Genomic DNA, 56,256 nt, shown 5'->3' with positions numbered 1-56,256 from the left:
CTGAACGACACACTGGCCAAGGTGCTCGTGGTGGCCAACACCAGCGCGTGCGTTGACGAGCTGGATGCGCTGGACCGGACCGACATCCCGTCGGTGGAGCACGTGATCGCCTACCCGGACGCCGCGGGCACCGAGCACCTCTCGTGGGAGGCGCTCACCGACGGGCGGCCGGAGACCTTCGACCCGGCACCGCATCCGGCGGACGCCGTCGCCGTCATCTGGCACACCGGCGGGACGACCGGGATCCCGAAGGCCTGCTACCACACGGCACGACGCCTGCTGCTCGCCGCCGAGTGCACCGCTGCCGGGTACGACGTGGCCGACGACGACGTCCACATGTTCCCCGCCCCGATCGGACACGCCGCCGGTTGGCTGTCCCGGGCCACGTTCTCGCTGGTCGCCGGCATCACGTTCGTGGAGCTCGAGGACTTCAGCAATCCCGAGAAGGTGCTGCGCGCGGTGCACGACCACCAGGTGACCTGGCTGTTGGCCATGGGCACGACCTGGGCGCAGATGCTGCCGATCGTCGAGAAGGATCCCGCCGCGTACGACCTCTCCTCGCTGCGCCGGACCTACGCCCCGTTCATCACCAGCAACGGCCAGTGGCTGCACGAGGCATGGCGCAAGCACGGGTTCGATCTGCTCAACCCCGTGGGGAGCACCGCCTTCGCCGCCTGGTTCTTCATTCCGCCGAACGACGGGCGCACTCCCCCGCTGAGCATCTGGGCGCCGACGGACGGGTGGGTCACCCGAGTGGTGATGCCCTACACCTCCCCACTGGTGGACGTGCCGCCCGGCGAGATCGGGCAGCTGGCGGTGCGGGGGGTCACCGGGCTCACGTACTGGAACCGCCCGGAGCTGCAGTCTCGCGACGTCCGCGAGGGGTGGACGGTCACCGACGACCTCGTCCGCGTCGACGTCGACGGCCTCTACTGGTACATGGGCCGGTCGGACATGATGATCACCCCCGGCGGTCACAAGGTGGCGCCGGTGGAGGTCGAGCAGGCCCTGTCTGCGCACGAGGCCGTCGCCGAGGTCGCCGTCATCGGCGCGCCCGACGCGAAGCTCGGTCAGACCGTCATGGCGTGGGTCGTCCTGACTCCGGGCACCGAGCCTGACGACGCGCTCCGCGCCGAGCTCCAGAAGTTCGTGAAGGACCGCCTGGCTCCCTACAAGTACCCGCGGCAGATCGTCTTCATGGACCAGCTGCCCCGCGACCCCCTCGGGAAGATCGTGATGAAGACCCTCGCCGCCTGGGCGAACAGCGGCGAGCTCCCGGCGGGTTCGCGTGTCCGCTGACCTGCCCGACTGGACCGACGCCGGCGCCTTCCCGGTGGCCCCCGGGGTGCACCGCGTGCCGCTCCCCCTTCCCATGGACGGCCTGCGGGCGGTCAACGTCTATGTCATCGAGGACGACGACGGCCTCGTCATGATCGACGGCGGCTGGGCCCTCGAGCAGTCCCGGAGTCAGCTCTCGGTGGCGCTGGGCTCCTTGGGTTACCGGCTCGGCGACATCCGCCGCTTCTTGGTCACGCACCTGCACCGCGACCACTACACCCAAGCGGTCAGCCTGCGTCGGGAAGTCGGCGCCACGGTCAGCCTCGGCATCGGCGAGAAGCCGGCAATCGACCTGCTGCTCACCGACGACCCGCTGCGCCGGTTCGAGCCGCAGATGGTGGCGCTTCGCGCGAGCGGCGCCGACGCGCTCATCGCACGGCTGCAGCGGGCGGAGGTGATGGAGGGGCCGCCCGAGGACTGGGAGTCGCCCGACGACTGGCTGGAGAAGGGAGCCCAGATACCGCTGCGGGGACGGACACTGCTTGCGATCCCGACGCCCGGCCACACGCAGGGCCACGTCGTCTTCGCCGATCCGGACGCGGGACTGCTCTTCGCCGGCGATCACGTCCTGCCGCACATCACGCCGTCCATCGGCTTCGAGCCCATCCCCGCGGAACTACCCCTGGGCGACTATCTGGACTCGCTGCGCGTGGTGCTCGAGCTGCCGGACCTGCGGCTGCTCCCCGCGCACGGACCGGTCACCGACAGCGCGCACGGCCGGGTCAAGGAACTCCTGGACCACCATGACGACCGCCTCGCGCGGTGCCTGGCCGCGGTCACCTCCGGAGCGTCGACGGCATACGAGGTCGCCAGGCTCCTGGGCTGGACCCGCCGGCAGCGCCGCCTGGACTCACTCGACGACTTCAACCAGATGCTGGCCGTCGTGGAGACCCACGCCCATCTCCAGCTGCTGGCAGCCACCGGCCGGGTCCACGCGAGAACCGTCCACGGCCCGACGATCTACACGCCGTCCGCGGGTAGCCCGGGGGCCTGACCAGGAGCGCCCCGGTCCGGAGGCCTAGACCCGGGCCGGGGCTGCTGCCCCGGCGGCGAAGCGGCGAACGGCGGCGGCATGCTCGGCGGATTCCTGACAGCGCAGGGTCGCCTCGATCTCGTCCCGGACGGCGTCGCGCAGACCGGGCACGGCGAGCAGGTCCTTGGTGGCGCCCACCGCGGAGACGAACGACCCAGCGGCCAGCTGCTGAGCCCGCTCGGCCAGTGCCTCCCGCAGGTCGCCGTCCGGCACGACCACGTCCACCAGTCCGAGGCCCAGCGCGTCCTGCGCACCGACCCGCTCTCCGGCGATCAGCAGGCGCCGCGCAGCCCGGTCCCCGGCCTTCGCCGGGAGCAGACGGGTGACCCCCCAGTCGCCGGGCAGCGCCAGCGCCGGCCAGGCGGGGACGAACACCGTGCTCGCCGCGGCGATGCGCACGTCGCAGGCGAGCGCCAGGCCGATCCCCGCGCCGGCCACGGCCCCGTGCAGTCCCGCCAGGGTCGGCTGCGGCAGCTCGGCCAGCCGGACCACGACGTCGAAGGCGCGGGTGAGCCGGTTTCGCTCCGCGGTGCGGGCGCGGCCCAGCTGCTCGCCGCCGAGAAGGTGGCGCTGCGGCCGCTCGGCCATGTCACGGACGTCGGACCCGGCACAGAAAGCGCGGCCGTTGCCGCGCACGGTGACGACCGCGACCTCCGGGTCCTCGCGCACCTCGTCCATGGCTGCGTGCAGGTTCTCGACGAGGTGCGCGTCTATGGCGTTGAGCCGGTCGGGCCGGTCCAGGAGCAGCTCGGCCACCCTGCCGGTTCGCGACCGCGTCAGCCCCCGGGCCGGCATGGTCACGCCGTCGTGCCCGTCTGGGCCTGCAACTGCTCCCGCAGCCGCCGGCGCTGGATCTTGCCGACGCCGTCCTTGGGCAGCACGTCGACGAACTCGATCCGGCGCGGGTACTTGTACGACGCGATGGCGTCCTTGGCGTACGCCTGCAGCTCCGCCGCCAGCCCGGGACCGGCCGTGGCCGTCCCGTTCACCACGACAACCGCCGTCACGATCTGCCCACGGACCTCGTCGGGCGCGGCCACTACGCAGACCTCGGCCACCGCCGGGTGCGAGGAGAGCGCGCGCTCCACCTCGATCGGCGCGACCTGCCGGCCGCCCGTCACGATCATGTCGTCGAGCCGCCCGTGGAACCACAGCCAGCCGTCGTCGTCGCGGAGGTAGGCATCGTCGAGCAGGCTCCAGCCGTCGACAACGTCCTGCCGGCTGCGCTCCCTCGCCGCAGGGTGCTTGTTGATCCAGTACGTGATCCCCGAGGGCCCGCGGACGGCGAGCCGTCCGGGCTCGCCGTCCGCGGCGATGCCGCCGTCGGGCCCCATGAGCCGCGCCTCGTAGCCGGGCAGCGGCGCGCCGACGGAGAGGCCGGGCGCGGACTTCACACCGGCCATGCTGGAGTCGATGAACAGGTGCCGCATCGGGGTCATGCCGACCGCGTTGCGCAGCGGGACGGGCATGAGGGCGTCCCACTTCTCCTGGGCGGTGGGGTCGAGCACCTCGCCGGAGCTGAGCGCGCTGGTCAGGGCCAGCTTCTCCGTCACTTCGGGCGCCGGCGGATCGGTCAGCATCATCCGGTACATGGTCGCCGCCCCGGCCATCGCGGTGACGCCGAACTCTGTGAGCGCCGCCCACATGTCCGCCGGTCCGGGGCGGTCGATGAGGACGACGGCGCCGCCGGCGCGCAGCGGGAAGTTGACCTTCTCACCGTTGCCGAACGCATGCCCGATCGGTGCGTGGGTGAGGAAGACCGAGTCCTCCCCCGCTCCACGGGCCGCGTTGTTGAGGTCGGCCAGGGCTACCTCGGCGGCGTGGGTGTGCAGGCAGCCCTTGGGCAGCCCGGTGGTGCCGCCGGTGTAGTAGATGCCGGACGCGTCCAGCGGCTTGGTCGGATACGGCTGGAAGACCTCCGGCTGGTCCGCGCCGATCTCGTCGAGCGTCGGGCCTCCGGCGACCGACCCGGGCCAGCCGACGACATGTCGGACGGTCGGCGTCGCGGGCAGCGCCTTCTCGAGTTCGGCGGCGTGCGCGCTGGAGCAGACGACTGCGACCGCCTCGGTGTCGTTCGCCATGAACGTCACCTCGCCGGCGGCCTCGAGCACTGACGACGGCACCACGATGCCACCCAGGCGCCACACCGCGAGCTGGACGACGACCGTCTCGGGAACGTCCGGCATGCGCACCAGCACGCGGTCCCCCGGCCGCACCCCGGTGGCGACCAGACCCGCCGCCGTCCGCGCGACGCGCCGGAGCAGGTCGCCGTAGGTCCAGATGGCCCGGCCGGCCGCGCCCGTACCGATGAGGGCCGTCCGGTCCGGCCCCAGGCGGGCGATCGTGTCGTCGAGCAGGGCGACGCACGCATTGAGCGGCTGGCTGGACCAGGCGTAGGACAGCTCGGGGGCGCCGAACGTGAGCAGTGGGAGCTGGGCCGGATCCGGCAGGAAGCGGCGCGGGACGTTGCCGAAGACGGTCGCCCCCCAGGTGGTGGCGACGCCCTGGTCCGCGGTGTCCATTTCCCGGATGTCGTTGTCCACGGTCGTTCTCCTCAGTTCGCTTCGATATCGGTCGGGAACTTCAGGTCGAACAGCCGGGCCGCGTTGCGCCAGAGCGCGTTCTCGATGAGCTCGGCAGAGAAGGGCAGCTCGCGGAACCGGTCGGCCAACTGCCGGATGGGCGGTGAGGAGGGCCAGTCACTGCCGAAGAGCACCCGGTCGGCCACCCGCTCCAGCTCGGGGAACAGTTGAGCGATCCGGCGTGCCGGCAGGCCGGAGAGCTCCATCCACACGTTCGGCCGCATCCGAGTGAGCTCGAAGACCTGCTGGGTCCAGAAGCCACGCCCGGAGTGCGCGCAGAGCACCTGCAGATCAGGGAAGTCGGCGGCGACCTCGTCGACCAGCAGCGGGTCGCAGAAGCGCAGCTTCGCGCCCGGGAAGATCGACGACCCGACGTGCACCATCACCGGGATGCGGCGCTGCTCGGCGAGTGCGAACAGCGGATACAGCGAGCGGTCGTTCGCCGGCAGTTGGTGGCTCATCGGATGGACCTTCAGCCCCCGCGCACCGGCGTCGATCGCAGCGGCGAAGCGCCGGGCCGCGTCGGGCGCCGAACGGGGGTCGTACTGGACGAAGGGCAGGATCCGGTCGGTGCCGACAGCCTCGTCCAGCGCGTACTCCTGCACCGCGTCCCGGCCGCTGGGGATGGCCACGGCGACGTCCACGCCCTGGCTGTCCAGATGGGCGAGCAGCCGCTCGCCGGTGGTTCCCCCATCGGCCAGCAGGGCGCGCGTCTCGGGTGCGGCCAGCTCATCGGCCAGGTGGAGCCCCTCGGGAATCCAGCGCTCACGGCTGCCGACGTGGACGTGACAGTCCACGAGCGTTGACATGCCGGTTAACGTACCAATCGACTTATCAATCGACCAAGGGTGAGGCCGATCGTGTCCCTCTCCGTTCATGCCCCCGACGACGGCACCCTGCTGGGCGAGCTACCCGCCGACGATGCAGCCAGCATCGACGCCAAGGTCCGCTCGGCCCAGCGAGCCATGACCGGCTGGATGGCCGCCGGACCCATGCATCGCGCAGAGGTGCTGCTGCGGATCGCGGCGGACACCCGGGAGGCGCTCCCCGAACTGGCCGAGGCGCTCTCCAGAGAGCAGGGGAAGACCCGCAAGGAGGCACTCCTCGAGCTCGAGCGCTACATCGGGCCCTTCCTGCAGTACGCCGGGCTCGCCACGGGCGTCGGTGGGCGGCACCACCAGCTCGGCGGCGGTGTCTCCGGTCACGTCGAGCGCGGGCCGGTCGGCGTCGTCGCGGCGATCGTGCCGTGGAACTTCCCCGCATCCCTGTTCGGCAGCAAGGTGGCTCCCGCCCTCGCGGCCGGTTGCGGCTTCCTCATCAAGCCCGCCGAGACCACTCCCCTGATCACCCTCCGGCTCGCCGACATCGCCCGAGCACACCTGCCCGAGGGCCTGCTCGACGTCGTGATCGGCGGCCCCGCGGTCGGGGAACTGCTCGTCGACCACCCCGAGGTGGCCCGGGTGGCGTTCACCGGATCCACCGCGGTCGGCCGGCGGATCGCCGCGCATGCCGGCCAGGGCCTCAAGCGCGTGAGCCTCGAGCTCGGGGGATGCGATCCGTTCGTGCTCCTCGCCGACGCCGACACCGGCGCTGCGGCACGGTCCCTCATGGGCACGCGCTTCTACAACGCCGGCCAGGTGTGCGTGGCACCCAAGCGGCTGATCGTCCAGGACGCCGTTGCCGACGAGATCATCGAGCTCCTGACCGCCCGCATCGGCCGCGTCGTGCCCGGTCCGGGACTGGCCCCGGGTTCGACCATGGGCCCGCTCCACACCGAGCGGGGGCGGGCAGTCCTCGAGGACCAGATCGCCGACGCGGTGGATGCCGGAGCCGAACTGGTCGGCGGCGGCCGCCCGGACGGGAACGGGACCGAGCGTGGCTGGTTCGTCCGTCCCGCGCTCCTCCTGGATCCGCCGCCCGGCGCCCGGGTCCGCACCGAGGAGACCTTCGGCCCCGTCCTGTCCGTCGTGCGCGTCCGGGACGAGGACGAGGCGGTCGCCGTGGCCAACGAGACGCCGTACGGCCTCGGCGCGTCCGTGTGGTCCTCCGACCGCGAGCGCGCCTGGTCCGTGGCCCGGCGGATCCCGGCCGGCTACACCTGGATCAACGCCCTGGGCCGGGTCTACGACGAGCTGCCCTTCGGCGGCGTCCGGGCCTCCGGGTTGGGCCGGGAGCACGGCATCGAGGCGCTGGAGTCCTATCTGGAGGACCGCACCTTCATCTATCCCGCCGGGGCGGACTGAGACCGGTTCCGCCCCGAGCAGACCGGCGCGTCCGCGCGCCCCCGTTCCCGACGACTCCAGTGACAGGTGAGAACCACATGTACTTCGAGGACCTGGCCGAAGGTGCGGTCTACCGCACCGGCTCCCACGTTCTGACGCCCGGTGAGCTGCACGAGTTCGCGGCCGCCTACGACCCGCAACCGATGCACCTGGACCGCGACTTCGCGTCCCGGGGGCCGTTCGGCGACGTCATCGCATCCGGCTTCCAGACCATGGCGCTGGCCTGGCGGCTGTGGGTGGAGACCGGCATGGACGACCACGGGCGGGGCGGCATCGCACTGGGCGACGTCCGCTGGCACCGGCCGCTCTACGCCGGGACGGAGGTGCGCAGCATCGTCCACATCGAGCACGTCCGCGTCACCAGCCAGGGCAAAGGTCTGGCCACGATGCGCTTCGAGCTGGTGGACCAGGACGACACCCTGCTGCTGGAGTTCTCCACCACGGGCCTGTTCGCGCGCCTGGCCGAGGAGAGCGTGGCCGACGAGGTCGCCGGGGCGGTGGAACGGTGAACGCGGCGGGCTCCCCGGAGGGCGCGCAGGGCGTGCCCGCCCGGGAACTGTCGGACCACGAGCTCGAGCAGCAGGGCACCTACGCGCATGCGACCCGGACGTGGGTGCTGCTGCACGGGACCGCGACCCAGTTCCGCAACCACACCGAACGCATGCTCGAGCTCGAGCAGGAGTACATCCGGCGACACCCCAAGCGGACCTGGCAGGCGGTCGCCCGGTCCGAGGACGACGCCGCGGGACTGGACCCGCTCAGCCGCCTCCGACTGGAACTGCGCGGTGTGATGAACCAGATCGACGCGCTGATCTCCGACCCCGTCCCCGTCCCGGATCCGAGCGGGACGACCAGCGACCCGGCAGCGGCGGCCACCGAGCTGCTGAGCCGGTTCGCCGCAGCCGACGGTGGCCGCCTGCACAAGCTGGAGGCGCACCAGCTGGCCCGCGAGGTCCAGCTGCCGCCGGTCGCGGTGGCCGCGCTGTACAAGTCCGAGCCGCCGCTCCTGCGAGCCGAGGGTGACTTCCGCAGCCTGACCGCGGAGGGACGACGCAGGGTCGAGCAAGCGGGCGCCTGAGCCCGTCCGGTTCGACACCGGACGGGCCCCCGTGGGCTCAGGTCGCCAGGACGTGCACGCACTCGGCCGCGGCGTCCCCGGCGACCCATCCCCCGCCGTTGTCGGCCAGCGCGATCCGCGCGCCCGGGACCTGGCGCGGTCCCGAACGGCCGCGCAGCTGGTCGCAGAGCTCCACCACCTGGGCGCACCCCGTGGCCCCGATGGGGTGGCCACGGGCGAGCAGGCCACCGCCGGTGTTCACCGGTCGTGCTCCCCCGAGGTCGGTCACGCCGTCGCGAATGAGGCGCGCACCCTCACCGGGCCCGCACAGCTGCAGGGACTCATAGCGCGTCAGCTCGGAGGAGGCCGCGGCGTCGTGGAGCTCGACGACGTCGAGGTCCTCCGGCCCCAGCCCGGCCCGCTCATAGGCCAGCCGGGCCGAGCGCACCCCGGCCGGCTCTCCCGAACCCGGCGCGGATCCCGACTGCAGCACCGAGGCCAGCACCCGGACCGGCGTGCCGATGCCGAGTGCCCGGGCCCGCTCGGCCGACGCGACCACGACGGCAGCCGCCCCGTCGCCGATCGGCGAGCACATCAACCGGGTCAGCGGGTCGCTGATGAGGGGGTCGGCGAGGACCTGTTCCACGGTCACCTCGCCGCCGTACTGCGCCTTGGGGTTGAGCGCCCCCAGCCGCTGGGCCTTCACCACCACGCGCGCGAGGTCCTCGACGGTCGCCTCGCTGTCGGCCAGGTACTCGCGCACCTTCGCCGCGTAGACGTCCATGAACGGGGACGCGGAGTCCAGGTCCACATCGTCCTCCACGTCGAGCGCGGAGGCCACGGCCAGCACCGGCCGGCGCCGGTCCTCGTGGGTCATCTTCTCGGCCCCGACGACGAGCACGAGGTCGTACTGGCCGGAGGCCACCGCGGTGCACGCCAGGTGCAGGGCAGTGGACCCCGTGGCGCAGGCGTTCTCCACGTTCACCACCGGGATCCCGTGGATCCCCATGCTGCGGAGGGCCACCTGCCCACGCACCATCTCCTGGCCCGTGATCAGCCCGGCGATCGCGTTCCCGCAGAAGGCCGCCTGGACGTCGGTCGCGGTGATCCCCGCGTCGGCGAGCGCGTCGTCCACCGCCTCCCGCACCAGGGCGCGCAGCGGGGTGGCCAGCGCCTTCCCGAACCGGGTGATCCCTGTTCCGACCAGCGCGACATCCACCATGCGGGCCATCTTGATAGATTGACCGATTTACAGCAAGGTGTTCGGCATGACAGCTCCGAACCCCCGCGGCACCGTCGCGGACGAGGTCGCCGCGGCCTGGGCGGCCCGGCTCGGTGCAGCATTGGTAGACGCCGACCCGGAGCGAATCGCCGATTGCTTCGTGGCGGACGGCCACTGGAAGGACCTCCTCGCGTTCGGCTGGGACTTCCGCGCGTACTCCGGCCGCGAGGAGATCCGGGCAGGCTTCGCGGAGACGCTCGACCGCACCCGGCCCCGCGGCGTCCGCAGGGCTCCCGACCGCTCGGCACCACGGTTGCTCAAGCGGTCGGGACGGCCGGTCGTCGAGGCCTTCCTGGATCTCGACACCGACGTCGGACGCGCGAGCTGTTTCGTGCGCCTGCTGCTGGACGAGGCGGATGCGACGGCCTCGAGGGCGTGGATCGTGCTGACGGCCCTGCAGGAGATCCGCGGCTTCGAGGAGCGGATCGGGGACCGGCGGCCGACGGGGGCCGGGCACCGGACGGACGTCGCCGGCGAGAACTGGCTGGACGAGCGCCTCCGTGCGCAGCGGTTCGAGGACCGCGATCCGCAGGTCCTGATCGCCGGTGGCGGCCACGCCGGCCTGAGCGTCGCCGCGCGGCTCCAGCAGATGGGCGTCGACGCCCTGGTGGTGGAGCGGAATGCCCGCCTCGGTGACAACTGGCGACACCGTTACCACTCGCTGACCCTGCACAACGAGGTTTGGGCCAACAGCCTCCCCTACCTGCCGTTCCCGCCGACCTGGCCGACGTTCCTGCCCAAGGACAAGCTGGCCGGCTGGCTCGAGGCGTACGCCGAGTTCATGGAGCTCAACGTCTGGACCGACACCGAGTTCGTCCATGCCGCCTTCGACGAGGAGGCAGGCCGGTGGACCGCTCGCGTCCGGACGGGCGACCGGACCGAGCGGGTCCTGCGAGTCCCCCACATCGTGATGGCGACCGGCAGCGTCAGCGGTGTCCCCCGCATGCCGGAGTTGCCCGGACTCGACTCCTTCGGCGGCGAGGTCCTGCATTCCAGCCGTTTCTCCAGCGGTGCCGCGTACACCGACCGGCGAGCCCTGGTGGTTGGCACGGGCAACAGCGGTCACGACGTCGCCCAGGACCTGCACGGTCACGGTGCGTCCGTGACCATGGTGCAACGCAGCCCGACCTGCGTCCTCAGCCTCGAACCGAGCGGGACCATGGTCTACGCCCTCTACTCCGAGGGCCCACCCGTCGAGGACGTCGACCTCATCACGGCGGCGATCCCCTACCCGCTGCTGAAGAGCAGCTACCAGTGGCTCACGCGCAGGACGTGCGAGCTGGACCGCGGCCTGTTGGACGGGCTGCACGCCGTCGGCTTCGAGACGGACTTCGAGCCCGATCTGACCGGATTCCACATGCGCTACCTGCGCACGGGCGGCGGCTACTACATCAACGTCGGCTGCTCGGACCTGCTCGCCCGGCGCGAGATCGAACTCGTGCAGGCGCGGGACATCGACCGGTTCACCTCCGACGGGCTCCGGATGGCCGACGGCACCGAGATCCCCTGCGACCTGGTGGTCCTGGCGACAGGCTACGAGAACCAGCAGGAGGGCGTCCGGCGCCTCCTCGGCGACGACGTCGCAGACCGGGTCGGGCGGATCTGGGGGTTCGACGACGACCACTTCATGCGCAACATGTGGCGGCGGACGCCGCAGCAGGGCCTGTGGATCATGGGCGGCGCCATGAACGAGTCGCGGCTGTACTCGCGCATGCTGGCCCTGCAGATCCGTGCGGATCTCGCGGGCCTGCTCCCGTCGACGTCGAGCGGCGCGGTCTCCGCGGAGGCTCGCCGCGCAGACGGGCTGGACCCCGCCGCGCCCCCACCGGAGGGGCGCCTGCGACTCGATCCTTGATAGATCGACCGATTTGGAGCAAGCTGAGCCGGCAGCGTGCGCGGGACGCGTCTCCGCAGCCGGTTCGCAGGGACGACGGAAGAGGTTTCGAATGGCCAGGCAGGTAGGACACCGGTTCCCGCCACGGGAGTTCACCGTGGATCCGGTCCGGGTCGAGGAGTACGTGCTGGCACTGGGCGTCGACCCCGAGCCGGATTACCGGGCCGAGTCCGGGGCCGTCGTCCCGATCGGCTTCTTCATGTATGTCACGGCCTACGGTGCCGGCCCCGTGCACGACATGCTCGATTTCGACATGCTCCGCACGGTCTACGGCGGCAGCGAGGTCGAGTACCTGCACCCGGTGCGCGTCGGCGACCGGCTCCTCGTGACGCCGGAGATCTCCTCGGTGACCGAGAAGGACGGCAAGTCGGGGCACCTCACCTTCGTCGAACTGACCACCGAGTACGCCCGTGAGGACGGCACCGTCGTGGTCGTCGAGCGCTCGAACACCGTGCAGAGGGGCTGAGACATGGCACTGGAGAACAGGGCACTGGAGAACAGGGCACTGCAGATCGGGGACGAGCTACCTGAGGTCGTCACCCCGCCGATCGACCGGCTGCGCATCGCCTACATGGCCGTGTCCATGCGCGACCCGAATCTCGTGCACGTCGAGGACTCCTACGCCGCCAAGTCCGGGCTGCCCAGCGTCATCGCGCACGGCACCTTCGTGACCTCGTACGCGGGTGCCGCGATCAGCCGCGCCGTCGGAGTCGATGCGATCCGGAAGATCCGGGTCGACGTGACCGCCCCGGTGTTCCCCGGGGACGTGCTGCGCACCCGCGCGGTCGTCACCGGTGCCGAGCCCGCGCCCGGGGGGCGACTCCTGACGATCGACGTGACGGTGACCAATCAGGACGGCGTGCGGGTCGGCCGGGGGACGGCCGCGGTCGAGCAGCCGGCGGCATGACCAACCCGACCCCGCCGTCGGCCCCCGTGGCAGTGGTCACGGGGGCGGCTCAGGGGATCGGTGCGGCGGTGTGCGGCGCCCTGCTGGTCGAGGGCTGGCGGGTGGCAGCCCTCGACCTCCAGCCGCCCGTTCCGCCCGCACTCGCCGACCTGGCCGCCGGGCACGAGGGCCGGTGCAGCTACCACCAGGCCGACGTCGCCGACCCGGCCGCTCTCCGGGCCGCCCTCGACGAGGCCACCCGCGTGCTCGGGCCGCCCGTCTGTGGGGTGGCCAACGCCGGTACGTGGCGCGACGCCCGGCTCCACCGGATGACCGACGAGGCGTGGGACGAGGTGGTGCGGGTGGATCTCACATCCGCCTTCCTGCTGACCCGGGCGCTGTGGCCGGGGATGAAGGACGCCGGCTTCGGGCGCCTGGTGTACATCTCCTCGATCGCCAAGGACGGCAACGTCGGACAGGCGAACTACGCGGCCGCGAAGGCGGGGCTCGTGGGCCTCGGTCGCACGGCGGCCGCCGAAGGCGCTCCCGTGGGGGTCACGGCCAACATCATCTGTCCCGGCGTGATCGAGACCCCTGCCCAGGCCGACTTCCGCGCCCGGGCGCCGGAGGCATTCGAGGCATTCCTGTCCCGGGTCCCGATGGGCCGGGCCGGGTCGCCGGCGGACGTCGCCGCCGTCGTGCGGTTCCTCTGCAGCCCCGACGCGGGCTACGTCACGGGGCAGACGATCTACGTGGACGGCGGTCTGTCCTGACCAGGGATTCTAGAGTGAGGCGTTCCATACCGTCAGTGGAGAAGCTGGGGCACAGATGACCGAGGAGTTCGAGGCCAAGCGGCGGGACATCCTGGAGGGGGCCTCGGAGGTCTTCGTCCGGCGAGGGTTCGCGGCCGGCACCACCAAGGAGATCGCCGCAGAGGTGGACCTCAGCCAGCCGGCGATCTACCACTACGTCGGCTCGAAGGCCGACCTCCTGCGTGAGATCGCGCTGCACGTGGACCGCGAGATGAGTGCGGCCCTGGATGCCGGCCTCGCGTCGTCCGGCGACCCCGAGGAACAGCTGCGGGGCGTCATCCACGAGTTCACCGCCGCGGTCGTCCGCGACCGCCGAGCGTTTGCGGTGTTCTTCCAGGAACTGCACTCCCTGGAGCCGGACGTCCGCGAAAAGATCGCCGCCGACGAGCGGGACTTCGTCGCGAAGGTGGGCCGGCTGATCACTGCTCTGCAGAAGCGCGGCCGCATGCCCGCAGGTCCGCCCGTGGTACTGGCGGAGGCGGTCCTGAGCATGCCGAGCTGGATGTACCACTGGTACCGCCCGGGCGGAAAGCTCCGGGCGAGGGACATCTCCGACATCTACTGCCGTCTGATCGGGCTGGAGACATGACCACGCACGGCACAGCCTCGATGAGTGGACAGGTCGCCCTGGTGACTGGGGCCGGGCAGGGCGTCGGCGAAGCGATCGCCACCCGGCTCGCCGGGGCGGGTGCCGACCTGGCCCTGGTCGACCTGCGGGCGGACACCGTGCGGGCCGTGGCCGAACGGATCGCCGCCGAGACCGGCCGGGTGGTGCGCCACTACGCCGCCGACGTGCGGGATCGCGAGGCCCTCGCGTCGGTGGTGAAGGACGCCGAGACCATCACCGGCGGGCTGGACGTGCTGGTGAACAACGCCGGGATGTGGATCAGCGGCCGCTTCATCGAGTCGTCCCCGGAGGACTGGCAGACCCAGCTCGACATCAACCTCGGCGGGGTCCTGCACTTGTGCCACCTCGTCGTCCCAGGGATGACCGGGCGTGGGTACGGCCGGGTGGTCAACGTCATCTCCGATTCGGCCCGCGTGGGCGAGCCCGGGGTGTCCGTGTACGCAGCGGCCAAGGCGGGGGTCGCCGGTTTCTCCCGGGTGCTGGCCAAGGAGGTCGGCAAGCACGGCGTCACGGTCAACTGCGTGTCGCTCTCCACCACCGTGACCCCTGGCGCGCACGACACGTTCACCGAGGAGCAGCTGGAGCGGATGCCGAAGTTCTACCCGGTCCGTCGCCTCGGCCGTCCCGAGGATGCCGCCGCAGCGGTCGCCTACTTCGCGAGCCGTGACGCCGAGTGGGTCACCGGGCAGACCCTGAGCGTCAACGGCGGGTACGCGACCCTCTGAGCGATGGTCTAACGAACGCCGGCCCCCCACCTGACGGACGGCGGCCGGCGGCCGGCGGCCGGCGGGCCTACCGCCCGAAGAGGTCGCGGGCGAGCGTGTTGAGCGCGCTCTCGGTCGTGCCCCCGGCGATGGTCCAGCCGCGAGCCTCTCGGTAGACGCGCTCGGCCGCATGGTCGGAGGACCGGACCACTCCTCGCCAGCCCATGGCCTGGATCGCCGCCTCGGATGCGGCCACCGCAACCTCGGAGGCAGCGAGCTTGGCCATCGCCGTCTCGACCGCCGGCGGGAAGCCGTTAGCGTCGGAGAGCCGGGCGGCACGATAGGTGAGCAGGCGCGCCTGCTCGAGCTGCAGCGCCAGCCGGGCCCACGTCCACCGCAGCCCCTGGTGGTCGGCCAGCCGCTGGCCACCCTGACTCCGGTCGCGCAGGTGGCCCACCGCGCGATCGATCGAGCCCTGGGCCACGCCCAGGCAGATCCCGGCGATGCCGAGGCGCAGCGCGTCGTACATGTGCAGGGTGTCGCGCAGGCCCTGGTTCGACCCCGCCTCCCCCCCCACGAGGACGTGGTGCGGGGGCACGGTGCACCCGTCGAAGCGGACCGCCACCTCCGGGATGGCGTTGCCGCCCATCTTGGTCCAGGTGGACTCCACCTCGAGGCCCGGCGTGGTCGAGTCGACGAGGACGGCGCCCAGACCGTGCAGCCCGTCCCCACCGAACCGGCCGACGACGAGCAACGCGTCGGCCAGCCCGCCGGCGGTGACGAAGCACTTGTGGCCGTCGACGCGCAGCGAGCCGTCGTCGAGCCGCGTGACGGTGGTGGCGATGTCACTGAGGGCCGTGCCGGCTTCGTACTCGGTGATCGCGATCGAGATGATCGAGTCCCCGGACAGCACCCGTGGCACCCACTCCGCTGCCAGCTGTGGATCTCCGAGGCGGGCGATCGCGTAGCCGGGCCCGTTGAGCGCCACATGGACCGCTTCGGTGAGCACGAAGGACCGGGCCGCCAGCTGTTCCTGCAGGATCACCGCGTCCATCCGGGACCCGCCCCGCCCACCCTGGTCCTCGGGGTAGGTCAGCCGGAGCACCCCCTCATCGGCCAGCCGGCGGTACTCCTTCCATGGGAACTCGCCGCGCTCTTCCCACTCGTGGTCGTCCGGCGCCAGCTCGGCGGCCAGCCGTACAGCCCACTCACGGACGGCGACCTCACCCTCGGACAGCCCGTACTTGTCGGCGATACCCAGCCCGCTCACGGGACGCGCCGCAGGACGCCGATGGTGCACGCGTTGGTCTCCAGCTCCAGCACGGTGCCGCCCATCGTGTGCAGCAGGGCGACGCCGGGGTCGGCGACCTGCCGGTCACCGGCCTCCCCCCGCAGCTGCCGGACCAGTTCGGTGACCTGCGCCAGCCCGGTGGCGCCCGGCGGGTGCCCGCGCGACAGGAGGCCGCCACTCGGGTTGAGCACGGCGCCGGTGGAGCCGCCGGCGAAGCCTCCCGCCAGCAGGCGTTCCCCCGCGGTCCCCGCCTCGGCCAGTCCCAGGTACTCCAGATTCGTGAGCGCAGCCGGGGCGAAGGCATCGTGCAGCTCCACGACCCCGACGTCGCGCGGGTCGATGCCGGCCTGCGCATAGACCGAGCGCGCCACGCGCTGCACGACGCTGCCGCCGGTGAAGCGGTCCTTGGTCAGCCCCGTGTGCAGGCCCAGTGCCGCGAGCTGCACCTGCGGGTGCGCCAGCCGGCCGGCCAGGTGGTCGGCGACCACGACCACGGCGGCGGCACCGTCGGCGTTGGGGGCGCACTGGAAGAGCGTCAACGGGTCGGCGATGGCGCGGGAGTCCAGCACCTCCGCGCGGGTGACCGCGCCGCGGCGGAACGCGTTCTCGTTGCCGACCGCGTTGCGCCGGCTGCGCACGACCACCTCGGCGAACGCCTCGACGCCGACGCCGTACATCGACCGGTAGCGGTCACCTACCAGGGCATAGAGGGACGGCAGGGTCACGCCGATGCCGGCGACCGGGTCGTCGCGGTCCAGGGCGATGAGTCCGCCACCGGAACGAACCGGCACGTCCGCGCCGACGGCGACGACGACGTCGGCCATCCCGGCGCGCACCAGGGCGACCGCCTCGGCCAGCGCGGACGTCCCGCTGGCGCAGGCGTTCTCCACGTTGACCAGTCGCCGCCCGCCCCACGGCACGTGCCGCAGCATCCGCTGCCCGAGCGCGGCCGTGGAGAAGGCGCTGCCGACGACCACGGCGTCCACATCGTGCGGGGACAACCCGGCATCGGCGACCGCGGCCAGGGCGGCCCGGCCGGCGAGCTCCTCGGCCGGAAGGTCGGGGCGACCGAACGCCGTCGTCGCCACGCCCGCCACCGTGACGTCCAGCGGGCCGCCGCGCGCGGGCCGCACCGATCCGTCGGGTGCTCCGGTGTCCCGGTTCCCCGACGGGACGATTTCACCGGCGGGATCGGCCGCGAAGAGGGGGCCGACGACGGGACCGGTCTCGTCGTCCCGGAGGTGCCCGGTCCGGACGGTGACGACAGCGCCGTGATCGGGTGCCTCGTCCTGGAACCGGACCATCACCCGCAGGTCGCCTGCCAGCTCCACCACGCCGACGTCATAGGTGTCCGGGAAGCCCGGAGGCGCGACCCGGACGTGGGAACGCGCCACCACCCGCCCGCTGCGCGGCAGCAGACAGGGGCGCGTCTCCGAGCCGCACCGCCAGCAGAAGGCACGTGGCGGGAAGGACGGCGTCGCACAGCTGACGCAGACCGCCCCCCGCAGTGCCGCGGCCCCCGAGTCGTACCAGGAGCCCTCGCCGAGGACCCGCGGAGAGCCGACGGCCGTGGTCATGCGTCGACGTCCGCGGCCTGGACCATCGGCGTGTCGACGCCGATGCGGCCGAGCTTCGCGGCGCCGCCGGGCGAGCCCAGCGGCGCCGGACGACCGGGCAGGACCTCGAGGAAGAACCGGGCGTTGTCGGCGACGTGATCCTGGTCGTCGCCCGGAACCTTGCGGTGCGGAGAGATGGCCTCGACCGGGCAGACCGCCTCACAGGCCCCGCAGTCGATGCACTCGTTGGGCTGGATGTAGAGCTTGCGGTCGCCCTCGTAGATGCAGTCGACGGGGCACTCCTCCATGCACGACTTGTCCATCGTGTCGATGCAGGCACTGCCGATGACGAACGGCACGTCAGCTCCTCAGTCCCGCGAGCCGGAGCGGAAGTCCGGCTTCCGCTTCTCGACGAAGGCCTGCATCCCCTCGCGTGACTCGGGTGTGTCGTGGAAGAACGTGATGAGCTCCATGCCCTGGCTCACCGCACCGGACAGCTGGTCCGAGCCCTGGTTGATGGCCATCTTCGCCAGCCGGAGGGCGGTGGGGCTCTTCTCGAGCAGGGAGCGGCACCACTCATCGACGGCTGTGTCGAGCTGGTCGCCGGGAACCACCTTGTTGACCCAGCCCATGGCCTCGGCCTCGGCTGCGGTGTAGCGGTTGCACAGGTAGACGATCTCCCGGGCACGCTTCTCCCCCACCGAACGCGGCAGCAGCTGGGTGGCCCACCAGTTCGGGGTGCTGCCCATCTTCGGCCCGGTGTGCCCGAACTGCGCGTGTTCGGCGGCGATGGTGAGGTCGCACTGCATGTTCAGCTCGTTGCCGGCCCCGATGCAGTAGCCGTTGACCCGGGCGATGATCGGCTTGCCGGCGTTACGCATCTCGTGCGAGAGCCGGAGCAGCTCGGCGTTCATGGCCCGGTCCACGTCGATGGTGAAGTCGCTGAAGTCCCCGACGTCACCGCCGGTGCAGAAGGCCCGGTCGCCGGTTCCCGTGAGGACCACCACGCCGACCGACCGGTCGTTGGCGGCCGCCTCGAACGACTCCCGCATCCTGCGCGCCCCGTCGAGAGTGAAGGCGTTGAGCCGCTCCGGGCGGTTCAGGGTGATCCGGGCGACGCCGTCCGTGACGTCGTACAGCACCTCGTCAGCCACGAGCACCCCCCATTGCGGCCTCAGCCACGTTCGACCCCTTCAGCGCGTCATACGTCGACCCGCAGGATCGGCAGGAGAACGGGACCTTGCACACCGAGCCACCGAAGGCGCCCTCACTGCGCACGTCGCCGGACCCGCAGAACGGGCAGGCGGTCGACCCCCCGACCCCCGGATCGGCGTATCCGATCTGCAGGAGGACCTGAGTGCCCCGGTCGGACACGTCACTGCCTCGCCAGGTGGCGATCTCCCACTCCACCTCGAGATGCACATCGGGTGCCGCGGAGAGGACGGCCTCGTGCACCCGCCGCGCCATCTCACTTCGGGCCGGGCAGGCCAGCCGGGTGGGGCGGAGCACGACGCGAGCCTCGCCCCCGGCCACCCGCACGTCCCGGACGACGCCGAGGTCCTGCAACGTGATCGGCACCTCGGGGTCCTCGACCGTGGCGACCGCCGCGCGGACCCGGTCCTCAAGAGTTCTCATCGGTACAGCCCCCGCACCCCGTCGCCGGCGCCGACACGCTGCGACCGGATGTCACCGAGGATGTCGGCCAGTTCCGACCCGTCGAGCCCCCCACGGGGCGCCGGAGTCCGGCCGAGGGCGTCGACAGGGATGCCGACCGCCGACAGCGGCCCGGAGACCGCGTCCACCCAGGCCGCGTGCGCAGCCTCGCCGCTGGCCTCGTCGAAGGCCGGCGTCCCGAAGACGTCCCTCGCGAGCGGGAGGACCTCGGCGGCGCGGGCGCGGAACTCGTCACTCGTGCGCTCGTCCTGCCCCAGCATCGTGACCCACCGCTCCCAGTGCGTGACGTGCAGGCGCTGCTCGGCGGCGATGACCTGACCGGCGCTCTGCAGCTCCGGGCGCCGGGCGTGCGACAGCAGCACCGAGCCGACCTCGCCGACGGAGGCGAGCAGGTAACCGCGGAGAACGGCGGCAGGCCAGTCGTGCAACCGGTGGGCCAGCAGCGCGGACGGTTGCCAGTCCTCGACCGGGCGTTCGAAGATGAAGGCATCCCGGCCCTCGTCGTCGAGACCGGCGAACTCCATCAGGGTGGCGGCGTGGGCCATCTCCTCCTGGGAGATCGAGCCCACCGCCAGCGACTCCTCGAGGTCCACGTAGTCGGTGATCCACCTGCCCAGCAGGTGACCGTGCAGGAACCGGTCCTCGGCCACGCGCAGCAGACCGTCGAGCCGGCTCACGACAGTGCCTCCGCCGCGGCCAGGGCCGCGACCTTCATGCGGGCCCGGCGGTGCCGGCCAGGGAAGGCCGGTACGCGGTAGCCGAGCCGGGACGGCGACCTCAGCGCTTCGGCATCTCCGGGTTCGCTGACCACCATGCTCGAGCGCTGGGCGACCCAGAGCAGCGTGCAGTCCTCACGCCGGGTGAAGATCTCCTTCGCCGCGTGCCAGGCCAGTTCCGGATCGCCGGACCGGACGTTCCCCACCCATCGAATCGGCTCCTGCGGGTCGTCGCCGAAGCGCGCGAAGACCTCGTAGACGTCGTCCTCTCCCCCGCGCTTCATGCTGCCGCCTTGCGGGCCACGTCGCGGTAGGTGGCGTTGCGCTCGAGGCTGCTGGCGACGTGGCTCCGCCAGTACTCGTAACGCGGCCCACCCTCCTTGATGATCCGCTTGGTCTCGACCCAGTCCGGAGCGGCGTAGTCCCACTCCTGGCGCTCCTCGTCGAAGCTCGCGAGCTGCGGGTCGACGTGGATGCCGAGCTCCTCGAAGACCGGAATGATCTTGGTCAGCCACTGCTGGCGCAATTCGTCGTTGGACCGGACCTTGAGCCCGAACTTGTACATCGGGTTCGTCCGGTAGGTCTCGATGTCCGGCGGGCCGAAGTAGGCGAGCAACCGGGGCAGCCAGGTTTCGAACGCTTCCTGGGCCCGACCGCGCTGCTCGGCCGTCCCGTACACCATCGTCTGGTGGGTCAGGTCCATGGCGTGGTGGTAGTGGAAGCTCTCCTCCTTCTCGATCTTGCGGAGAGCACGCGTGTAGGGCAGATAGGTGCCGTGGTGCAGGGCCTGGAACTGCACGATCGCGGAGCTGTTCATCAGCAGCGCGGCAGGACCGAGCTCCTCCCACGACTCGAAGCCGTAGTGGAAGATGTTCAGCAGCTTGGTGCGGCCCTCGACGAAGTCGATCAGGACCTGCTCCCGCGGAACCCCGAGGTCCTCGGCGACCCGGGCGGTCACGTGCCCGTGCCCGACCTCGTCCTGCACCTTCGCGACGAGCATCTGCTTCCGGGCGTAGTCCGGCGCTCGGTCGATCCACTCGGCGAACGGGAGCACGCCCACGAGCTCCGCCAGGGCTTGGAACGAGGCGATCCGGGCGGCGGCCTCGCGGTAGCCCTCCGGCAGCTCGCTCCACAGCTCGTACTTGCGTGCGAGCCTCTGCTCGCTCTCGTCCGTCTCGTCCGGCGCCAGGACCGTCATGCGGAACTCCTCTTATCGTTCGATTGACCGATTGGGATCGTACTACAGATGTACCCGCTGCCCACGGACAGCGCAAGGGCGGCCGCGGGCCGCCGATCGGCCGGATCAGCCGGCGAACTCGACCGCCGCCGTGTCGGTCTCGGAGACGCCGAGGTACGCCGCTCGCACGGCGGGATCCTCGGCGACGGCCTCCGGAGCACCGTCCGCGATCTTCACTCCGTGGTCCAGGACGACGAGGCGGTCGGCGAGATCCATGACCATCTGCATGTCGTGCTCGACCCACAGCATCGGTAGCCCCCGATCGTGGCGGATGCGCAGCATGAAGCGGGCGAAGTCCTCCTTCTCCTGCCGGGTGAGCCCTGACGACGGTTCGTCCAGGAGCAGCACCTTCGGTTCCATGCAGAGTGCGCGCGCCACGCCGACAAGCTTTTGCGCCCCGAACGGCAGGCTGCTCACTTGCCGATTGCGTACGCGCTCCAGCTCGAAGAAGTCGATGACTTCCTCCACGACCGCGCGCTGGGCCACCTCCCGCCGGAGGTAGGGGCCCATGCGCACGGCCATCGACAGCAGATTGCTGTTCAACTGGCGGTGCCGCCCCACCATGAGGTTGTCCACCACGGTCAGGCCGGCGAACAACTCGGCGTGCTGGAACGCCCGGCCGATGCCGCCCGTGGCGATCTTGTGCACGGGCACCCCGCGCAGGCTGCGCCCCTCCAGCCGCACCTCTCCGCTGGCCGGTCGGTAGATGCCCGAGATGCTGTTGAGCAGAGCGGTCTTCCCGGCACCGTTCGGGCCGATCAGTGCCACGAGCTCCTGACCCGACAGGTCGAAGGACACGTCGTCGACGGCCGTGATGCCGCCGAAGGCGATGCGGACGTTGTCAACTTCCAGGGTCGGGGTCATCCCGCCCACCTCCGCTTGCGTCGGTACTGCTTGACGTCCCGGTACGAGCGTCGTTGAGCGTCGCCGCCCCCGGTCCCCAGGTAGAACTCCATGATGTCGCCGTGCGACAGCAACGCCTCCGGCGTGCCGTCGTGCACGACCCGCCCGTCCTCCATGACGTAGCCGTAGTCGGCGACGTCCAGCGCCGCGGCCGCGTTCTGCTCCACGAGCACCACGGTGAGTCCGCGGTCGCGCTGGACCCGCTGCAGCTCCCGCAGGAGCTCAGCCGTGACGCGCGGAGCCAGCCCGAGGGACAGCTCGTCGACGAGGAGGACCTCCGGCTCGGTGACCAGCGCCATCGCGAGGGCGAGCAGTTGCTTCTCGCCGCCGGACAGGTAGCCGGCCGTGCGACCGGCGAGCTCCCCCAGCCGCGGAAACTCCTCGTAGACGTGCCGCGCCTTGCCCGCCGATCCGGCGGTCAGCTTGATGTTGTCGGCCACGGTCAGCGTGTCGAAGACCTTGTCGCGCTCCGGGACGAGCGCGATGCCGAGCTGCGACACCCGGTGCGGAGCGAGGCGATTGAGCCGCTTGCTCTTGTAGACGATCTCTCCGCCGACGACGTCGGCGTTCTCCATGCCGATGAAGCCGGAGATCGCCGTCAGCGTGGTGGTCTTGCCGGCCCCGTTGGTGCCGAGGAGCGCGGTGATCTTGCCCGGCTCGGCATGCAGGGTGACACCCCGCACCGCAGTAGCTGTCTTGTTGTACGCAACTTCGACCTGATGCAACTCGAGCACGCCCGCCCCCTATCGCTTCGTCTGCGTGGACATGCCGGTGTACTTGAAAGGCCATCGCGTGAGGTAGGTCTTCAGCCGCTGCCAGACCCCGGCCAGTCCCTCGGGCTCGAACAGCAGGAACCCGATCATCGTGAGGGCGAAGACGGCCAGCTCGATGGCCCGCAGGTGCTGGCCGAGCAGCCCTTCCAAACCGAAGGCGGCGATGAGCTGGCCGACCAGCAGGGGCGTCGCGATCACGAACACGGCGCCGAGGACCGCGCCCAGGATCGAGCCGAGGCCGCCCACGATGATCATGGCGAGGAACTCGACGCTCAGCAGCAGGTCGAAGTCCTCGATGCCCACACCGCGGTAGTAGTAGGCCGACAGGGCGCCGGCCAGGCCACCCAGCGTGCCACTGAGCGCGAACGCCGTGATCTTGACCCGGGCGACGTTGACCCCCAGCGCCTCGGCGGCCAACTCCCGCTGGCGGACGGCCAGCATGCTCCGCCCGAAGGTCGAGCGCTTGAGATTGGTGACCGCCAGGATGACCACGCCGGCAAGGACGACGAGGAAGTAGTACCAGTCCGTCGTAGTGGTGAGCGTGACGAACCCCAGGTCCGGCATGGGCAGGCTCAACGACCCCGTAGTGCCGAAGGAGGTCTGCAGGTAGCCCTGGTACTTCAGCCCGATGGCGATCACGACGTACTGCACGGCCAGCGTGGTGATGCCCAGGTAGAAGCCCCGGATCCGCAGTGCGGGGAGACCGGCGATCGCCCCGGCGATTGCTCCGGCCAGCATCGCGGCCGGCCCGGCGACCCACAGTGGCAGGCCCAGGTGCAGGTGGAGCCCGGCCGCGAAGAACCCGCCGACGGCGAGGAATGCGGCGTGCCCGAGCGACAGCTGTCCGGCCATCCCAGTCACGATCTGCAGGCCGAGCGCCCCGATCGCAGCGATCACGGCCAGGTTGATCACGCCGAGCCAGAACGCGTTGGCCAGGAAGGGGTAGGCCGCCACCAGCACCACCGTGACCGCGATGACGGTCAGGCGGGGGCCGCTGTAGGGGAAGAGGGTCAGCTCGCCCCGATAGTCGGTCCGCAGGTAGGGCGAGCCCCGCCGGCGACGGCTCGGCTCGCGGAGGACGGGAGGTGACGTCACGGAGTCTTCTCTCGTGACAGCCCGCAGGGTGGTGTCAGACACGGTCGAGCTCCTCTCGGGTGCCCGCCAGGCCCCACGGCTTGACGAGCAGGACGACGAGCAGGACCACGTAGGGGATCGCCTCGCCCAGTTGCTGGTCGATGAAGCGGACCGTGATGACCTCCGCGACGGCCACCAGGAGAGCGGCGGGCACAAGGCCCGACAGGCTGTCCAGTCCACCGACCAAGGCGACGGTGAAGCCCTTGAGCGTCGTGCCGACCAACAACAGGCTGACCGATCCCTGCGTGCCGGTCAGGAACACCGCGACCACGCCCAGCGCGGCCGCTATGCACCAGGCCATCGCACCGATCTTCTCGATGTTGATCCCCCGCCGGGCGGCGAGAGCCGGGTTCTCGGCGACGGCGCGCATCTGCCGGCCGGACCGGGAGTACCTGTAGAAGAAGGCGAGTCCGACCACCACGAGAGCCGCCACCACGATCGGGGCGACGTCGAGCAGTCGCACGTTGGTGCCGAGCACCTCCCAGCGCACCTGCCGGCCGGGCATGGGGATGAAGCCCGACTCCCCCCGCCAGCCGGCCTCGGAGATGGCCTGGAGGAGGAACAGCGCGGCCAGGGTCATCAGCACCTGGGCGATGTGCGACTGCCCGGCCATGGGGCGCAGGAGGAGCACATAGAGGACGAGGCCCGCCACAGCCCCCAGCACCAGCAGGACGAGGGCGGTGAGCCAGAACCGGGTCGGCGTCGCATCCCGCGGGATGAATGTCAGAGCCATGAGCCCGGCGAGCAGCACGACCCCCGGTTGAGCCAGGTTCAGTACGCGCGAGGTGCGGTAGACGATGACGAACCCGAGTGCGAGCACGCCGTAGACGCTGGCGAGCTTCAGGACGTCGACGATGATCGATAAGTCCACGAGAGGGGATTCCTTCCGTGACCCGGGTGGCCGAGGCCACCCGGGTCAGGTGGCAGGTGCTACGGGTTCAGCGGGGAGACGAGGTCAGTGGCCGGGTTGAACTTGGTCCACTCGTCCACCGCCCGGACGAGCCCGCCCTTGGCGTCGTCCCACTTGTAGGCGGTCCAGTAGCGCATCCCCATGTGGTCGGTCGGCGAGTACGCCAGCGGGCCACCGGTGAGGCCCTTGGTGTCGAGGTCGGTCTTCTCGAGGGCGTCCCGGAGCCCGGCGCGATCACAGTCGGCACCGCACCGCTTCAGGGCGTCGGCGATGGTCATGCCCATCAGCCAGCCGTTGACCGTGGCCGAGCTGGGGTCGATCTCGGTGCCGTACTTGTCGGCCGCACCGAGGATCTTCTTGATCTCCGGAACCTTGGTCTCCGAGATCGAGGTGATGTTCGACAGGGCGTAGAGCTTCTTCCCGCCGGCCTGGTCGGCCACCTGCCGGATGTCGGTTTCCGGCGTCGCCGTCATCGAGAAGACGATCGGTCCCTGGTACCCGAGGTTGCGGGCGGCCACGGCCACGCCGATCGCGTGCGACGCGATCGAGATGTCGAAGAAGGCCGCCGGGTTGTCGTCGACGATCGGCCGGACGAACGAGGTGAAGTCCGTGGTCTGCAGGGGCGCGTTGACGATCGGGCCCTGCGAGAACTTCGGTGTCTGCTTGACCTGCTCGTCGAGCCAGCGGTTGCACACGGCCTTCGCGGCCGGTGCCTGGTGGATGTAGCAGGAGATGTCGCCACCCTTGACGCCGATCTCGTCCATGAGCTTGGGCCAAATGTCCAGGCGCGCGTCCGACATGGCTTCGAAGACGTTGCCGACCGTGAACAGCAGCGGGTCGGGCTTGCTCGGGAACATGTCGGGCCGGGCGCTGTGCCCGGACAGGAACGCGGTCTGGTTGGCGCGGACCACGTCGAAGATGGCCGGCATTCGGCCCTCGATGGTGCCGCCGGCGAGCATGAGCACGTTCTCGCCCTGGATGAGATCGGTGGCCGAGGTGACCGCGAGCTCCGCGTCGATCTTCATGTCGCGCATCACGATCTCGACCGGCCGGCCGTCGATGCCGCCGTTGGCGTTCAGGTTGTCGAAGAACAGCTTGGCACCCTCGTACTCAGGGTAGTAGGTGCCGCGGGTGACCGAAGTGGCGTCGGTCAACCAGCCGATCTTGAGAGGCTCGCCCGAGGCAGCCTGGGCGGTCTTTGCACCGCCTGGCGCAGTGGCCGCCTCACCCCCGCCTCCGCAGGCGCTGAGCACCAGGACTCCGGCCGTCGCAACGACCGCGAGCCTCCCTGATCTGCGCAACATCGATGTCCTCCTGTTGGTGGAACTCGGGAACAACCGCAGACCCGGGGCGGGCTACGGCAACAGCTGGGCCGGGAACGGCCTCACTGGAGCTGCTGGGACTCTTGGCGCTCGTCGACGTACATGTCGTCGATGAGGTCCTGGAACATCCGCTGGAAGTGCGCTCTGCGGATCTTGCGGGTGGGGGTGGTGTCCCCCTCCTCGGGATCGAGCTCCTTGGGCAGGATGCGGAACTTCTTGACCTGCTCCACGCGGGCGAGCTGGGCGTTCAGCCGCTGCACCTCGGAGTCGATGAGAGCGATCACCTCGGGGAGCTGGGTCAGGCTGGTGAAGCCGGTGAACTCGAGGCCGCGGGTCTCGGCCCACTCGGTCACCGCGTCGAGGTCGATCTCGATCAGGGCGGTGGGGTACTTGTGTCCGTCGGCGAAGAGGACGCACTCGCTGACGTACGGGCTGCCCTTGATCGTGTTCTCGACCAGGCTGGGTGTGATGTTCTTGCCGCCCGCGGTGATCATGATGTCTTTCTTGCGGTCCCTGAGGACGATGTCGCCGCCGGGCTCGACCGTTCCGACGTCACCGCTGCAGAACCAGCCGTCGGGTGTGAACGCCTCGGACGTGCGCTCGGCCTCGCCGAGGTAGCCACCGAACACGCCGGGCCCGCGGTACTGCAGCTCGCCGTCGTCGGCAACCCGCACCTCCAGGTCCGGGACACGCCGGCCCACGGCACCCGGGACCGGGTAACGGCCGCGTTGGAAGGCGACGAAGCCGACCTCTGTCATCCCGAGGCCGTTGATGAGGTTCAGCCCCCAGTACTGCCACATCCGCTGAACCTCCTCCGGCACGTGCGTGCCGGCAGTGAGGCCGATCGCGGTATGGCCCAGACCGAACTTCCGCAGCAGCGGCACGAACACGACCAGGCGAGCCAGGCGGTAGGCCAGCCGGAGCCGTAGCGACGGAGTGACACCGTCCCAGCGCAGCGCGCGCTCGCGGCGCGCGACCGCCATGGCCTGCCGGTACGCGAACCGCTTCAGCGGGCTGGAGCGATCGATGTTCGTCACCGCCCGGCTGGCCATCTTCTGCCAGATCCGCGGCACGGCGTGGAAGTAGTACGGCTGGGACTGCACGAGCGTGGTGCTGAGGTCCTCGACGTCCTCCCCCATGTGCACGACCATCGCCGTGAGGATCGGCGAGTACAGACAGACGATCCGCTCGAACGCGTGGGCCAGCGACAGGTGGCAGATCACCGGACGCGGGTCGGGGCCGGTGAGCTCGGGGAACACCCGGCACAGCTGCAGGGCGCCACCGACCAGGAAGTTCCGGTGGGTGATCATGGCGGCCTTCGACTGCCCCGTGGTCCCGGACGTGAAGACGAGCAGCGCGACGTCGTCGGCCGAGGCGCTCGCAGCGAGCTCGGCCAGCTGAGCACGCTCGGCGGCGGAGTAGGGCTCCGACGGGGTGAGCAGGTGGGCCGCAGGCAGGATGCGGGGGTCGGAGTACCCGAACAGCGCCCGGGTGTCGTCCACGACGACGTGCTGCACCGAAGGGCACCGGTCGCCGAGCGCCAGGAGCTTGTCGACGTACTCCTGGTTCTCCGCGACCATCGCGACCGCACCGGCCGTGTTCAGCTGATGAGCGATCTCCTCCGGTGAGCAGGTCGTGTAGATGCCGAAGGAGACGGCGCCGATGCTGATGATGGCCGCGTCGGCGACCATCCAGAGGTAGCTGGGGTCGCCCATGATCGCGACCGTGTCGCCCCGTCGGATTCCGAGCCGCAGCAGGCCGCAGGCGAGCGTCTCGGTGTCGTGGCTGTACTCGGCCCACGTGTGCTCGGCGTAGATGCCGAACTGCTGCTCCCGCACGACGACGTCATCCGGCGTCAGAGCCGCACGCTCGCGGATGGCGTGGCCGATGGCCAACTGGGCCAGGCGGGCCTGCGTCTCGCGGTCGAGACGACCCTCGTGGACCGGCTCCAGCCGAACAGTGGTCTGCGTCACGCGGCACAGGGTGCCCGATCAATAGACCGATTGGCAAGACCCTGACCTGTGTCGATGTGCATCCTTGACCGGTCATTCGATTTATTGTTCGATCGAACGATGCTGCCAACCCACATCCAGGTGGATGTCGCCGTCATCGGCGCCGGTCCGGCCGGCCTGTACGCGGCCTACTACGCCGGGTTCCGGGGCCTGTCCGTCGCCGTGATGGACTCGCTGCCCGAACTCGGCGGGCAGATCAGTGCCCTCTACCCGGAGAAGCCGATCTACGACGTGGCCGGACTCCCGGCCGTCCGCGGCCGTGACCTCGTGCACAGCCTCGTCGAACAGGCAGCCCCCTTCTCCCCCACCTACCTGCTCGGGGACCAGGTGGTCGGACTGGACCGTCGACCGCACGCCCACCACGGCGTCCGTGGCATCGTCCTCACGACGGCCGACGGCCGGACCGTGTCCTGCGGCGCCGTCCTCCTGACCGCGGGAATCGGCACCTTCCGCCCGCGCCCGCTGCCCGCCGGCGAGGCACACCTCGGTCGCGGCCTCATGTACTTCGTCCCCACGCTGGCAGAACTGGCCGGCCGCGACGTCATGATCGTCGGCGGTGGCGACAGTGCTTTCGACTGGGCCCTGGCGCTGGAGCCGCTGGCCCGATCGGTCACCCTCGTGCACCGGCGCGACAGCTTCCGGGCACACCGGCACACGGTCGACCAGGTGCTGGCCAGCTCCGTCCGCGTGCTCACCAAGCGCCAGGTGCACGCCCTCCACGGCGCCGACCAGGTCGAGGCCGTCGACGTCCGGAGCGACGAGGACGGCACTGTCGAGTCACACGCCGCCCAGGCCGTCGTCGCCGCTCTGGGGTTCACCGCCGATCTGGGCCCGTTGACGACCTGGGGGCTGACCCTGGAGAACCGGAACATCGTCGTGGACACGGCCATGTCGACCGGCCTGCCGGGCATCTACGCCGCCGGAGACGTCACGGCCTACCCCGGCAAGGTCCGGCTCATCTCGGTCGGCTTCGGTGAGGCCGCCACGGCCGTCAACAACGCCGCCACGTACCTGGACCCTGACGCGGACCTGTTCCCCGGTCACTCCACGGACACGGCCGTCAGCGCGCAACCGAGCCCCGCACCGGCCTGATCAGGCGGCCCGGGGCTCCTCTCTACTGCCGCTGGCTCTCGAACCAGCGGCGACCGGGGCCGACCAGCACCACGCCCAGGCCCACCAGCGGCGAGGCCGCGAACACGAGGGTGAAGGCGGCGAGCCCGCCGCCGGGCCCGGCCCCGGGGATGTCGTTCATCAGCGCGACCAGGCGAACGGCCCAGTAGACCGCCAGCACGATCTGGACGCCGTGGGCGGCGAGGACCAGCAGCCACGACAGCCGTGTCCGCGCGCTCAGCGCACGGATCCCGGCGGTGACGAGGAGGACGACCGAGACCACCTGGACGACGGCCAGCACGGTGCCCTCCCTCGACAGGGCGTCCATCCGCGCGGAGGACAGACTGGGGTCGTCCTGCGCCGCGAGGTCGACGAACGAGGCGATGAACCACAGGTACAGGGAGGCGAAGAGCACCACGCCCGCCTGCACGAAGGCGAGGACGGCGCTCGTGATCACCTGGCCTGGTCGCTGCGGTGGCCGTGGCGGGAACGGCGCCCACGAGCCGGGCGGGCCGTAACCGGGCGGCCCGTAACCGGGGTACCCGCCGTACGGGGACGGGTAGCCGTACGGCTGGGGCGCGGTCGGGGGCGGTCCCTGGTAGGGGGCGCCCGGCTGCGTCGGCGTCGACGGGTCGGCCCAGGGGTTGCTCACAGGGCCGCCGCCAGCGCCCGGCCCGCCGTCCGCCCGGAGAACAGGCAGCCGCCGAGGAAGGTGCCCTCCAGTGACCGGTAGCCGTGCATGCCCCCACCACCGAAGCCGGAGACCTCGCCGGCGGCGTAGAGGCCGGGGAAGACGTCACCGCCGGGGCGCAGCACCCGCGCGGACAGGTCGGTCTCGAGCCCGCCGAGCGACTTGCGGGTGATCAGATTGAGCCTGACGGCCACGAGCGGGCCCACCTCCGGGTCGAGCAGCCGGTGCGGTGACGCGACGCGGATGAGCTTGTCACCGAGGTAGTTCCGCGCGCCGCGGATGGCGGTGATCTGCGAGTCCTTCGAGAAGGGGTTGGCGATCTGGTTGTCGCGCGCGACGACTTCCCGCTCGATCAGGGCGAGGTCGAGCTCGGGGGTGTCCCCGGTGATCCGGTTCATGCCGGCCACCAGTTCGGGCAGCGTGGAGGCGACGACGAAGTCCTCGCCCCTGTCCAGGAACGCCTGCACCGGGGCGCTCACTCCCGCGCGCGCCCGGCCGAGCAGCAGCTTGACGTCCTTCCCGGTGAGGTCCGGGTTCTGCTCGGACCCCGACAGCGCGAACTCCTTCTCCACGATCTTGTGACTCGCGATGAACCACGTGTGCTCGTAGCCCGTCGTCCCGATGTGGGCCAGCGTGCCGAGGGTGTCGAAGCCGGGGAACAGTGGCACCGGGAGGCGCCGTCCGGTCGCGTCCAGCCACAGGGACGACGGCCCGGGCAGGATCCGGATGCCGTGGTTCGCCCACACCGGCGAGTGGTTGGCGATGCCCTCGGTGTAGTGCCACATCCGGTCGCCGTTGACGACGCTGGCCCCGGCGGCCTGGGTCGCCTCGAGCATGTGGCCGTCGACGTAGGCCGGGACGCCGGAGAGCAGCCGCTGCGGGGCCGGGCCCAGTCGGGCCGGCCAGTTGCGCCGCACCAGGTCGTGGTTGCCGCCGATGCCGCCGGAGGTGACGACGACGGCCTGCGCGGAGATCTCGAAGTCGCCGACCTCCGTGCGGGAGCTCGCCTCGCCGCGGGCGACGGTGCTGGGCTCCAGGACGGCGCCCCGCACGCCGGTCACCGCTCCCCCGCTGAGGACGAGCTCGGCCACCCGGTGCCGGAAGCGGAGTTCGACCAGGCCGGCGTCGACCGCCGCCCGGACGCGCTTGGCGAACGGCTCGACGATGCCCGGGCCCGTGCCCCAGACGATGTGGAAGCGGGGCACCGAGTTGCCAGGTCCGGTGGCGCCGTAGCCGCCGCGCTCGGCCCAGCCGACGACGGGGAAGAAGCCGACGCCCTGCTCCTTGAGCCAGGCCCGCTTCTCCTCGGCCGCGAACTGCAGGTATGCCTCCGCCCACTGCCGCGGCCAGTGGTCCTCGGTGCGGTCGAATCCGGCCGTGCCGAGCCAGTCCTGCCGGGCCAGCTCCAGCGAGTCGTGCACCCGCAGCCGCCGCTGCTCCGGCGAGTCGATGAGGAACAGCCCGCCGAAGGACCAGAAGGCCTGGCCGCCCAGGGACGCCTCGGGCTCCTGGTCGACCAGGATCACCCGCTTGCCGGCGTCGGCCAGCTCCGCCGTGGCGACCAGGCCGGCGAGGCCCGCCCCCACGACGACGACATCGGTGCTGCTCCCGTTGCTCACGGGCCCGACGCTAGCGGGCCGACCTCGCCCCGCGCCGACCCTCCGCCGGGCGACGCGCCCGTTCGGCGCCGCACCAGTCCCTCACCGGCCGCCGCACGGCCAGCACGAGCGCGGCCAGCGGGCCGACCAGCAGCAGTACGCCGGCCCAGAGCTGCGCGCCGCCGCCGAGCGCGCCGAGCAGGAACACGAAGACGAGCAGCGCCGCCAGCGGCAGGATCGCCGCGACCGCAAGCACCGCCCATCCCCAGCGCTTCCCGGTGAGCACGAGCATCGACCCCGCCGCGGCCAGCCCGGCCAGCAGCAGCGGGACGACCAGGAACCGGTCGACCGACGGGTCCGGCTGCCACAGCAACCAGCCGAGGTACAGGACCTCCAGGGTCAGCAGGGCACCGAAGACCACGGCGAAGGTGACGGCGGGCGGGCGTTCGGGCCGGATCGGGAGCGGGACATCGGTCCGTGGCGCCGGCCGGGGCGAGCGCCGGACCGGCACCCGGCTACGGGACGACGGCATGGCGCCAGCCTAGGGCGGCCGCCTGGGAGGAACCTGCGGCTCAGCCTGCCCTGCGGTCGGTGACCCAGCCCCGCACCCCGGGCAGGGCGCTCAGCACGAGGGTGAGCCCGGGGGCGACCCAGCCCAGGAAGAAGAACGGCCCACCACCCCACCCGCCCAGCATGCGGGCGGCGAGCATGAGCGCGAGCAGCACCCCGGCGGCGGTGGCCAGCGCCAGCCACGACCGGCCGAGCAGGAGGAGCACCGCACCGGCCACCAGGCCGCAGAGGAGGACGAGGGGCAGCGCGAAGTCGGTCCAGCCCGGCTGCTCGAGGCTGTCGGGGTCGGACAGGGCGACCCCGATCAGCAGGAACAGCGCCGGGAGCGCGCAGCTGAGCAGGCCGAGGACGGCGGCGACGATCGCGGCGGCGGGCGGACGGCGGCGCACGAGCCGGACGGTCGGGACCATCCGGGCAGCGTAGGGCGGCCCGCGGGAAGAGCGGCTCGTCGTCCCCAGGTCGGGTGACAGGTCAGCCGGCGCAGCCGATGAGCGCGGCGGCGTCCGCCGGCCCGGGATTCCCGAACGCGTCCAGCACCCACGCGATCGCCTGCGGGTCCATGGGGATCGTCAGGTGCTCGGCGGCGTCGGCCGGGCAGCGGTCCTGCAGGACGATGTTCGTGGTCTGCGCGTCGGGGGTCAGGAACGCCGAGCTGTACGGGACGACCACCTCGTCGTAACGCGTGGTGACCTGGGTGTAGTCGACGGCGCCCGGCGTCTCGTCGGGAGAGTTGAGGGCGATGAGGAACGGCGAGCCGGCCATCTGCTCGTCGCACGAGACGCACCAGCCGCCGCTGCTGAAGCCGTTCTGCACCGTCGTGCCGTGGTTGGACGGCACGAGGCCGACCAGGTCGTCGACGTACGCGCCACCGCCCAGGTTCTTGATGTAGTAGCGCGGCATCATGCCGCCCTGCGAGTGACCGACCATCTCCACCTTCGCCGCGCCCGTCGAGGCGAGGACCCGGTCCACGAAGTCCTTCAAGTGCTGGGCGGAGTCCTCGATCGGGCCGGTCCCGCGGTTGCCGTAGTCGAGGGAGTAGACGCAGTACCCGTGCCGGACCAGCGCCAGCGAGAGGCTGTCCAGCAGCGACTTCTGGTCGCCGAAGGTCCCGTGCACGATCACCGCCGGCTCGGGATGCTCCGCGGTCGGGCGGCAGGTCCAGTCGTTCGCGCCGGCCGGCGGGACGCCCCAGGTGGGGTACGCAGGCGTTTCCGCCCCCGCGGGCGCAGGCGCGGCGAGGAGGGCGAGGGCGAGCGGGACGACGAGCGCGAGCAGCGCGCGGAACGGCGAGGACACGCGGGTCATGCACCCTCCAACGACCGCGGCCGACCCGGGTGACGCAGCTCTCAGACCGCCGTGGTCTCCCCCGCCGACGACCGGCGCCAGGAGGCGTGCAGCCGGGCGTAGGGACCGTCGGCGTCGACCAGTTCCGCGTGCGTGCCGCGCTGGACCACGTGTCCGGCGTCCACCACCAGCACCTCGTCGGCGCGCTCGGCCGTCGAGAGCCGGTGCGCGATGGTCAGCGTGGTGCGACCGCTGGTGAGGGTGTCCAGCGCCCGGGTGAGCCGCTGCTCGGTGGCCGGGTCGACGGCGCTGGTCGCCTCGTCGAGCACCAGCAGGTCGGGGTCGGCCACGTAGGCGCGGGCGACGGCGACCAGCTGCCGCTCCCCCGCCGACAGCGACTCCCCGCGCTGGCCGACCGCCGTCGCGACGCCGTCCGCCAGCCCCTCCACCCAGGGGCCGAGGCCCAGCTCCTCGAAGGCGACCGCGACCTGGGCGTCGGTCATGCCGGGCCGGCCGTACCGGACGTTGTCCGCGACCGTGGCGTCGAACAGGAAACCGTCCTGCGGGACCATGACCACCCGCGCGCGCAGCGACGCGAAGGCCACCTCGTCCAGCGGCACCCAGCCGGCCGCGTCGGAACCGAGCAGGACCCGCCCGTCGACCGGGTCCATCAGCCGGGTGACCAGCTTCGCGAACGTCGTCTTGCCCGAGCCGGTCTCCCCCACGATCGCCACCCGCTGCCGCGGCTCGATAGTGAGGTCGACGCCCTCGAGCGCCAGGCTCGCCCCGGGCGCGTACCGGAAGGAGACGTGCTCGAACCGGACGCCGAGGGGCCCGGCCGGGAGCTCGCGGACGTGCTCGGGGTCCGCGATGGCCGGGTCGCGGATGTCGGGGGCGGTGTCGATCACGTCGAGCACCCGGCGGAACCCGGCGACGGCGTTCTGCGCCTCGTTGAGCACCTCGCTCGCCGTCTGCACGGGGGCGACGAACAGGCTCACCAGGAACAGGAACGCGATGAGCGTGCCGGCCGTGATGTCGCCCGCCAGCCCGAGCAGGACGCCGACGACCACCACGGCCGCGTTGGCCAGGGCGGCGACGAACTCGCCGGTGACGAACACCGCGGCGGTCACCTTCTGGGCGTCCACCTGCGCGCGGTACTGCCGGTCGATGGCGGCGTCGATGCGGGTCGCCGTCCGCGCACGGACGCCGTAGGCACGCACGGTCGGCGCCCCGACGACCGATTCGGACACCGCCCCGAGCACCTCCCCCACCCGCTCCCGGACCACGGCGTAGACCCGCGCCAGCCGCTGGGCGAACCAGCGGACGGCGATCGCCAGCGGCACGAAGCACGCGAGCACGAGCAGCGTCAGCTGCCACGAGTAGAAGGCCATGACGACGGTCGCGACGACGAGCTGGCCGACGCTCACCAGGCCCAGCACGCCGCCCCACTGCATGAACACCGACAGCTGGTCGACGTCGCTGGTCACCCGGGAGACCAGCGAACCGCGCCGCTCCCCCTGCTGGTGCAGCACCGAGAGGTCGTGGACGTGCCGGAACGCGCGCACCCGCAGGCCGGCCAGTGCGGTCTCCGTCGTCCGGAAGAGCCGGACGTTCATGCGGAAGACGGCGACGGCGGTGATGACGATGACGAGGGCGCACGCGAGCACCAGCCAGGTGATCAGCCCGAGATCGGGGTCACCGGCCGCCAGACCGCGGTCGATGACCTGCTGGACGGCGATCGGCACGACCACCCGGCCCGCCGTGGCGATCAGGGCGAGGGCAAAGGTGACGGGCAGCCCCCGCCGGAATTCCGGCATCATCCGGAGGCCCCGGCGGAGCGTGGCGAGCGCCCCCTCCTCGCGGGCCCCGGCAGCGGCGGTCACGCCGCGACCTCCGCCTGCGAGTAGGCCCGGACCAGCGCGGCGTAGCCCGGCACGGAGGCGAGCAGTTCATCGTGGGTGCCGCGGGCCAGCGCCCGGCCCTGCCCGAGCCACACCACCTCGTCGGCGAGGGCGATCGTGGCCTGCCGGTAAGCGATCACGACCACGGTGGCCGGCTCGTCGGCGGTGCGCAGCGCGTCGAGGATGCGGGCCTCCACCGACGGGTCGACCGCGCTGGTCGCGTCGTCCAGCACCAGCAGCCGGGGCCTGCGGACGACGGCCCGCGCGAGCGCCAGCCGCTGCCGCTGACCGCCGGAGAGCGTGGCCCCGCGCTCGCCGACCTTGGTGTCGAGCCCCTCGGGAAGGGCGGCCACGAAGTCGTCGGCGGCCGCGACGCGCAACGCCGTCCACACCTCCTCGTCGGAGAACGGCCCGTCGAGGGTCACGTTGCCACGGACGGTGTCGTCGAACAGGAACGTGCCCTGGGCCACGAACGCGGCCTGGTCACTGGTCTCCCCCTCGCGCAGCCGGCGCAGGTCGACGCCGTCGAGGAGCACGTGCCCGTCGGACGGGTCGACCAGCCGGACGAGCAGCCCGGCGAGCGTGGACTTGCCCGAGCCGGTGGGACCGACGATCGCGACGGTGCTGCCGGCCGGCACGTCGAAGGTGACGCCGGAGAGCGTGGGGCGCTCGGTGCCGTCGAAGGTGAAGCCGACCTCGGCGAGCCCGACGCCGGCACCGCCGGTGGCGACCACCGCGGCGTCGGGGCCGTAGGGCGTCTCGCCGGTCGCCTCCAGCACAGGGAGCACCCGGTCGAAGCCGGCGAGGGCGCGCGGGAGGTCCGCGAGCACCCAGCCGATGGCGCGGATCGGCAGCGCCAGCAGGCTGAACAGGTACGCGATGGAGACCAAGCTGCCGGCATCGATGCTGCCGTCGGCGACCCGTGCGGCGCCGATGAGCAGGACGGCGAGGGTGCCGAGGCTGGGCAGCGCCTCCATCAGCGGGTCGAACAGGCCGCGCACCCGGCCGACGGCGACCAGCCCGTCGCGCAGCTCCTTGGCGCGGGCGTCGAAGCGCTCGGTCTCGGCGACCTCGCGCCCGAGGGTCTTGACCACCAGGGCGGCGTCGAAGCTCTCGTGCGCGATCTCGCTGACCTCGGCCCGCAGCTGCTGGGCCCGCTGCATCCGCGGGCTCATGACCTGCGAGTAGACGGCGTTGACGACGAAGACCGCGGGGAAGACGACCAGTCCGACGACGGCGATCAGCGGATCGGTGAGGAACAGCGCCACGACGGTGATCGCGATCATCACCAGCGTTCCGCAGGCGAACGGCAGCGGCGCGACGAAGTACCAGGACGCCTCGACGTCGGAGTTGGCGTTGGACAGCAGTTGCCCGGTGGGGTGCCGCTGGTGCCAGGACAACGGCAGCCGCAGGTACTGCCGGGTGACCCGGCGCCGGTAGTCGGCCTGCAGCCGGTAGCTCATGATCCCGGCGAACAGCCGCCGGCCGAGGATGCCCACGATCTTGAGCAGGGCGACGCCGAGGATCGCGGCGGCCGCGAGCGAGAGCGCCGCGGCGGTGGTGGCGCCGTCGGCGAACGCCGGCAGCAGCACCCGGTCGGTCACCTGGCCGATCACCCAGGCACTCGCGACGGTCATCGCGCCGTACAGGCTGCTCGCCGCGACGGCAAGGCCGAACATGCCCGGCTGCTCGACGATCGAGCGCCACACGTGTCGGAGACCGCGCCGGACGACGGCGTCTCGGCGGGGGGCCACGCTGCTCCTTCGGTCGTGCTGCTGGGGTTTCGGATGCTACGCGATCGTTAGGGCGGCTAACCGCTCTCGGCGGTCACGCCGCGCGTCCTCGGTAACCTGCGGGAATGAGCCGTTCTTCCCTGTTCGTCCACCGCGAACGACAGGAGCTGGCCGACACGCTGGAGCGGCTCGGTCCCGCTGCGCCGACGCTGTGCGAAGGATGGGACGCCGCGCATCTCGCCGCCCACCTCGTCGTCCGCGAGCGCCGGCCGGACGCGCTGGTCGGCCTGGGTGCGGAGGCGACCGGGCTCGGCGGTCCGATTGCCGCCTGGCCGCACCGCCTGGAGGACGAGCTGCGGACGTCGACCCCGTACGCCGACGTCGTGAACCGGCTGCGTGCCGGCCCACCGGCGTGGTCGCCGATGGCCTGGGAGGGCGTCGGAGCGGCGCTGAACACCACGGAGTTCGCGATCCACCACGAGGACGTGCGGCGCGCTCAGCCGGACTGGTCGCCGCGGACGCTGCCCCGCGAGGACCAGAACGCGCTGTGGGGCGCCGCCGGGCTCTTCGCCCGCCGGGCCGCCGGGCGCCGCGGCCTGGTCCTGCGACGCACCGACGTGTCGGGCGCCGAGAAGCGGTTCGGTGCCGGCGGCCGGACGGTCGAGGGCGAACCGCTGGAGCTGCTGCTCTGGGCCGCCGGCCGCCGCGACGCCGCGCAGGTGCTGATTTCGTAGCCGCCTCCCGGCGCCTGAAGTGGCGCTCAGGTCGTACGGGTCACCTTCGTCAGGCCGAGCGGCCGGTCCGGGTCGAGCCCCCTCCGCAGCGCGAGCTCCAGGGCGAGGCTCTGGATGGGAATGATGCTGAGCATCGGCATGAGCGGGTCAGCCACGTCGGCGGGCAGGATTCCGCCGAGGCCGGACTCGGCGGTCGCAGACCCCACAAGGTGGAGGTCGGCGCCACGCTCGCGCAGATCGGGTAGCAGTCCCTCCACCGACTCGCGTCCTGCCCGCTCTCCCACGAAGCAGAACACGGGTGTCCCCGGGGTGACCGACGCGAGGGGTCCGTGCTTGGCGTCGGCCGCGCTCCAGCCCGAGGCCGCGATGCTGCTCGTCTCCATCAACTTCAGCGCGCCCTCCCGCGCGGTCGCCGCGCCAAAAGCCCGGGCGATCAGGAGAGCGCGGTCGGCGGACGCCAGCTGGTCGGCCAGCCCCGGGGCGAGCTCAGCCGACCGGCGGATGACCGTCCGCCCGTAGTCGGCCAGGCAGCGGATCTCCTGGTCGACCTGCGCGACCGGATCACCGGCCGCTGCGCGCAGCCACAGGTACAGCGCGAGGAGCTCGGCCGTGTACGTCTTGGTCGCGGCCACGGAACATTCGGGACCTGCCTGCAGCGGGACGTGCACGTCAGCGGCGCGGGCCAGGGGGCTGTCCGCGTCGTTGGTGAACGCGATGGTCGCGGCGCCGCCCGCCCGCGCGCTCTCGAGCGTCGCGAGGAGGTCCGGGGAGGCTCCGCTCTGCGAAACGGCGACCAGACAGCTGTCCGGGTTCCGGATGTCCCTGCCATAGACGGTCGCGACGCTGGGGGTGGCCATCGCCGCCGGCAAGCCGAGGAGTGACTGACTCAGATACTGCGCATATGTCGCGGCGTGGTCGCTGGTCCCGCGAGCGGCGAACACCAGCCCCTTCAGCCGGCCGGCCGTACGGAGCTCGGTGAGGAAGCGCGCCGCCTCGTCCACTGCGCGCCGGTCGGCGACGAGCCCCAGCCATCGCTCCGGCTGTTCGGCGATCTCGCGACGCATGAGGTCTCCGGGCGCCTGCCTCTCGGGACCGGTCACGACAATCCGGTGATCATCGAGACGATCTCGTTACGCGTGGTCTCCTGTACCGAGCGCACGCCCACCTGCTTGCCCCTTCGGAGGACAGCGATGCGGTCGGCGAGCCGGAAGACCTGGTCGAGGTTGTGGCTGACGAGCAGGACGGCGGCACCGCGCTCACGGAGACGAGTGATGAGTTCTTCCACCTTCGCCGTCTCGGCCACGCCGAGGGCGGCCGTCGGCTCGTCCATCAGGACCAGACCGCTCGCCCAGTGGGTCGCCCGGCAGATGGCTATGCCCTGCCGTTGACCACCGGAGAGATCGCGCAAGGTGGCGCGCGCCGACGGGATCCGCACGTCGAGGGTGTTGACCAGCTGTTGCGTCTCACGGGCCATCCGGCCGCGGTCGAGCAGCCGGAACGGGCCACGGACGAGCTCGCGCCCGAGGAACATGTTCATGTACACCGGCTGCTCGTCTACGAGGGCGAGGTCCTGGTACACGACCTCGACCCCCTTGCGCCGCGCGTCGGAGGCGTCGCGGAAGTTCACCTGCTCGTCGTTGAGCCAGATCTCCCCCTCACTCGGCTGGTACAGCCCCGAGATGATCTTCACCAGCGTCGACTTCCCGGCACCGTTGTCACCGACCAGGGCGACGATCTCCCCGGCGGCCACTTCCAGGTCGAAGCGCTCGACGGCGACCACGCCGCCGAAGTGCTTGTGGATGCCCTTCAGCCGGAGCGGGACCGGCAGGGTGGCAGCGGCGGTCACGGGATCCTCCTGGCGTCGACGTCGAACTCGGAAAGGTGCAGCGGACGGGAGCCGTCGGCGGCCCACAGTCCGACGACCTGCGGGCGACCGGTCGAGACGCCCGCGATGGCGGCCGTCAGGGCACGGGTGACGAAGACCTGGGGGCGGAAGCCGAACACGACCGTGTCGCCGACCTCGACCGGCGCTGCGTCCGACACGTCCACGATCGCGTAGTAGTCGATGGCCGCGGGAGCCGGCATGTCGACGGGCAGCGTCGGCACGGTCGCCGGGTCGGCACCGTCCCCCACGACGACCGCACGGGTGCTGGACCCACCCAGCACCGGATCGACGTAGAGGCCGCCGCCGAAAACGTAGGCGCCATCGGCGTAGCAGTGGGAGACCTCCGAGACGTAGGCGACGGCGGGCTCCTCCACCAGGTCCTCCACGGCATGCCACGGTGTCGTGCCGGTCAGGCCGTGCCCGGGCTCGACCTGCGTCACCCCGGCCTCCGCCAGCATGGACAGCGTCGCGGTGGACGTAGTACCCGGCCCGTTCACCGCGATGTCCGATCGGCCGGCGCGCTGCAGGCGCTGCACCGCCCCCTGCAACGTGGCGAGGTTGGGCGTCGGGCGCACCGTCCGCGCTTCCTGTTCGAACAGCATCGCCGGAAACGTCGTGACACCGGCGAACCGTCCGCCGGTGAGCCCGTCGAGCCGGTCCGCGACCGCGACCACGTCCGCCGCATCGAAGCCGCCCTCGTGGCCGCGGTAGAAGCGGTCGCCGTCGGCAACGATCCGGGCGAGCATCGCCTGCTCCCTGCCCGCGTCGGCGGATGCTCGAGCGGCCTCAGCGGCCTTGGCGTCGTTGAACACCGTCCAGAACGACGGCGCGAGCGCCGCCGCACGAGCGGCCTCGGACCGTGGGATCTGTACGAGGTGCCCGAGGTGCCCGACGCGGAGGCCGCCCGCCACGTCCGCCTCGGCGTCCTGGAGGTCCACACCCACGGCGTGCGTCAAGCCCTCCTCGACCAGCGCCCGCGAGACGTCGCGGTTGCGGCCCAGCTGCTTAGTCATGGCGAACGCGGTCAGGCCGAGGCGTGACGCCTCGGCCGTGATGGCCGCGGCATTGGCACGCACCGCATCGAGGTCGATCGCGTAGCAGTTGGCCGGCAGTTCACCTGCGCGGTGCAGCTGCGTGGCGGCCCGCAGGAGCCCGGGATTGCGGCGGCGGAGAAGATCCAGGAACACGTCCACTCCCTCTGTCAGCTGCCGCGCTTGCCGCGCAGCGAGATGGACACGGCGATGAGGATGATCACGGCACGGGCCACCATCTGCTGCGACACGGAGAGACCGGCGAGGATCAGCCCGTTGTTCAGCATGGCCATGAGCAGGCTGCCGACCATCGCACCGACGACGGTGCCCCGGCCGCCGAAAAGGCTGGTGCCGCCGACGATCACCGCGGCGATCGCGGTCATGAGGTCGGTCTCACCGAGGGTGTACCGGGCACCCTGCAGCCTCGCGGCGTAGAGCAGGCCGGCCACGGAGGCGGCCATCGCGCTCCCCACCATCACCGCGACGCGGACGCGGTTGACCTTGATGCCGCTGACCCGGGCGGCGGACGCGTTGTTGCCCACGGCGAGAACGTGCGCGCCATACCGGGTCTGCCGCAGCGCCACCGCACCCAGGACGACGATGACGGCGGCCCACCAGACCGTGGCGGGCAGGCCGAGCCACTTCGCCCCGAAGAGGCTGATGAAGGCGCTGTCGGTGACCGGCACCGACTGGAGATCGGTGAGTTGCCTCGCCAGGCCGGCCACCAGGCCCATCGTGGCGAGGGTGACGAGGAAGGACGGTAGCCGGACGGCGGCCACGAAGAGCCCGTTGAGCAATCCGACGGCCAGTCCCACCGCTAGCGCCGTCAGCACTGCCAGCGGCCAGGCGCCGGTGGACCGCAGGACCATGGCCGCGCACAGCGCGGAGAGTGCCACCACCGACCCGATGGAGAGGTCGATCTCGCCGGCCGACAGGACGAACACCAAGCCGACCGCCAGCACTGCGATCGGAGCGGCCTGCACCATGATGTTCGTGAGGTTCGGCAGGCTCAGGAAGCTCGAGGGCTGGGTGACTGCGAAGAAGAGGAAGACAGCGACGAATCCGCCGTAGACGACATAGTCCTTCCACTGCACTCCGGCCAGCCGTCCGGCCCGTTCGGCGCGCTCTGCCGTCGCGGTCATCAGTTGTCCTTCCAGTCGGGGCCGAAGCCGGCGGCGCTCAGCGCCAGGTTGAGCGCGCCCAGGAGCGATGCCCGGTTACCGAGGGACGAGGTGCGCACGTCCACCGAGGTCGTGCCGAGCGCGGCCAGACTCGCCCGGACCGGGCGCAGGAGCTCAGGACGGGAACCCACACCGCCGCCCAGCACCACGAGCGCCGGATCCAGCACGGCGGTGATCGCGGTGATCGCCAGCGCGAGGTAGCGGGCGTGCTCCGCGACGACGGTCAAGGCTTCCGGCACGCCTCGAGAGGCGAGGTCGAAGACCTCACGGGTCGACGTCGACGTGCCGGTCGCCGCCCGGAAGCGCGCGGCCGCCGTCTCCCCCGCGGTTGCCTCTTCGAGCGCGCCACGGTGCTGGTTGGCCGGATCGAAGGGATCGGTGCCGAGGGGCAGGTAACCGATCTCGCCCGCGGCGCCATGTGCGCCGCGCAGCAGTCGGCCTCCGCTCACGATGCCCATGCCGATGCCGGTGCCGACCGCGATGAAGACGAAGTCCTCACAGCCCTGGGCCGAGCCGGCGCAGCGCTCCCCGACCGCGGCGGCGGTCACGTCGTTGTCGAGGACGACGGGGTGACCCAGCCGGCCGGCGAGCTCGTCCCTGAGGCTCACGGACGCCAGCCCGTCGAGATTCGGGGACAGACCGAGGGTGCCGCTCTCCTCGTCGGGTACACCGGGCGTGCCGACGGCGCCGGCCACGACTCGCTCCAGCGTTGCCCCTGCCGTCCGCACGAGACTGTGGGCGAGGACTGCGATCTGCTCGGCGACGTGCCGCCCGCCACGCACATCGGTCGCGGCGGTCATCTCGGCGAGGACCGCACCACCGGTGTCAGCGATCGCCGCACGCACCTTCGTGCCGCCGAGGTCCACGCCCAGCACCAGGGGGCCGTCCCTGCCGCTGCGGCCGGACGGATATACGGGCACGAATTGCTCCTTCGGCGGTTCCCTGCGCGGGAACCGTGGGACGTCGATCAGGACAGGGTGAGCAGGCGCGCGGGGTTGACCGCGAGCATCTGCTCCAGCGCCTCGTCGGGCACCCCGAGCTGACGGGCCATCGGGACGAAGGTGCGTCCGAGGTAGGAGTAGCCGCTCTGGCCGTGCGTGGTGCCGTTGAGGTAGACCTCCGCGCCCGTCATGTCCAGGGACAGCAGGATGCGGTCGGCGTAGCCGTCGGCCACGAGCTCGGCCAGGCCGGCGGCCCGCGAGCGGTCCGACCGGTAATAGGCCCGCTTCTCGAACTCACCCTCTGGCGGGTCGCTCGGGATCGGCGCCAGCACGAAGTCCCAGAACTGCTTGCCGATGGTGTCGAAGGCGACGCTCACCCCGGTGTCGAGGACCCGCTTGACGTAGGTCAGGTCGGGGTGGATGTCCATGTGGCCGATCACCACCCGCGTCGGATCCATGCCCTCTTCGCGCAGGATCGCCACCTGCTCGAGCGCCATCGTGCCGTGCGTCGTGTGGGTGTTGAGCGCCAGTCCGGTGTCGCGGGCCGCCCGCGCTGCCGCCCGCAGACACTTCTCCTCGTGGGCGGTGATCTCGTTCAGGCCGGTCGCCTGCTCCCCGAGGATCCCGACGCGGACGCCGCTCTGCCCGACCCCTTCGGTCGCGTCGGCCACGAAGCGGGCGTGCATGGTGTCGACGTCGGCGTCGAGCGCCCACTGGGGCGAGTACGGCTCGAGGTACACCGAGGCGCCGGCAACGATGTGCACGCCACTGCGTCGCGCGATCTCCTGGAGGAGGCCGATGCTGCGCCCTTCTGCGTCACGGCCGACGACCCCGTAGGGGCTGAGGTCCACCACCGTCCCGAACCCCAGCTCGCCGATTCCCTTCAAGGCGGTCACTGCGACGTCGACGGGATCGTCCACGGTCCCCCCGCTGAGCCAGGGACCCGGGACCAGGGAGATCAGGTGCTCGTGGGGCATGACGCGGCCGAGTTCGGACGGGTCGACCGGCCCCAGGACGGTCTGGACGTGAGCCATGGGACTTCCATTCGGGACGAGAGGCGGCGTGTTCGGGGCCGGCCGTCGGCTGCCGGCCCCGAAGCACGTCGGGTCAGAGGGGGTCAGGGCACGACGCCGGACGGGGGCTCGGTCCCGTAGTCGCTCATCCAGCCCTCGGCGATGTTCTTCTTGGTGACGGCCAGGGGCGGGTTGGCGACCATCTCGGGAGCCTGCTTGCCCAGGACGCCGTAGGCGCCGACGACGGCCAGTCCGTAGCCGGTCTTCACCGAGGAGTTGCCGACGATGCCGACGATGTTGCCGTCGCGCATCATGTCGGAGGCCAGATCGGCCTCCAGGTCGTTGGTGACGACCTTGACGTCGGATCGCCCGGCCTGGCGCAGCGCGGCGAGGACGCCCTCGGCCGCAGTGGCCCACGCGACGTAGATGCCCTTGATCTCAGGGTGCTTGGTGATCATCGCGTTGGCGATGTCCTCGGTGCGGGCGGGGTCGGTGAAGCCCTCTTCGGACACGATGTCGATGTCCGGGTACAGGTGGGCGGTCCAGTCCTTGAAGGCCTTGTCCCGCTGGTTCGTGAACCAGAAGTCGGCGTCGTGGTACATGTAGCCGATCGCGCCCTTGCCGCCGATCGCCTTGCCGAGCATCTCGGCGTTGTCCTTGCCGTACTGCGTGAGCTCGCCGGTGACGATGGAGACGATCTCCTTGCCGCTCTTGTAACCCGCGGGCGGAGTCGTCATCACGGCCAGCTTCACCCCCTGGTCGACGGCGGGCTTGAAGGCCGCAGCCGCCGAGGTCGGGTCGACGGCGATGGTGACGATGATGTCCGGGTGGAGGGCGAGCACGCTCTGCACGTTGTCCGCCTGCCGCGCGGCGTCGAAGCCGGCCTCCGTGGTCGCCACGACCTCGATCCCGAGCTTCTTGAACTCCTCGCGGGCTCCCTTCTCGGTGGCCGAGACCAACGCGGAGGACTCGTGCCACACGAAGGCGGCCTTGTAATGGCCGGCCTTGACCTTCGCGATCTCGTCGTCGGTCAGCGTCAGCTGGTCGAGGGTCTGTGGCTTCTCACCGTTGGGACCGGTGAATGCCAGGCTGGGTTCCTTCGCCGCGGTGTGGTTGCTCGTGGTGGCATCACTGCCGCCACCGCAGGCCGTGAGGACGACCGACCCGGCGAGGGTGGCCGCCACGGCCAGCCTCCACGTCCTGCCTCTGAGTGTCCGCATCATTGCTGTCTCCCTGGGCGAGTGCCGCGCCGGTCTCCGGGCGAGCTCATCTAATTTCACGCTGAACGTATTAGAACGCCAGCTGACCCGTTGGTGTCAAGAAGGCGGCCGAGAACTAGCATCACGGTCTGGTCACACGGCCCACTGGACGTTGTGCCGGTAACTTTTGGCCTCAGTCGGTATCGAAAGGAGGATGCGTGGAGCCCGAGTTCCCGAATCGGAACCGCGCTGCCGTCCTGGCGCATCTGCTGAGCGCTTCGCCGACCACCCGCACCGCCGTGGCCACCGCCACGGGCCTGTCTGCGGCGACGGTCTCCCGGATGGTGGATGCCCTGATCAGCGAGGGCATCATCCGGGAGGCCGAGGAGGTCTCCAGCGGACGGCGGGGCAGGCGGGCCACCCTCGTCGAGGTCGTGGCGGATCGGTCCCTGGTGGTGGGCGTCGACCTCGGCGCATCCAGCACCCGTTTCATCGTGGCCGACCTGCTCGCCGAGCCCGTGGCATGGCAGACCTCCCCGACGCCCAGCCATCGTGGTCCGCAGGAGTTGGCCGACTGGTTGGCCGACGAGGTCGTGGCGGTCGTCGGCGACCGGTCGGGGCGGCTGGCTGCCGTGGCCGTCGGCCTTCCGGGCGCGGTCAGGGTGCACGACAGGTCGGTCTCCAGTGCCCCGAACCTCCCCCAGGTCGAGCAGCGGGCCTTCCTCGACGTCCTGGAGAAGCGGCTCGGCCCGGCGCTCGACTTCGACAACGACTCCAACTACGCCCTTCTCGGCGAACAGCGGTTCGGGGCCGCGCGAACGGCATCCACGGCGGTGATGCTCACGGTCGGCGCCGGCCTCGGCGCCGGCGTGGCCCTGGACGGGCGGCTCCTCCGTGGCCGCAACGGGCTCGTGGGCGAGTTCGGGCACCTCCCCGTCGGACCGCTGGGCACGCCGCTGGAGCACCTGGTGACCGGGCCGGGGATCATGCGTCGCGCCGCCGAGCTCGGCCTGGACATCCCATCGCCGGCCGCCCTGTTCGTCGAGGACGCCGACGGCCAACTGCTGACGATGCGCCGGCACGTCGAGCAGGCACTGCTGGTGGTCCTGACCGCCGCGGTGGTGAGCTACGAGCCGGACGTCATCGTGCTCGGCGGTCGCATCGCGCGATCCATGACCCCACAGCTTGCGGAACTCGGCGAAGGCCTGCGGCGCATCGTCCCGTCCGCCCCGCCCGTGGTACCCGCTCAGCTGAATGATCTCTCCGGTGCACTCGGCGCGGTCGTCGCCGCCCTGCACCGGGTGTACCTCGGCCACGGCCTGAGCGAGCCGGATCTCGTCCGGGTCCCGCGGCCCCGTGACCTAGGCCTCGCCGTGTCGGAGGAGGCCGCCGTCCCGGTTGGCCGCGAGTCGAGCGGCTCGAGCTAGCGGACCGGGATCCCCGCGCCCGCGAGCGCGTCCTTCACGTCGCCGATGCGCAGTACGCCGAAGTGGAAGACGCTCGCGGCCAGCACCGCATCCGCACCTGCCTCGACCGCGGGCGGGAAGTGGCCGGCCTCCCCCGCTCCCCCGCTGGCGATCAGGGGCACGGTGACCTCACGGCGGACCATCTCGATCAGCTGGGTATCGAAACCGGCGCGGGTGCCGTCGGCGTCCATCGAGTTGAGCAGGATCTCCCCCGCCCCGAGCTCGGCCGCCCGCACGCACCACTCGACGGCGTCCTGACCGGTGCCGCGCCGTCCGCCGTGGGTGGTGATCTCGAAGCCGGAGTCGGTGGCCGCCCCGTCCCGGCAGCGCCGGGCGTCCAGCGAGAGCACCAGCACCTGGTTGCCGAACCGGTCGGCGATCTCGGCGATCAGCTCCGGCCGGGCCACCGCGGCGGTGTTGACCGCGACCTTGTCCGCGCCGGCCCGCAGCAGCCGGTTGACGTCGTCGGCACTGCGGACGCCGCCGCCCACGGTCAGCGGGATGAACACGCTCTCCGCTGTCCGGCTGACGACGTCGTAGGTGGTGGCGCGGTCGCCGGAGCTCGCGGTGATGTCGAGGAATGTGAGCTCGTCGGCGCCCTCGGCGTCGTAGACCCGGGCCATCTCCACCGGGTCGCCGGCGTCGCGAAGGTCGACGAAGTTGACGCCCTTGACCACCCGGCCGGCGTCGACGTCCAGGCACGGGATGACCCGCACCGCGAGACTCACGCTCCGGCCCCGCGCACGGCGTCCGCCTCGATCTCCACCAGCATCCCTGGGTCGATCAGCGCCGCCACCTGCAGCATCGAGCTGGCCGGCCGGACGTCGCCGAAGAACTCCCCGTGGGCCCGGCCGATCTCCTCCCACCGGGAGATGTCGGTGACGAACATGCGCGTGCGGACGACGTCGGCGAGCGTGAATCCGGACCGCTCGAGTGCCTGCTTCAGGATCCGCAGCGCTTCACGGGTCTGTGCGCCCGCGTCGCCGAGGTGAGTCACGACGCCGTCGACGGTCGAGGTGGTGCCGCTGACCCAGGCCGCGTCCCCGCGGACGACGACCCGGCTGTAGCCGACGACGCCCTCCCACGGCGACCCCGAGTTCAGCCGGCGCACTCCGCTCACGCGGCGCCCTCGGTCACCCGCAGCGCCTCCGGCAGCGTGAACGCGCCCGCGTACAGCGCCTTGCCGACGATCGCACCCTCGACACCCACCGGGACGAGCCCCGCCAGCGCCCGGATGTCGTCCAGCGAGCTCACCCCACCCGAGGCGATGACCGGCCGCGGGGTCGCGGCGCACACCTCGCGCAGCAGGTCGAGGTTGGGCCCGCGCAGCGTGCCGTCCTTGGTGATGTCGGTGACGACGTACCGGGCGCAGCCCTCGGCGTCCAGGCGCGCGAGCGTCTCGTAGAGCTCGCCGCCCTCCTGCGTCCAGCCCCGGGCGGCCAGCCGGGTGCCGCGCACGTCCAGGCCGACCGCGATCCGGTCCCCGTACTCGGCGATCGCCCGCGCACACCACTCGGGCGACTCCAGGGCCGCCGTGCCGAGGTTGACCCGGCGGCACCCGGTCGCCAGCGCCGCGGCCAGAGATTCGTCGTCCCGGATCCCACCGGAGAGCTCCACGTCGACGTCGAGCTCGCCGACCACCCGGGCCAGCAGCTCGCGGTTGCTCCCCCGCCCGAACGCGGCGTCGAGGTCGACCAGGTGCACCCACTCGGCTCCGTCGGTCTGCCACTGCATCGCGGCCTCGAGCGGGTCGCCGTACGACGTCGCGCTGCCGGCCTCCCCCTGCACCAGGCGGACGGCCTGACCGTCGGCGACGTCGACAGCGGGCAAGAGCTGGAGCTTCGGCACGGGAACCAGCCTAGGGAGTCCTCCCCCGGCCACCGTGCGGCAGGCTGTCGTCGTGGAATTTGCTGACGTCGTCCATAGGCGCCGGATGGTGCGCGACTACGACCCGGACCGGCCGGTGCCGCCCGAAGTCCGGGACCGGCTGCTGGAGCACGCCGTCCGGGCGCCGTCCGCCGGCTTCAGCCAGGGCTGGGCGTTCCTGGTGCTGGAGACCCCCGAGGAGCGAGGGCGCTTCTGGGCGGCGACCACGGACGGCGGAACGCCCGACGGGTGGCTCACGCGGATGCGGCGCGCACCCCTCTTGATCGTGCCGTTGTCGGACAAGAGCGCCTACCTGGAGCGCTACGCCGAGCCGGACAAGGGGTGGACCGATCGCGACGAGGCGCGCTGGCCGGTGCCCTACTGGGACGTCGACGCCGGGATGGCCGCCCTGCTGATGCTGCTGACCGCCGTCGACGAGGGCCTCGGGGCCTGCTTCTTCGGCATCCCACCGGAGCGGATCGACGGCTTCCGGGCGGAGTTCGGCGTCCCGGAAGGCTTTCGCCCCGTCGGCTGCGTCTCGGTCGGCTACCCCGGGGACGACGACCGCCGCTCCCCCTCGCTGCGGCGGGGCCGGCGGCCGGTTCAGGAGCTCGTCCACCGCGGTAGCTGGTGAGCCGGCTATCCGAGGTTCGTCGTCTGCGAGACCAGCACGAGGTCGGAGCTGTGGGTTCCGGCGGCGTCCACGCCGTCCGGGCGCGGCACGTAGCCGGGCAGTCCGGACAGCCCGTCGCTGCCGTCGACCGCGCGGAGTGTCGCCGCGCCGCCCCCCTCGATGGTGACGTTGAGCTGCAGTCCCTCCGCGGGCGGCGCGTGGAAGGTGAACCGCAGGTGGTCCTTCCCGAGCGCGACGGCGGGGACGTCCCGGCCCGCGGCCTGGGCACGGGTCACGGTGCCGCCGTCGACGGCGAGATCGACGGCGAGCAGCCGGACGCCGGTGCGCTGCGGGGTCACCCGCACGGTGAGCACCCGCCGTCCACCGACGACGCCGTCCGACACCGGGGTGACCAGGGGCGCCGGCAGGTCGGCCGCGTGCGCCGGGCCGGTGGCGGCGTCGCTCCCGGCCAGGTACGGGAAGTCGACCGGCAGCGTCGCGCGCCCGCCGACGTAGCGGCCGGTGTAGGAGCCGGGACGGCGCTCGGTGCTGGCCCACCATGCCTGCCCGGTGTCGCGGTCCAGGGCGTACACGAGCTGGCTCGGCACCGGGTGCGCGGCGTCGAACCGGTCGACCGACAGGCCGATCGCCGCGCAGCCGACGGCCGCGACCAGGACCGCGGCCGGAACGGCGGCGCCCGGCAGCCACCCGCGGGGGCGCGGCGCCTCGTCGGGATCGCCGAAGAGGAACTCGAGCGCGGGGAGCAGCGCCACGGCGAGCAGCGCGACGAAGAAGCCGGGCACGGCGGCGGTGCGGAGGCCGAGCGCCGGGAAGAACAACGCGACGGTCGGAGCGAGCACCAGGACGGCGACCGCCCCGCCGACCAGCGCCGCCACCAGGCGCACCGCCCGGTGGTCCGTCGCCGCGCCGACGATGCCCGCCACGGCGCCGGCCAGCGCCGGCCACGCCGTGAGATAGGACCCGCCGGGGGCGAGCGACGCGAGCACCGCGGCGAGGACGGCCAGCCACACCAGCGCGCCCGCGGCCAGCGGTGCGGGGCCGACCCGGCGGCGCAGCAGCGCGTACCAGACCAGGACGACGGCCACGACGATCGCGACCGTCGCCAGCCGGAACCAGCCGGGCCGCCAGGGGTCGAGCATCGCGCCGTATCCCGGGCGGATCAGGACCAGCAGTGACCACAGCCCCTGAGCGGCCAGCGGCCCCAGGACCACCGGCAGCAGGGCCAGGGCCGTGCCACCGGCCGTCCGCCGGAGAGAGCTGATCCCGCGTCGGCGCAGCACGGCGGCGAGGACGACGACGCCCAGCAGTGACGCCCCGGCGAGCGGCCAGACCCAGCTGCCGGGGTAGCGCGCCAGCCGGTCGAGCACCGGGAAGTACGTGGCGTCCTGGGGGGCCGCCTTCGCCAGCGGGCCGAGGTCGCGGTTTCCCACCTCGCGGACCAGCGCCAGCGCGTTGTCGCCCATGGCCTGCAGGCTGGCGCGACTCATGCGCTCCGGGCGGTCCTGCGGGGTGTGGTAGGCGGCGGCCCCGTCGATCCAGGCGGTGTTGAGGCCGGTGAACTTCCTGTCGGCGAGCAGCACGCTGAAGTCGGTGTCGTTGGGCAGGGCCCGGTAGACCTCGACGGCGAAGCTCGTGGCGACCGGGTGCGGCGCCGCCGCGGCGAAGGCGGCCGCCAGTCGGGCGTTGCCGCGGGAGGTCTCGAACGTGATCGGCGGGCCTCCGGTGCCGCGGGCCTCGAAGTTCAGCGCGACCCCGCCACTGTCGGCGAGGGGATGGGAGTTCACGAAGGCCTCGGCGCCGCACAGGCAAGCCTCCTCGGCGTCGGTGAGGACGACGACGACGTCGTTGCGCAGCGGCGGCCCGGCGGTCAGCGCGCGCACGGTCTCCAGCAGCGTCGACACGCCTGCGCCGTCGTCCGAACCACCCGGCCCGTTCTGCACGGAGTCGTGGTGGGCCATCAGGTAGAGCCGCCCGGTGGAGTTGCTGCCTTTCAGGAAGCCGACCACGTTGTGCACCCGGGCGAGGTCCATGGACCCGGTCTTGGACTCCCACGCGCCGACCGAGTTCTGCACCCGCGTGTCCAGCCCGAGGTCGGCCAGAGTGGTGACGAGGTCGGTGACGACGGCCCCGCCGGCCGCGCTGCCGGCGACGTGGGTCTGCGCGCCGATCCGCTGTACGTGCTGGAACGCTCGCGTGGCGCTGAACCGGTCGGCCGGCGCGGCGGCGGCCTCGGGCTGCGGCGGCTGCAGCGCCGCCACGCTCCAGGCCACGAGGCCGAGGAGGAGAGCGACCAGGATCAGGCCGGGGAGGACGGACGGCGCGGGCGAGGCACGTCGTCCGCCGCGAGAACGCTGGGCAGCCACGCGGTCACAGTAAGTGGACGGCTCGCGGCGGCTGCGCAGGTCAGAGCGTGTTCAGCCAGTTGGTCAGCAGGTGGGCGCCGGCGTCGCCGCTCTTCTCGGGGTGGAACTGGGTGGCCGAGAGCGGCCCGTTCTCCACACCTGCGACGAACCGGTCGCCGTGCTCGGCCCAGGTCACCTTCGGCTTGGCCAGCGGGCTGGGCGGCCCGTCGGCGGCCAGGGGGAAGTCGCGGACGCCGTAGGAGTGCACGAAGTAGAACCGCTCGTCCGCGAGCCCGTCGAACAGCACCGTGCCTGCCGGCGCCTCGACGGTGTTCCAGCCCATGTGCGGCAGGACCGGCGCGGTCAGCTGCTCGACGACCCCGGGCCACTCGCCGCAGCCGTCCGCGTCGTGGCCGTGCTCGACGCCGCGCTCGAAGAGGATCTGCATGCCGACGCAGATGCCGAGCACCGGCCGTCCCCCGGCGAGCCGGCGGCCGATGATCCTCGGGCCGTCGACGGCACGGAGGCCGTCCATGCAGGCTGCGAAGGCGCCCACGCCCGGGACGACGAGACCGTCGGCGTCCAGAGCCGCCTGCGCGTCGGCCGTGACAGTGACGTCCGCGCCGACCCGGGCGAGTGCCCGCTCGGCCGAGCGCAGGTTGCCCGACCCGTAGTCGAGGATGACGACCTTCTTCACGCTGCCCACGCTACGTGGGAGCGGTCCGGTGCCCGCGCGGATTCCCGGCACCCTTCACCGTCGTCGACCGCTTGGGTCCGCCGAGATCTGTGGACAGGTCGCTGACCTGGGGATTTCCCTGGTGAGCGCCTCCGTACTGCGATAGAATTCGAACACACGATCGAACGACTGGGAGGTGGGCGTGGGCGAGCTCGAGTCGGCTCTGGACGCCCTCGGCGCCGACGACCTCGACGAGCTGGTCGCCCCCCAGTACCTCGACCGGACCCGGATGCTGCTGCGGGCCCGCAACCGCATCGACGCCGAACTCGCCCGCACCGCCCGTCGAGCCGAGCTCAGCCAGGCGCCGGAGTGCGACGGCAAGAAGAGCATGGCGTCCTGGTTGCGCGGACACTGCCGGCTCTCCGCCGGGGAGGCCGCCCGGGTGGTGCGCAACGGCCGGACGCTGGAGCACCTTCCCGCGGTCGCCGCCGCCTGCGCCGACGGTCAGCTGACCGCAGAACAGCTGTCGGTGATCGCCCCGGTCGCCCGGGAGGAGAACCGGGCTGCGGCCGCCGCCCAGGGCGTCGACCTCGTCGGCGTCGATGCCGCGCTGGCCGAGATCGCAGCCACCCGTCCCGTCACCGAGCTCGCCCAGGTGGTGCACCACTACCTGGCGCGCCTGGACCCCGACGGGCGCGAGCCCGACCCCACCGAGCAGCGCAGCCTCACCATCGCCAAGCACGCCGACGGCAGCATCACCGGGCGCTTCGAGCTCGACGCGGTCGGCGGGGAGAAGGTGCAGGCCGCGCTGGAGTCGATCGTGCAGGCCAACCGACGCAGCGGCGACGAGCGCACCCGCGCCCAGCAGTTGGGCGACGCCTTCGTGCAGTTGACCGACAACGCCCTGGCGTCCAAGAACCTGCCGTTCCTGCGCACCGTCAAGCCGCACGTGGTGGTCACCATCGGCCTCGACGACTTCGCCGGCCCGCACACCGGCCCCGGCGCCGCCACCACCGGCTTCGGCGCCCGGATCTCCGCCGCCCGGGCCCGCTGGCTGGCCTGCGACGGCAACATCACCCGGATCGTCATGGGCCCCGAGGGTCAGCCGCTGGACCTGGGCCGGACCAGGCGGATGTTCCCCTCGCACATCCGCACCGCCCTCGACGTACGGGACAAGGGCTGCGTCTTCACCGGCTGCTATGCCCCGACCCACTGGTGCGATGCCCACCACCTGCTCGAATGGGTTCTGGACGACGGGCCGACCTCGGTGGAGAACGGGGCGCTCCTCTGCGAACGCCACCACACCAAGGTCCACCACGGCTTCCGGATCTCTCGGCTTCCCGACGGCCGATGGCGCACCTGGCGTCCCGACGGCACGGAGATCCTTCTCCACCCCGACGCAACCACCAGCTGACCGATCTCTCCGTCGTGCGCTGACCAGGCGGCGACCGCATGCCCGCACACGGAGGCGCCATTCGCTGAGGGTGCTCGCTTTCCGCGCGTCGGGCGACCCAGCCCATCCGACGTCGAACCGCCCTAAAGGCGGCTTCAGGGCGCATCAGGCGGCTTCGTCACCCACGGTCTCCCCTGGCGAGCGCTCGCTCGGGGATCATGACCCCGTGACGACAGAACGGGTGCGCACGGAGCGAGAGCGGACGGTCGGTCGACTCTTCGACGAGTACAGGCACGCCGAGTTCCCCGCGCGTCTGCGCTACGAGGACCCCGCAGGCGTTGACGTCGCCTTCCTTGACGACCAGGTAGTGGGATGCGTTGCCACGTGGCTGAGCAGCGCGGGCCGCCTCGACGCTGCGCGGCTGGCCGTGTTGAGGGACGGCCTCCGCGACATTGAGCGCGTGGTGCCTCTGTTGACCGATAGCCAAGAGGCTCTGTACGTCAACAAGCTCCGGGAGATCGTTCGACTGGTGCTTGAGTCGGTGGACTGAGCCTTCCGAGTCCCTCCCTGCAGCGACCTGTGGCCAGTCGCACTCGCGATGCCGCCACCAGCGCGGCCCGCTCGTGTCTCTGAATGGGCCGCTAGGGGGCACTGAGCGAGCTCCTAGTCGTGGAGGAGGTACGTCACGGTGTGAATTCCCTCCAAGGCTGCGTCGATCTCGCGACGGATGGCTTCTACGTCGCCAGGGGTGAGCACCTCTTCGTGAAAGCGGACCTGCCCCTTCTTCACGACGATGGAATGCTGCGCCGGACGGAAAGAGCCGTCGTTCTGATGCACAGCCCACATGCCGTGAAACACGCGGTTCCGCGCCTCGTGCGCTCCCTTGACCGTGTCCAGCCAAGCGATCAGCCGACTGCGGTCCGGGTCGTCAAGGGAAGCATTCGCCACCCAGGCACATCTCTCGATGACTCGTCCTGCTGTCATGTCGCCGGTGATCAAGTAGGCGACCGCCCGATCAGCGCCGACCAGTCGAGCAAGCATCGTTTTCAACAGGTATTCGAGCCGGCTCCATGCGACGACGATCCGCCCGAGTTCCGCGTACACCTCGTCGTCGAACGGGTCATCTGACATCGGGGCAGTGTTCCGTAGTGGCGTAGGGCGCGCGCAGAGACACCTCGGCCGGGTTCGCCCGAGTGGACCGCTATGGGACCCCAGCCACGTGGCCGTGAGGGCGGCTTGAGAGACGACCCTGGCCGCCGATACTCCTCACGTGATCATCGCCAGCAGAGAAGACATCGCCGAGCAGCTGTGGCTCCGAAACGAGCCGGAACTAGCCCGGGACATGCTGGACGCAGACGACCTGACTCATCGGCGGGTCATGGAGGTCGCAGCCAAGCCGATGACGGGGCTCTTCTTCCACAACCGAGTCGATGAGTTGCTGGTGGCTGCGGCGGTCAAGGTGCTCACTGGTAAGCGACGGAAGCCACGCCGTTGGCGGCCCGCCTCAGAAGACCTGCTGCCGCAGTTCTGGCAGGAGGTTGGTCCTGAGCGTGACCATCGTGACCAACAAGACCCGCTGTCCGACGTCATGCGACTGCTTGGCGAAGACTGACTGCGCGTCGCACTGACCGCTGTCCCTGAATGGGCCGCTCAGGGACACCCGCGACCGGTGTCGGTTGCGTCCCAGCGCATGGCCTCCGGACGTCCGTCGGTACGGGGAGAACTGCCCTGGCTGCGGTCGGGACCGCTGTTCCGAGTACACGGAAGCGCCCGAGAGCACATGGACGCCTTCCTGAACCGCAACGGTTACCGGCGACTCGACCTCGACGGCCGTGCCATGACGTCCCGGCCGGCAGCCCACTCAGAACTCGCCCGAGCGTTCAGCTTTCCCGACTACTACGGCGCGACCTGGGACGCGTTCGACGAGTGCTTCGGTGAGTTCATCGAGCACCAGGCCGGCGGGCTCGTCGCAGTCGTCTGGAACCACCTCGACGTCTCGGCCGGTCTGGCTCCGGCCACGACAGTGGAGGTGGGCAGCGCGTTGCTCGACGCGCAAGGCGGTTCACTCGATGTCTTCGCCGTAGGCGATGGAGATGATTTCGACCGCCCGTAGGGCTGTCCGTTAGTGGGCCGCTTGGGGACACGATCCGCCCGCTCCCCCGTGGGGCGGCCTAAGGGACACCCGCGTAGGACGATGCTCGCCATGGCGGACAAGGTGGTGGCCGAGGTTCAGAGCGTGTTGGTGGGCGATTGGGATGACGACAGCACGCAGGGACTAATCGACCTCGACGATTTGGTCGTCTCGGACCCGAGTCACTTCGGCATCGAGGCGCATGTCTATATGGGCCAACCAGACGGCGGAGGGTCCGACAGTTTCGACATGTTCGTCTGCTCGCCATCCTGGTTCGCGGGGCACGCCACGCGGGACGATGAGTGGGCTCTCTTCAGGCGGCGACAGCAGTGGACCAACTCGGACGCGGTTCTCTTAGGCACGGGCTTGTGGTTCATGCGTCGTTGGAGCGCTCCGGAGCTGCGGGCGGTCCTGGCAGCTGTTTGCGCTGACGCGAGCGGCGGCCCCGACTGGGGAACCGTGGCCTCCCGTATCGGCAGATCGATCCCCTGGGAGTTTGACTACGCCTACGACGCCGAGGTCGACGAGGGCAACACGAAGCCATCCCCCGCCGGCCAGTGAGGCAGAGGCGTGTGTGTCCCTAAGTGGGCCGCTCAGGGATACGTCCGGCGTCGGCGCACTCACGGCTTTGCGCCGTGCGCCCATGCGAGGACGGTGAGCTCCGGCCACTGCGCCTTCCAGCGCGCGGTCTTGGTCTCATAGACATGCCGCGGAGCGAGCCGCGGATTCGGGCGGACGGTCAGTGAGAAGAGGTCGTCGTAGCCGTGAGGCGCGTACACCCGGACGCCGTCCTCACCTGCCGTGACGCCGAAGCAACAGCACACCGCCGCAAAGGAGTCGATGGCGTCGGC

At 71.5% G+C, this 56,256-nt stretch carries 59 protein-coding genes (2 of these 59 cut by a window edge); 20 read left to right on the top strand and 39 right to left on the bottom strand.

Translation table 11 applies throughout. The features are described 5' to 3' along the window. Together AC2H4J_RS17190 and AC2H4J_RS17185 are read left to right on the top strand one after the other, a co-directional pair. Positions 1-1,299, top strand: partial view of an acetate--CoA ligase gene (locus AC2H4J_RS17190; RefSeq protein ID WP_487466102.1) — the 3' portion only. It extends 399 nt beyond the left edge of the window; the window shows 1,299 of its 1,698 coding nt (coding positions 400-1,698); its start codon lies off the left edge, out of view; its stop codon occupies positions 1,297-1,299. Next, positions 1,289-2,332, top strand: coding sequence for an MBL fold metallo-hydrolase (locus AC2H4J_RS17185; protein ID WP_487466101.1), 1,044 nt, complete (start codon positions 1,289-1,291; stop codon positions 2,330-2,332). The genes AC2H4J_RS17190 and AC2H4J_RS17185 overlap by 11 nt, the downstream gene beginning before the upstream one ends. A 24-nt stretch (positions 2,333-2,356) precedes the next feature. Here the strand turns inward: AC2H4J_RS17185 and AC2H4J_RS17180 are convergent, their stop codons facing one another. The 3 genes from AC2H4J_RS17180 to AC2H4J_RS17170 are packed head-to-tail and all read right to left on the bottom strand — an operon-like array spanning position 2,357 to position 5,762. Continuing rightward, positions 2,357-3,166, bottom strand: a complete 810-nt coding sequence (locus AC2H4J_RS17180; RefSeq protein WP_487466223.1) for an enoyl-CoA hydratase/isomerase family protein — start codon at positions 3,164-3,166, stop codon at positions 2,357-2,359. 2 nt (positions 3,167-3,168) lie between these two features. Then, on the bottom strand, positions 3,169-4,914 hold the full coding sequence (locus AC2H4J_RS17175) for an acetate--CoA ligase (RefSeq protein ID WP_487466100.1): 1,746 nt from the start codon (positions 4,912-4,914) through the stop codon (positions 3,169-3,171). 11 nt (positions 4,915-4,925) lie between these two features. Then, complete coding sequence (locus AC2H4J_RS17170; protein WP_487466099.1) at positions 4,926-5,762, bottom strand: amidohydrolase family protein; 837 nt, start codon at positions 5,760-5,762, stop codon at positions 4,926-4,928. 51 nt (positions 5,763-5,813) lie between these two features. On the opposite strand from AC2H4J_RS17170, the gene AC2H4J_RS17165 reads away from it, so the two are divergent. The 3 genes from AC2H4J_RS17165 to AC2H4J_RS17155 all read left to right on the top strand — a co-directional run bounded on the left by AC2H4J_RS17165 (position 5,814) and on the right by AC2H4J_RS17155 (position 8,313). Beyond that, a complete protein-coding gene (locus AC2H4J_RS17165) occupies positions 5,814-7,196 on the top strand; it encodes an aldehyde dehydrogenase family protein (RefSeq protein WP_487466098.1) in 1,383 nt (460 codons plus the stop codon). A 77-nt stretch (positions 7,197-7,273) separates the two neighbouring features. Then, positions 7,274-7,744 (top strand): MaoC/PaaZ C-terminal domain-containing protein, encoded by a 471-nt coding sequence (locus tag AC2H4J_RS17160; RefSeq protein WP_487466097.1) that lies wholly within the window; start codon positions 7,274-7,276, stop codon positions 7,742-7,744. After that, positions 7,741-8,313, top strand: coding sequence for a DUF6158 family protein (locus AC2H4J_RS17155; protein WP_487466096.1), 573 nt, complete (start codon positions 7,741-7,743; stop codon positions 8,311-8,313). The genes AC2H4J_RS17160 and AC2H4J_RS17155 overlap by 4 nt, the downstream gene beginning before the upstream one ends. Positions 8,314-8,350: 37 nt before the next feature. Here the strand turns inward: AC2H4J_RS17155 and AC2H4J_RS17150 are convergent, their stop codons facing one another. Beyond that, positions 8,351-9,523: a thiolase family protein gene (locus AC2H4J_RS17150; protein ID WP_487466095.1), complete on the bottom strand. Its 1,173-nt coding sequence runs from the start codon at positions 9,521-9,523 to the stop codon at positions 8,351-8,353. 37 nt (positions 9,524-9,560) lie between these two features. On the opposite strand from AC2H4J_RS17150, the gene AC2H4J_RS17145 reads away from it, so the two are divergent. The 6 genes from AC2H4J_RS17145 to AC2H4J_RS17120 all read left to right on the top strand — a co-directional run bounded on the left by AC2H4J_RS17145 (position 9,561) and on the right by AC2H4J_RS17120 (position 14,519). Then, positions 9,561-11,429 carry a flavin-containing monooxygenase gene (locus tag AC2H4J_RS17145; RefSeq protein WP_487466094.1) on the top strand — a complete coding sequence of 623 codons (1,869 nt, stop codon included), beginning with the start codon at positions 9,561-9,563 and terminating at the stop codon, positions 11,427-11,429. A gap of 91 nt (positions 11,430-11,520) precedes the next feature. Continuing rightward, entirely contained in the window at positions 11,521-11,934 is a 414-nt protein-coding gene (locus tag AC2H4J_RS17140) for an FAS1-like dehydratase domain-containing protein (RefSeq protein WP_487466093.1), read from the top strand. Positions 11,935-11,937: 3 nt separating this feature from the next. Next, a complete protein-coding gene (locus AC2H4J_RS17135; RefSeq protein WP_487466092.1) occupies positions 11,938-12,375 on the top strand; it encodes a MaoC family dehydratase in 438 nt (145 codons plus the stop codon). Next, a complete protein-coding gene (locus AC2H4J_RS17130) occupies positions 12,372-13,127 on the top strand; it encodes an SDR family oxidoreductase (RefSeq protein WP_487466091.1) in 756 nt (251 codons plus the stop codon). The genes AC2H4J_RS17135 and AC2H4J_RS17130 overlap by 4 nt, the downstream gene beginning before the upstream one ends. A 55-nt stretch (positions 13,128-13,182) precedes the next feature. After that, the gene (locus AC2H4J_RS17125) at positions 13,183-13,755 is read left to right on the top strand and encodes a TetR/AcrR family transcriptional regulator (protein WP_487466090.1); all 573 of its coding nucleotides are present in this window, start codon (positions 13,183-13,185) and stop codon (positions 13,753-13,755) included. Beyond that, a complete protein-coding gene (locus AC2H4J_RS17120; RefSeq protein WP_487466089.1) occupies positions 13,752-14,519 on the top strand; it encodes an SDR family NAD(P)-dependent oxidoreductase in 768 nt (255 codons plus the stop codon). Before AC2H4J_RS17125 ends, AC2H4J_RS17120 begins: the two co-directional genes overlap by 4 nt. A gap of 67 nt (positions 14,520-14,586) precedes the next feature. On the opposite strand, the gene AC2H4J_RS17115 is transcribed toward AC2H4J_RS17120, so the two are convergent. From AC2H4J_RS17115 to AC2H4J_RS17050, 14 genes are all read right to left on the bottom strand, one after another. Further along, on the bottom strand, positions 14,587-15,768 hold the full coding sequence (locus AC2H4J_RS17115; protein WP_487466088.1) for an acyl-CoA dehydrogenase family protein: 1,182 nt from the start codon (positions 15,766-15,768) through the stop codon (positions 14,587-14,589). Next, positions 15,765-17,366 carry a thiolase C-terminal domain-containing protein gene (locus tag AC2H4J_RS17110; protein WP_487466087.1) on the bottom strand — a complete coding sequence of 534 codons (1,602 nt, stop codon included), beginning with the start codon at positions 17,364-17,366 and terminating at the stop codon, positions 15,765-15,767. Before AC2H4J_RS17110 ends, AC2H4J_RS17115 begins: the two co-directional genes overlap by 4 nt. After that, on the bottom strand, positions 17,363-17,704 hold the full coding sequence (gene fdxA, locus AC2H4J_RS17105) for a ferredoxin (protein ID WP_487466086.1): 342 nt from the start codon (positions 17,702-17,704) through the stop codon (positions 17,363-17,365). The genes AC2H4J_RS17110 and fdxA overlap by 4 nt, the downstream gene beginning before the upstream one ends. A 9-nt stretch (positions 17,705-17,713) precedes the next feature. Continuing rightward, positions 17,714-18,499: an enoyl-CoA hydratase-related protein gene (locus AC2H4J_RS17100; RefSeq protein WP_487466085.1), complete on the bottom strand. Its 786-nt coding sequence runs from the start codon at positions 18,497-18,499 to the stop codon at positions 17,714-17,716. After that, positions 18,492-18,980, bottom strand: coding sequence for an iron-sulfur cluster assembly protein (locus AC2H4J_RS17095; protein ID WP_487466084.1), 489 nt, complete (start codon positions 18,978-18,980; stop codon positions 18,492-18,494). Before AC2H4J_RS17095 ends, AC2H4J_RS17100 begins: the two co-directional genes overlap by 8 nt. Beyond that, positions 18,977-19,696, bottom strand: a complete 720-nt coding sequence (locus tag AC2H4J_RS17090) for a Phenylacetic acid catabolic protein (RefSeq protein ID WP_487466083.1) — start codon at positions 19,694-19,696, stop codon at positions 18,977-18,979. Before AC2H4J_RS17090 ends, AC2H4J_RS17095 begins: the two co-directional genes overlap by 4 nt. Next, entirely contained in the window at positions 19,693-20,019 is a 327-nt protein-coding gene (locus AC2H4J_RS17085) for a hypothetical protein (protein WP_487466082.1), read from the bottom strand. The genes AC2H4J_RS17090 and AC2H4J_RS17085 overlap by 4 nt, the downstream gene beginning before the upstream one ends. Continuing rightward, complete coding sequence (locus AC2H4J_RS17080) at positions 20,016-20,933, bottom strand: Phenylacetic acid catabolic protein (RefSeq protein WP_487466081.1); 918 nt, start codon at positions 20,931-20,933, stop codon at positions 20,016-20,018. Before AC2H4J_RS17080 ends, AC2H4J_RS17085 begins: the two co-directional genes overlap by 4 nt. Before the next feature lie 105 nt (positions 20,934-21,038). Beyond that, positions 21,039-21,836: an ABC transporter ATP-binding protein gene (locus AC2H4J_RS17075; protein WP_487466080.1), complete on the bottom strand. Its 798-nt coding sequence runs from the start codon at positions 21,834-21,836 to the stop codon at positions 21,039-21,041. Beyond that, a complete protein-coding gene (locus AC2H4J_RS17070) occupies positions 21,833-22,609 on the bottom strand; it encodes an ABC transporter ATP-binding protein (protein WP_487466079.1) in 777 nt (258 codons plus the stop codon). Before AC2H4J_RS17070 ends, AC2H4J_RS17075 begins: the two co-directional genes overlap by 4 nt. Before the next feature lie 9 nt (positions 22,610-22,618). After that, positions 22,619-23,743, bottom strand: coding sequence for a branched-chain amino acid ABC transporter permease (locus AC2H4J_RS17065; RefSeq protein ID WP_487466078.1), 1,125 nt, complete (start codon positions 23,741-23,743; stop codon positions 22,619-22,621). Between the two features lie 34 nt (positions 23,744-23,777). Further along, positions 23,778-24,653, bottom strand: a complete 876-nt coding sequence (locus AC2H4J_RS17060) for a branched-chain amino acid ABC transporter permease (protein WP_487466077.1) — start codon at positions 24,651-24,653, stop codon at positions 23,778-23,780. A gap of 59 nt (positions 24,654-24,712) precedes the next feature. Further along, complete coding sequence (locus AC2H4J_RS17055; protein WP_487466076.1) at positions 24,713-25,996, bottom strand: ABC transporter substrate-binding protein; 1,284 nt, start codon at positions 25,994-25,996, stop codon at positions 24,713-24,715. An 80-nt stretch (positions 25,997-26,076) separates the two neighbouring features. After that, a complete protein-coding gene (locus AC2H4J_RS17050; RefSeq protein WP_487466075.1) occupies positions 26,077-27,987 on the bottom strand; it encodes an AMP-dependent synthetase/ligase in 1,911 nt (636 codons plus the stop codon). 99 nt (positions 27,988-28,086) lie between these two features. On the opposite strand from AC2H4J_RS17050, the gene AC2H4J_RS17045 reads away from it, so the two are divergent. Continuing rightward, complete coding sequence (locus tag AC2H4J_RS17045; RefSeq protein ID WP_487466074.1) at positions 28,087-29,118, top strand: NAD(P)/FAD-dependent oxidoreductase; 1,032 nt, start codon at positions 28,087-28,089, stop codon at positions 29,116-29,118. 22 nt (positions 29,119-29,140) lie between these two features. On the opposite strand, the gene AC2H4J_RS17040 is transcribed toward AC2H4J_RS17045, so the two are convergent. From AC2H4J_RS17040 to AC2H4J_RS17010, 7 genes are all read right to left on the bottom strand, one after another. Continuing rightward, positions 29,141-29,788 carry a DUF6264 family protein gene (locus AC2H4J_RS17040; RefSeq protein ID WP_487466073.1) on the bottom strand — a complete coding sequence of 216 codons (648 nt, stop codon included), beginning with the start codon at positions 29,786-29,788 and terminating at the stop codon, positions 29,141-29,143. Then, positions 29,785-31,446 (bottom strand): FAD-binding dehydrogenase, encoded by a 1,662-nt coding sequence (locus tag AC2H4J_RS17035; RefSeq protein ID WP_487466072.1) that lies wholly within the window; start codon positions 31,444-31,446, stop codon positions 29,785-29,787. The genes AC2H4J_RS17040 and AC2H4J_RS17035 overlap by 4 nt, the downstream gene beginning before the upstream one ends. Positions 31,447-31,456: 10 nt before the next feature. Beyond that, positions 31,457-31,957, bottom strand: a complete 501-nt coding sequence (locus tag AC2H4J_RS17030; RefSeq protein ID WP_487466071.1) for a hypothetical protein — start codon at positions 31,955-31,957, stop codon at positions 31,457-31,459. Between the two features lie 40 nt (positions 31,958-31,997). Beyond that, positions 31,998-32,405: a hypothetical protein gene (locus tag AC2H4J_RS17025; protein ID WP_487466070.1), complete on the bottom strand. Its 408-nt coding sequence runs from the start codon at positions 32,403-32,405 to the stop codon at positions 31,998-32,000. A gap of 61 nt (positions 32,406-32,466) precedes the next feature. Continuing rightward, positions 32,467-33,300 (bottom strand): esterase/lipase family protein, encoded by an 834-nt coding sequence (locus tag AC2H4J_RS17020; RefSeq protein WP_487466069.1) that lies wholly within the window; start codon positions 33,298-33,300, stop codon positions 32,467-32,469. 41 nt (positions 33,301-33,341) lie between these two features. Beyond that, positions 33,342-35,162: an ABC transporter ATP-binding protein gene (locus AC2H4J_RS17015; RefSeq protein WP_487466068.1), complete on the bottom strand. Its 1,821-nt coding sequence runs from the start codon at positions 35,160-35,162 to the stop codon at positions 33,342-33,344. Beyond that, positions 35,159-36,934, bottom strand: a complete 1,776-nt coding sequence (locus AC2H4J_RS17010) for an ABC transporter ATP-binding protein (protein ID WP_487466067.1) — start codon at positions 36,932-36,934, stop codon at positions 35,159-35,161. The genes AC2H4J_RS17015 and AC2H4J_RS17010 overlap by 4 nt, the downstream gene beginning before the upstream one ends. A gap of 104 nt (positions 36,935-37,038) precedes the next feature. Here AC2H4J_RS17010 and AC2H4J_RS17005 point away from each other — a divergent pair, with 104 nt between their 5' ends. Then, entirely contained in the window at positions 37,039-37,647 is a 609-nt protein-coding gene (locus tag AC2H4J_RS17005; protein ID WP_487466066.1) for a TIGR03085 family metal-binding protein, read from the top strand. A gap of 26 nt (positions 37,648-37,673) precedes the next feature. Here the strand turns inward: AC2H4J_RS17005 and AC2H4J_RS17000 are convergent, their stop codons facing one another. The 7 genes from AC2H4J_RS17000 to AC2H4J_RS16970 all read right to left on the bottom strand — a co-directional run bounded on the left by AC2H4J_RS17000 (position 37,674) and on the right by AC2H4J_RS16970 (position 44,882). Further along, positions 37,674-38,747: an SIS domain-containing protein gene (locus AC2H4J_RS17000; RefSeq protein WP_487466065.1), complete on the bottom strand. Its 1,074-nt coding sequence runs from the start codon at positions 38,745-38,747 to the stop codon at positions 37,674-37,676. After that, positions 38,744-39,493, bottom strand: a complete 750-nt coding sequence (locus tag AC2H4J_RS16995) for an ATP-binding cassette domain-containing protein (protein WP_487466064.1) — start codon at positions 39,491-39,493, stop codon at positions 38,744-38,746. Before AC2H4J_RS16995 ends, AC2H4J_RS17000 begins: the two co-directional genes overlap by 4 nt. Continuing rightward, complete coding sequence (locus AC2H4J_RS16990; protein ID WP_487466063.1) at positions 39,490-40,719, bottom strand: alanine racemase; 1,230 nt, start codon at positions 40,717-40,719, stop codon at positions 39,490-39,492. The genes AC2H4J_RS16995 and AC2H4J_RS16990 overlap by 4 nt, the downstream gene beginning before the upstream one ends. Positions 40,720-40,733: 14 nt before the next feature. Further along, positions 40,734-41,705 carry an ABC transporter permease gene (locus AC2H4J_RS16985; RefSeq protein WP_487466062.1) on the bottom strand — a complete coding sequence of 324 codons (972 nt, stop codon included), beginning with the start codon at positions 41,703-41,705 and terminating at the stop codon, positions 40,734-40,736. After that, positions 41,705-42,664, bottom strand: coding sequence for an ROK family protein (locus AC2H4J_RS16980; protein ID WP_487466061.1), 960 nt, complete (start codon positions 42,662-42,664; stop codon positions 41,705-41,707). The genes AC2H4J_RS16985 and AC2H4J_RS16980 overlap by 1 nt, the downstream gene beginning before the upstream one ends. 47 nt (positions 42,665-42,711) lie before the next feature. Next, the gene (locus tag AC2H4J_RS16975; protein WP_487466060.1) at positions 42,712-43,719 is read right to left on the bottom strand and encodes a phosphotriesterase family protein; all 1,008 of its coding nucleotides are present in this window, start codon (positions 43,717-43,719) and stop codon (positions 42,712-42,714) included. An 83-nt stretch (positions 43,720-43,802) separates the two neighbouring features. Next, positions 43,803-44,882, bottom strand: a complete 1,080-nt coding sequence (locus tag AC2H4J_RS16970) for a substrate-binding domain-containing protein (RefSeq protein WP_487466059.1) — start codon at positions 44,880-44,882, stop codon at positions 43,803-43,805. A gap of 233 nt (positions 44,883-45,115) precedes the next feature. Between AC2H4J_RS16970 and AC2H4J_RS16965 the strand changes: the two genes are divergently transcribed. Continuing rightward, a complete protein-coding gene (locus AC2H4J_RS16965) occupies positions 45,116-46,324 on the top strand; it encodes an ROK family protein (RefSeq protein ID WP_487466058.1) in 1,209 nt (402 codons plus the stop codon). On the opposite strand, the gene hisF is transcribed toward AC2H4J_RS16965, so the two are convergent. From hisF to priA, 3 genes are read right to left on the bottom strand one after another with little or no spacing between them, the layout of a single operon-like run. After that, the gene (gene hisF, locus AC2H4J_RS16960; RefSeq protein ID WP_487466057.1) at positions 46,321-47,091 is read right to left on the bottom strand and encodes an imidazole glycerol phosphate synthase subunit HisF; all 771 of its coding nucleotides are present in this window, start codon (positions 47,089-47,091) and stop codon (positions 46,321-46,323) included. The two genes, AC2H4J_RS16965 and hisF, sit on opposite strands and share 4 nt — an antisense overlap. Next, entirely contained in the window at positions 47,088-47,483 is a 396-nt protein-coding gene (locus AC2H4J_RS16955; protein WP_487466056.1) for a RidA family protein, read from the bottom strand. Before AC2H4J_RS16955 ends, hisF begins: the two co-directional genes overlap by 4 nt. Next, positions 47,480-48,211: a bifunctional 1-(5-phosphoribosyl)-5-((5-phosphoribosylamino)methylideneamino)imidazole-4-carboxamide isomerase/phosphoribosylanthranilate isomerase PriA gene (gene priA, locus AC2H4J_RS16950; RefSeq protein ID WP_487466055.1), complete on the bottom strand. Its 732-nt coding sequence runs from the start codon at positions 48,209-48,211 to the stop codon at positions 47,480-47,482. Before priA ends, AC2H4J_RS16955 begins: the two co-directional genes overlap by 4 nt. A gap of 52 nt (positions 48,212-48,263) precedes the next feature. On the opposite strand from priA, the gene AC2H4J_RS16945 reads away from it, so the two are divergent. After that, positions 48,264-48,863, top strand: a complete 600-nt coding sequence (locus AC2H4J_RS16945) for a nitroreductase family protein (RefSeq protein ID WP_487466054.1) — start codon at positions 48,264-48,266, stop codon at positions 48,861-48,863. Positions 48,864-48,868: 5 nt separating this feature from the next. Here AC2H4J_RS16945 and AC2H4J_RS16940 read toward each other — a convergent pair whose 3' ends face one another. Continuing rightward, the gene (locus tag AC2H4J_RS16940) at positions 48,869-51,226 is read right to left on the bottom strand and encodes a M28 family peptidase (protein ID WP_487466053.1); all 2,358 of its coding nucleotides are present in this window, start codon (positions 51,224-51,226) and stop codon (positions 48,869-48,871) included. Between the two features lie 40 nt (positions 51,227-51,266). Continuing rightward, a complete protein-coding gene (gene hisH, locus AC2H4J_RS16935) occupies positions 51,267-51,902 on the bottom strand; it encodes an imidazole glycerol phosphate synthase subunit HisH (protein ID WP_487466052.1) in 636 nt (211 codons plus the stop codon). Positions 51,903-52,083: 181 nt separating this feature from the next. Between hisH and AC2H4J_RS16930 the strand changes: the two genes are divergently transcribed. Continuing rightward, positions 52,084-53,295: an HNH endonuclease signature motif containing protein gene (locus tag AC2H4J_RS16930; RefSeq protein WP_487466051.1), complete on the top strand. Its 1,212-nt coding sequence runs from the start codon at positions 52,084-52,086 to the stop codon at positions 53,293-53,295. A gap of 205 nt (positions 53,296-53,500) precedes the next feature. Further along, positions 53,501-53,824 (top strand): hypothetical protein, encoded by a 324-nt coding sequence (locus tag AC2H4J_RS16925; RefSeq protein ID WP_487466050.1) that lies wholly within the window; start codon positions 53,501-53,503, stop codon positions 53,822-53,824. Positions 53,825-53,937: 113 nt separating this feature from the next. On the opposite strand, the gene AC2H4J_RS16920 is transcribed toward AC2H4J_RS16925, so the two are convergent. After that, positions 53,938-54,405 (bottom strand): hypothetical protein, encoded by a 468-nt coding sequence (locus tag AC2H4J_RS16920; RefSeq protein ID WP_487466049.1) that lies wholly within the window; start codon positions 54,403-54,405, stop codon positions 53,938-53,940. 139 nt (positions 54,406-54,544) lie between these two features. Between AC2H4J_RS16920 and AC2H4J_RS16915 the strand changes: the two genes are divergently transcribed. From AC2H4J_RS16915 to AC2H4J_RS16905, 3 genes are all read left to right on the top strand, one after another. After that, on the top strand, positions 54,545-54,886 hold the full coding sequence (locus tag AC2H4J_RS16915) for a hypothetical protein (RefSeq protein WP_487466048.1): 342 nt from the start codon (positions 54,545-54,547) through the stop codon (positions 54,884-54,886). A gap of 168 nt (positions 54,887-55,054) precedes the next feature. Further along, positions 55,055-55,387 carry a barstar family protein gene (locus AC2H4J_RS16910; RefSeq protein WP_487466047.1) on the top strand — a complete coding sequence of 111 codons (333 nt, stop codon included), beginning with the start codon at positions 55,055-55,057 and terminating at the stop codon, positions 55,385-55,387. A gap of 90 nt (positions 55,388-55,477) precedes the next feature. Next, complete coding sequence (locus AC2H4J_RS16905) at positions 55,478-55,966, top strand: Imm8 family immunity protein (RefSeq protein ID WP_487466046.1); 489 nt, start codon at positions 55,478-55,480, stop codon at positions 55,964-55,966. Positions 55,967-56,025: 59 nt separating this feature from the next. On the opposite strand, the gene AC2H4J_RS16900 is transcribed toward AC2H4J_RS16905, so the two are convergent. Next, positions 56,026-56,256 carry the 3' portion of a nucleotidyltransferase family protein gene (locus AC2H4J_RS16900; RefSeq protein ID WP_487466045.1) on the bottom strand. Its footprint extends 357 nt past the window's final position, so 231 of the gene's 588 nt are visible here — the last part of the coding sequence; the start codon falls outside the window, past its right edge — the gene reads right to left on this strand; it ends in the stop codon at positions 56,026-56,028.

It is taken from the genome of Blastococcus sp. OS1-29 (assembly GCF_057628075.1).
The sequence above is the reverse complement of the archived record's forward strand: the minus strand, read 5'-3'. Positions and strand labels throughout refer to the sequence as shown.

Excerpts from the sequence above, each read along its gene's own strand:
- AC2H4J_RS17075 (WP_487466080.1), bottom strand. The coding sequence starts at position 21,836 with ATGACCCCGACCCTGGAAGTTGACAACGTCCGCATCGCCTTCGGCGGC.
- AC2H4J_RS17055 (WP_487466076.1), bottom strand. The coding sequence starts at position 25,996 with ATGTTGCGCAGATCAGGGAGGCTCGCGGTCGTTGCGACGGCCGGAGTC.
- AC2H4J_RS17045 (WP_487466074.1), top strand. The coding sequence starts at position 28,087 with ATGCTGCCAACCCACATCCAGGTGGATGTCGCCGTCATCGGCGCCGGT.
- AC2H4J_RS17125 (WP_487466090.1), top strand. The coding sequence starts at position 13,183 with ATGACCGAGGAGTTCGAGGCCAAGCGGCGGGACATCCTGGAGGGGGCC.
- AC2H4J_RS17025 (WP_487466070.1), bottom strand. The coding sequence starts at position 32,405 with ATGGTCCCGACCGTCCGGCTCGTGCGCCGCCGTCCGCCCGCCGCCGCG.
- AC2H4J_RS16975 (WP_487466060.1), bottom strand. The coding sequence starts at position 43,719 with ATGGCTCACGTCCAGACCGTCCTGGGGCCGGTCGACCCGTCCGAACTC.
- AC2H4J_RS17150 (WP_487466095.1), bottom strand. The coding sequence starts at position 9,523 with ATGGCCCGCATGGTGGATGTCGCGCTGGTCGGAACAGGGATCACCCGG.
- AC2H4J_RS17020 (WP_487466069.1), bottom strand. The coding sequence starts at position 33,300 with ATGACCCGCGTGTCCTCGCCGTTCCGCGCGCTGCTCGCGCTCGTCGTC.
- AC2H4J_RS17135 (WP_487466092.1), top strand. The coding sequence starts at position 11,938 with ATGGCACTGGAGAACAGGGCACTGGAGAACAGGGCACTGCAGATCGGG.
- AC2H4J_RS17080 (WP_487466081.1), bottom strand. The coding sequence starts at position 20,933 with ATGACGGTCCTGGCGCCGGACGAGACGGACGAGAGCGAGCAGAGGCTC.
- AC2H4J_RS17160 (WP_487466097.1), top strand. The coding sequence starts at position 7,274 with ATGTACTTCGAGGACCTGGCCGAAGGTGCGGTCTACCGCACCGGCTCC.
- AC2H4J_RS17110 (WP_487466087.1), bottom strand. The coding sequence starts at position 17,366 with ATGACCACGGCCGTCGGCTCTCCGCGGGTCCTCGGCGAGGGCTCCTGG.
- AC2H4J_RS17120 (WP_487466089.1), top strand. The coding sequence starts at position 13,752 with ATGACCACGCACGGCACAGCCTCGATGAGTGGACAGGTCGCCCTGGTG.
- AC2H4J_RS17085 (WP_487466082.1), bottom strand. The coding sequence starts at position 20,019 with ATGAAGCGCGGGGGAGAGGACGACGTCTACGAGGTCTTCGCGCGCTTC.
- AC2H4J_RS16910 (WP_487466047.1), top strand. The coding sequence starts at position 55,055 with ATGGACGCCTTCCTGAACCGCAACGGTTACCGGCGACTCGACCTCGAC.
- AC2H4J_RS17170 (WP_487466099.1), bottom strand. The coding sequence starts at position 5,762 with ATGTCAACGCTCGTGGACTGTCACGTCCACGTCGGCAGCCGTGAGCGC.
- AC2H4J_RS17140 (WP_487466093.1), top strand. The coding sequence starts at position 11,521 with ATGGCCAGGCAGGTAGGACACCGGTTCCCGCCACGGGAGTTCACCGTG.
- AC2H4J_RS17130 (WP_487466091.1), top strand. The coding sequence starts at position 12,372 with ATGACCAACCCGACCCCGCCGTCGGCCCCCGTGGCAGTGGTCACGGGG.
- AC2H4J_RS16905 (WP_487466046.1), top strand. The coding sequence starts at position 55,478 with ATGGCGGACAAGGTGGTGGCCGAGGTTCAGAGCGTGTTGGTGGGCGAT.
- AC2H4J_RS17145 (WP_487466094.1), top strand. The coding sequence starts at position 9,561 with ATGACAGCTCCGAACCCCCGCGGCACCGTCGCGGACGAGGTCGCCGCG.
- AC2H4J_RS17180 (WP_487466223.1), bottom strand. The coding sequence starts at position 3,166 with ATGCCGGCCCGGGGGCTGACGCGGTCGCGAACCGGCAGGGTGGCCGAG.
- AC2H4J_RS17030 (WP_487466071.1), bottom strand. The coding sequence starts at position 31,957 with ATGCCGTCGTCCCGTAGCCGGGTGCCGGTCCGGCGCTCGCCCCGGCCG.
- AC2H4J_RS17005 (WP_487466066.1), top strand. The coding sequence starts at position 37,039 with ATGAGCCGTTCTTCCCTGTTCGTCCACCGCGAACGACAGGAGCTGGCC.
- AC2H4J_RS17095 (WP_487466084.1), bottom strand. The coding sequence starts at position 18,980 with ATGAGAACTCTTGAGGACCGGGTCCGCGCGGCGGTCGCCACGGTCGAG.
- AC2H4J_RS16920 (WP_487466049.1), bottom strand. The coding sequence starts at position 54,405 with ATGTCAGATGACCCGTTCGACGACGAGGTGTACGCGGAACTCGGGCGG.
- AC2H4J_RS16985 (WP_487466062.1), bottom strand. The coding sequence starts at position 41,705 with ATGACCGCGACGGCAGAGCGCGCCGAACGGGCCGGACGGCTGGCCGGA.